This window comes from Cupriavidus pampae (assembly GCF_914271485.1).
GTDB classification, from domain to species: domain Bacteria; phylum Pseudomonadota; class Gammaproteobacteria; order Burkholderiales; family Burkholderiaceae; genus Cupriavidus; species Cupriavidus pampae.
In genome coordinates this window covers 456,813-513,261 of sequence record NZ_CAJZAG010000001.1, presented here as the reverse complement: position 1 = coordinate 513,261, position 56,449 = coordinate 456,813, and the positions used below count along the sequence as shown (strand labels likewise).

The 56,449-nt window shown below is 65.2% G+C and carries 51 protein-coding genes and 1 tRNA gene (2 of these 52 only partly in view); 10 read left to right on the top strand and 42 right to left on the bottom strand.

Annotation, left to right across the window (positions count from 1 at the left end):
* The 6 genes from LDO41_RS02250 to hrpA all read right to left on the bottom strand — a co-directional run.
* On the bottom strand, window positions 1-481 hold the 5' portion of the coding sequence (locus LDO41_RS02250; protein WP_223981305.1) for a competence/damage-inducible protein A. The gene continues 323 nt to the left of window position 1, outside the view; 481 of the gene's 804 nt are visible here — the first part of the coding sequence; its start codon is at window positions 479-481; its stop codon lies beyond the left edge, outside the window.
* 13 nt (window positions 482-494) lie between these two features.
* Window positions 495-1,370 carry an EI24 domain-containing protein gene (locus LDO41_RS02245; RefSeq protein WP_223981303.1) on the bottom strand — a complete coding sequence of 292 codons (876 nt, stop codon included), beginning with the start codon at window positions 1,368-1,370 and terminating at the stop codon, window positions 495-497.
* A gap of 22 nt (window positions 1,371-1,392) precedes the next feature.
* Entirely contained in the window at window positions 1,393-2,388 is a 996-nt protein-coding gene (locus LDO41_RS02240; RefSeq protein WP_223981301.1) for a sterol desaturase family protein, read from the bottom strand.
* The gene (locus tag LDO41_RS02235; protein WP_223981299.1) at window positions 2,388-3,209 is read right to left on the bottom strand and encodes a polysaccharide deacetylase family protein; all 822 of its coding nucleotides are present in this window, start codon (window positions 3,207-3,209) and stop codon (window positions 2,388-2,390) included. Before LDO41_RS02235 ends, LDO41_RS02240 begins: the two co-directional genes overlap by 1 nt.
* A 25-nt stretch (window positions 3,210-3,234) precedes the next feature.
* Window positions 3,235-4,218, bottom strand: a complete 984-nt coding sequence (locus LDO41_RS02230; protein WP_223981297.1) for a YVTN family beta-propeller repeat protein — start codon at window positions 4,216-4,218, stop codon at window positions 3,235-3,237.
* A 119-nt stretch (window positions 4,219-4,337) separates the two neighbouring features.
* Complete coding sequence (gene hrpA, locus LDO41_RS02225) at window positions 4,338-8,612, bottom strand: ATP-dependent RNA helicase HrpA (RefSeq protein WP_223981294.1); 4,275 nt, start codon at window positions 8,610-8,612, stop codon at window positions 4,338-4,340.
* 23 nt (window positions 8,613-8,635) lie between these two features.
* Between hrpA and argA the strand changes: the two genes are divergently transcribed.
* From argA to LDO41_RS02210, 3 genes are all read left to right on the top strand, one after another.
* Window positions 8,636-10,084 (top strand): amino-acid N-acetyltransferase, encoded by a 1,449-nt coding sequence (gene argA / locus LDO41_RS02220; protein WP_223981292.1) that lies wholly within the window; start codon window positions 8,636-8,638, stop codon window positions 10,082-10,084.
* 82 nt (window positions 10,085-10,166) lie between these two features.
* Window positions 10,167-10,442, top strand: coding sequence for an oxidative damage protection protein (locus LDO41_RS02215; RefSeq protein ID WP_223981290.1), 276 nt, complete (start codon window positions 10,167-10,169; stop codon window positions 10,440-10,442).
* A gap of 196 nt (window positions 10,443-10,638) precedes the next feature.
* Entirely contained in the window at window positions 10,639-11,934 is a 1,296-nt protein-coding gene (locus LDO41_RS02210) for a hypothetical protein (protein ID WP_223981288.1), read from the top strand.
* Here the strand turns inward: LDO41_RS02210 and rpiA are convergent.
* Window positions 11,928-12,614: a ribose-5-phosphate isomerase RpiA gene (rpiA, locus tag LDO41_RS02205; RefSeq protein ID WP_223981285.1), complete on the bottom strand. Its 687-nt coding sequence runs from the start codon at window positions 12,612-12,614 to the stop codon at window positions 11,928-11,930. The genes LDO41_RS02210 and rpiA overlap by 7 nt on opposite strands.
* Window positions 12,615-12,770: 156 nt before the next feature.
* On the opposite strand from rpiA, the gene tal reads away from it, so the two are divergent.
* Window positions 12,771-13,727 (top strand): transaldolase, encoded by a 957-nt coding sequence (tal, locus tag LDO41_RS02200; RefSeq protein ID WP_223981283.1) that lies wholly within the window; start codon window positions 12,771-12,773, stop codon window positions 13,725-13,727.
* A gap of 16 nt (window positions 13,728-13,743) precedes the next feature.
* Here the strand turns inward: tal and LDO41_RS02195 are convergent, their stop codons facing one another.
* The 3 genes from LDO41_RS02195 to rnr all read right to left on the bottom strand — a co-directional run bounded on the left by LDO41_RS02195 (window position 13,744) and on the right by rnr (window position 18,050).
* Entirely contained in the window at window positions 13,744-14,499 is a 756-nt protein-coding gene (locus tag LDO41_RS02195; protein ID WP_223981281.1) for an SIR2 family NAD-dependent protein deacylase, read from the bottom strand.
* 5 nt (window positions 14,500-14,504) lie between these two features.
* A complete protein-coding gene (rlmB, locus tag LDO41_RS02190) occupies window positions 14,505-15,248 on the bottom strand; it encodes a 23S rRNA (guanosine(2251)-2'-O)-methyltransferase RlmB (protein ID WP_223981279.1) in 744 nt (247 codons plus the stop codon).
* 153 nt (window positions 15,249-15,401) lie between these two features.
* On the bottom strand, window positions 15,402-18,050 hold the full coding sequence (gene rnr / locus LDO41_RS02185; protein WP_223981277.1) for a ribonuclease R: 2,649 nt from the start codon (window positions 18,048-18,050) through the stop codon (window positions 15,402-15,404).
* Window positions 18,051-18,116: 66 nt separating this feature from the next.
* On the opposite strand from rnr, the gene LDO41_RS02180 reads away from it, so the two are divergent.
* The 3 genes from LDO41_RS02180 (at window position 18,117) to LDO41_RS02170 (ending at window position 19,611) form a co-directional block, all read left to right on the top strand.
* Window positions 18,117-18,203, top strand: a tRNA-Leu gene (locus LDO41_RS02180).
* A 293-nt stretch (window positions 18,204-18,496) separates the two neighbouring features.
* Window positions 18,497-18,931 (top strand): Rrf2 family transcriptional regulator, encoded by a 435-nt coding sequence (locus LDO41_RS02175; protein ID WP_223981275.1) that lies wholly within the window; start codon window positions 18,497-18,499, stop codon window positions 18,929-18,931.
* 53 nt (window positions 18,932-18,984) lie between these two features.
* Entirely contained in the window at window positions 18,985-19,611 is a 627-nt protein-coding gene (locus LDO41_RS02170) for an NAD(P)-dependent oxidoreductase (RefSeq protein ID WP_223981273.1), read from the top strand.
* On the opposite strand, the gene LDO41_RS02165 is transcribed toward LDO41_RS02170, so the two are convergent.
* The 16 genes from LDO41_RS02165 to ndk all read right to left on the bottom strand — a co-directional run bounded on the left by LDO41_RS02165 (window position 19,608) and on the right by ndk (window position 37,002).
* Complete coding sequence (locus LDO41_RS02165; RefSeq protein ID WP_223981270.1) at window positions 19,608-20,177, bottom strand: phosphoribosyltransferase; 570 nt, start codon at window positions 20,175-20,177, stop codon at window positions 19,608-19,610. The two genes, LDO41_RS02170 and LDO41_RS02165, sit on opposite strands and share 4 nt — an antisense overlap.
* 138 nt (window positions 20,178-20,315) lie before the next feature.
* Window positions 20,316-21,659: an adenylosuccinate synthase gene (locus tag LDO41_RS02160; RefSeq protein ID WP_223981267.1), complete on the bottom strand. Its 1,344-nt coding sequence runs from the start codon at window positions 21,657-21,659 to the stop codon at window positions 20,316-20,318.
* 136 nt (window positions 21,660-21,795) lie between these two features.
* Window positions 21,796-22,947 carry an ATP phosphoribosyltransferase regulatory subunit gene (locus LDO41_RS02155; RefSeq protein ID WP_223981265.1) on the bottom strand — a complete coding sequence of 384 codons (1,152 nt, stop codon included), beginning with the start codon at window positions 22,945-22,947 and terminating at the stop codon, window positions 21,796-21,798.
* A gap of 97 nt (window positions 22,948-23,044) precedes the next feature.
* Window positions 23,045-23,950 (bottom strand): protease modulator HflC, encoded by a 906-nt coding sequence (gene hflC, locus LDO41_RS02150; RefSeq protein ID WP_223981263.1) that lies wholly within the window; start codon window positions 23,948-23,950, stop codon window positions 23,045-23,047.
* A gap of 13 nt (window positions 23,951-23,963) precedes the next feature.
* On the bottom strand, window positions 23,964-25,325 hold the full coding sequence (gene hflK / locus LDO41_RS02145) for an FtsH protease activity modulator HflK (RefSeq protein WP_223981261.1): 1,362 nt from the start codon (window positions 25,323-25,325) through the stop codon (window positions 23,964-23,966).
* Between the two features lie 60 nt (window positions 25,326-25,385).
* A complete protein-coding gene (gene hflX / locus LDO41_RS02140; protein ID WP_223981259.1) occupies window positions 25,386-26,585 on the bottom strand; it encodes a GTPase HflX in 1,200 nt (399 codons plus the stop codon).
* Between the two features lie 203 nt (window positions 26,586-26,788).
* Window positions 26,789-27,028: an RNA chaperone Hfq gene (gene hfq, locus LDO41_RS02135; RefSeq protein ID WP_223981256.1), complete on the bottom strand. Its 240-nt coding sequence runs from the start codon at window positions 27,026-27,028 to the stop codon at window positions 26,789-26,791.
* Window positions 27,029-27,267: 239 nt separating this feature from the next.
* On the bottom strand, window positions 27,268-28,611 hold the full coding sequence (gene der / locus LDO41_RS02130; protein ID WP_223981254.1) for a ribosome biogenesis GTPase Der: 1,344 nt from the start codon (window positions 28,609-28,611) through the stop codon (window positions 27,268-27,270).
* A 265-nt stretch (window positions 28,612-28,876) separates the two neighbouring features.
* Complete coding sequence (gene bamB / locus LDO41_RS02125) at window positions 28,877-30,061, bottom strand: outer membrane protein assembly factor BamB (protein ID WP_223981251.1); 1,185 nt, start codon at window positions 30,059-30,061, stop codon at window positions 28,877-28,879.
* A gap of 88 nt (window positions 30,062-30,149) precedes the next feature.
* Window positions 30,150-30,782, bottom strand: coding sequence for a YfgM family protein (locus LDO41_RS02120; protein ID WP_223981249.1), 633 nt, complete (start codon window positions 30,780-30,782; stop codon window positions 30,150-30,152).
* A gap of 27 nt (window positions 30,783-30,809) precedes the next feature.
* Window positions 30,810-32,165 (bottom strand): histidine--tRNA ligase, encoded by a 1,356-nt coding sequence (gene hisS, locus LDO41_RS02115; RefSeq protein WP_223981247.1) that lies wholly within the window; start codon window positions 32,163-32,165, stop codon window positions 30,810-30,812.
* Between the two features lie 8 nt (window positions 32,166-32,173).
* Entirely contained in the window at window positions 32,174-33,457 is a 1,284-nt protein-coding gene (gene ispG, locus LDO41_RS02110; RefSeq protein ID WP_223981245.1) for a flavodoxin-dependent (E)-4-hydroxy-3-methylbut-2-enyl-diphosphate synthase, read from the bottom strand.
* A gap of 72 nt (window positions 33,458-33,529) precedes the next feature.
* The gene (locus LDO41_RS02105) at window positions 33,530-34,612 is read right to left on the bottom strand and encodes a RodZ domain-containing protein (RefSeq protein ID WP_223981243.1); all 1,083 of its coding nucleotides are present in this window, start codon (window positions 34,610-34,612) and stop codon (window positions 33,530-33,532) included.
* Complete coding sequence (pilW, locus tag LDO41_RS02100) at window positions 34,605-35,384, bottom strand: type IV pilus biogenesis/stability protein PilW (protein WP_223981241.1); 780 nt, start codon at window positions 35,382-35,384, stop codon at window positions 34,605-34,607. Before pilW ends, LDO41_RS02105 begins: the two co-directional genes overlap by 8 nt.
* Window positions 35,381-36,532 carry a 23S rRNA (adenine(2503)-C(2))-methyltransferase RlmN gene (gene rlmN, locus LDO41_RS02095; protein WP_223981239.1) on the bottom strand — a complete coding sequence of 384 codons (1,152 nt, stop codon included), beginning with the start codon at window positions 36,530-36,532 and terminating at the stop codon, window positions 35,381-35,383. The genes pilW and rlmN overlap by 4 nt, the downstream gene beginning before the upstream one ends.
* A 44-nt stretch (window positions 36,533-36,576) precedes the next feature.
* Entirely contained in the window at window positions 36,577-37,002 is a 426-nt protein-coding gene (gene ndk / locus LDO41_RS02090; protein WP_223981237.1) for a nucleoside-diphosphate kinase, read from the bottom strand.
* A 401-nt stretch (window positions 37,003-37,403) separates the two neighbouring features.
* Here ndk and LDO41_RS02085 point away from each other — a divergent pair, with 401 nt between their 5' ends.
* The gene (locus LDO41_RS02085; protein ID WP_223981235.1) at window positions 37,404-38,111 is read left to right on the top strand and encodes a Bax inhibitor-1/YccA family protein; all 708 of its coding nucleotides are present in this window, start codon (window positions 37,404-37,406) and stop codon (window positions 38,109-38,111) included.
* 99 nt (window positions 38,112-38,210) lie between these two features.
* Here the strand turns inward: LDO41_RS02085 and rlmD are convergent, their stop codons facing one another.
* Window positions 38,211-39,587, bottom strand: a complete 1,377-nt coding sequence (gene rlmD, locus LDO41_RS02080) for a 23S rRNA (uracil(1939)-C(5))-methyltransferase RlmD (protein ID WP_290370859.1) — start codon at window positions 39,585-39,587, stop codon at window positions 38,211-38,213.
* Window positions 39,588-39,732: 145 nt separating this feature from the next.
* Here rlmD and LDO41_RS02075 point away from each other — a divergent pair, with 145 nt between their 5' ends.
* The gene (locus LDO41_RS02075; RefSeq protein ID WP_223981228.1) at window positions 39,733-40,599 is read left to right on the top strand and encodes an endonuclease/exonuclease/phosphatase family protein; all 867 of its coding nucleotides are present in this window, start codon (window positions 39,733-39,735) and stop codon (window positions 40,597-40,599) included.
* Window position 40,600: 1 nt separating this feature from the next.
* On the opposite strand, the gene LDO41_RS02070 is transcribed toward LDO41_RS02075, so the two are convergent.
* The 5 genes from LDO41_RS02070 to surE form a co-directional block, all read right to left on the bottom strand.
* Window positions 40,601-41,449: a 3'-5' exonuclease gene (locus LDO41_RS02070; protein WP_223981225.1), complete on the bottom strand. Its 849-nt coding sequence runs from the start codon at window positions 41,447-41,449 to the stop codon at window positions 40,601-40,603.
* Complete coding sequence (gene rpoS / locus LDO41_RS02065) at window positions 41,446-42,633, bottom strand: RNA polymerase sigma factor RpoS (protein WP_223981222.1); 1,188 nt, start codon at window positions 42,631-42,633, stop codon at window positions 41,446-41,448. The genes LDO41_RS02070 and rpoS overlap by 4 nt, the downstream gene beginning before the upstream one ends.
* A gap of 6 nt (window positions 42,634-42,639) precedes the next feature.
* Entirely contained in the window at window positions 42,640-43,524 is an 885-nt protein-coding gene (locus LDO41_RS02060; RefSeq protein ID WP_223981218.1) for a peptidoglycan DD-metalloendopeptidase family protein, read from the bottom strand.
* Window positions 43,525-43,532: 8 nt separating this feature from the next.
* A complete protein-coding gene (locus LDO41_RS02055; RefSeq protein ID WP_223981216.1) occupies window positions 43,533-44,501 on the bottom strand; it encodes a protein-L-isoaspartate(D-aspartate) O-methyltransferase in 969 nt (322 codons plus the stop codon).
* A gap of 91 nt (window positions 44,502-44,592) precedes the next feature.
* Window positions 44,593-45,363, bottom strand: a complete 771-nt coding sequence (gene surE / locus LDO41_RS02050; RefSeq protein WP_223981214.1) for a 5'/3'-nucleotidase SurE — start codon at window positions 45,361-45,363, stop codon at window positions 44,593-44,595.
* 163 nt (window positions 45,364-45,526) lie between these two features.
* Between surE and LDO41_RS02045 the strand changes: the two genes are divergently transcribed.
* On the top strand, window positions 45,527-46,501 hold the full coding sequence (locus LDO41_RS02045) for an NADPH:quinone oxidoreductase family protein (protein WP_223981212.1): 975 nt from the start codon (window positions 45,527-45,529) through the stop codon (window positions 46,499-46,501).
* A 43-nt stretch (window positions 46,502-46,544) separates the two neighbouring features.
* Here LDO41_RS02045 and LDO41_RS02040 read toward each other — a convergent pair whose 3' ends face one another.
* From LDO41_RS02040 to LDO41_RS01995, 10 genes are all read right to left on the bottom strand, one after another.
* Window positions 46,545-47,336 carry an ABC transporter permease gene (locus LDO41_RS02040; RefSeq protein WP_223981210.1) on the bottom strand — a complete coding sequence of 264 codons (792 nt, stop codon included), beginning with the start codon at window positions 47,334-47,336 and terminating at the stop codon, window positions 46,545-46,547.
* 27 nt (window positions 47,337-47,363) lie between these two features.
* A complete protein-coding gene (locus LDO41_RS02035; RefSeq protein WP_223981208.1) occupies window positions 47,364-48,176 on the bottom strand; it encodes an ABC transporter ATP-binding protein in 813 nt (270 codons plus the stop codon).
* A gap of 65 nt (window positions 48,177-48,241) precedes the next feature.
* Window positions 48,242-49,285 (bottom strand): ABC transporter substrate-binding protein, encoded by a 1,044-nt coding sequence (locus LDO41_RS02030; RefSeq protein WP_223981206.1) that lies wholly within the window; start codon window positions 49,283-49,285, stop codon window positions 48,242-48,244.
* Window positions 49,286-49,391: 106 nt separating this feature from the next.
* Window positions 49,392-50,363, bottom strand: coding sequence for a Bug family tripartite tricarboxylate transporter substrate binding protein (locus LDO41_RS02025; RefSeq protein WP_223981204.1), 972 nt, complete (start codon window positions 50,361-50,363; stop codon window positions 49,392-49,394).
* 51 nt (window positions 50,364-50,414) lie between these two features.
* Window positions 50,415-51,383, bottom strand: coding sequence for a hydroxymethylglutaryl-CoA lyase (locus tag LDO41_RS02020; protein ID WP_223981200.1), 969 nt, complete (start codon window positions 51,381-51,383; stop codon window positions 50,415-50,417).
* Window positions 51,380-52,576 carry a CaiB/BaiF CoA transferase family protein gene (locus tag LDO41_RS02015; RefSeq protein ID WP_223981197.1) on the bottom strand — a complete coding sequence of 399 codons (1,197 nt, stop codon included), beginning with the start codon at window positions 52,574-52,576 and terminating at the stop codon, window positions 51,380-51,382. Before LDO41_RS02015 ends, LDO41_RS02020 begins: the two co-directional genes overlap by 4 nt.
* Before the next feature lie 167 nt (window positions 52,577-52,743).
* Window positions 52,744-53,649 (bottom strand): LysR family transcriptional regulator, encoded by a 906-nt coding sequence (locus tag LDO41_RS02010; protein WP_223981194.1) that lies wholly within the window; start codon window positions 53,647-53,649, stop codon window positions 52,744-52,746.
* A gap of 80 nt (window positions 53,650-53,729) precedes the next feature.
* Window positions 53,730-54,344 (bottom strand): recombination mediator RecR, encoded by a 615-nt coding sequence (recR, locus tag LDO41_RS02005; protein ID WP_223981191.1) that lies wholly within the window; start codon window positions 54,342-54,344, stop codon window positions 53,730-53,732.
* Window positions 54,345-54,346: 2 nt separating this feature from the next.
* Window positions 54,347-54,676, bottom strand: a complete 330-nt coding sequence (locus LDO41_RS02000; RefSeq protein WP_223981188.1) for a YbaB/EbfC family nucleoid-associated protein — start codon at window positions 54,674-54,676, stop codon at window positions 54,347-54,349.
* A 74-nt stretch (window positions 54,677-54,750) separates the two neighbouring features.
* A protein-coding gene (locus LDO41_RS01995) for a DNA polymerase III subunit gamma/tau (RefSeq protein WP_223981186.1) crosses the window boundary here: on the bottom strand, window positions 54,751-56,449 show its 3' portion. 677 nt of this gene lie beyond the right edge of the window; the window shows 1,699 of its 2,376 coding nt (coding positions 678-2,376); its start codon lies beyond the right edge, outside the window; the stop codon is at window positions 54,751-54,753.

Sequence of the window (56,449 nt, the reverse complement as noted above, 5' to 3'; positions counted from 1 at the left end):
TCACCGGGAAACCCGGCATGAAATGATGGTCCGCCACCGAGAAACCTGGAATGCGGTTGTAACTGTTGGGGATGATGCGCGCGCCCACCGGGAACTCGCCCATCTTGAAACGATGCTGGTTCTCGGGCCGCTCGAGGTCGGCCTTGACCGGGTCGCCCTCGGCGGTCTCGACGATACGCTGCGCGATCAGTTCGCGCGCCTCCGGATGCAGCGCCAGCGGTACGCCAAGCGCTGCCGCCACGCACTGGCGCGTATGGTCGTCGGGCGTGGCGCCGATGCCGCCAGTGCAGAACACCACGTCGCTGGTCGCCAGCGTGCGGCGCAGCGTGGCCGTGATGCGCACGCGGTCGTCGCCGATGTACTCGGCCCAGTCGAGCGCGATACCTCGCGCGCCCATCAGCTCGATGGCACGGCGCATGTGCTTGTCCTCGCGCCGCCCCGACAGAATCTCGTCACCGATGACGATCAGGCCAAAACCCATGTTTGCCCCCGCTTCAGGATGGTTCAATGCGCCGGATATCGGACGGCGCCAGATCGATGATGTCGCCGCCCGGCGCCGGCGATGGCGCCGTGGCAAGGCGTTCGGCGCGCAGCTGCGCGAGCGCGCGCAGGCAGAAATGCCCGAACCACAGCGCCGAGAAGATAAAGATCAGCACGTAGAGCCATAACGTCCCCACGAGCACGACCGGAAACAGGAAGATGATCATCGCCGACCACACCCACAGCAGCGTCGGCGCGGAGCCCAGCAGGCCTACCGCGATGCCGATGGTCAGCAACGCGCCGCGATGGCGCTTGATCAGCGTCTTGCGCTCCTCGGCCGTGGCATGCTCGGCCAGCGCGTCATAGGTCATCACGCGATAGGTCAGCCAGCCCCACAGCACCGGCGGAATCAACGCGAAAAACGGCGGAATCAGCCACAGCGGCAGCGTGACGATCACCAGCAGCAGAAACACGAACGTATTGCCGAACGACGCCACCACGCTGCCGAACACGCTGCCACCGCGTGACTTGGCCAGATCGGGATAGCTGCGCTCCAGATGCTTCACCACCGCCGGCACCGAGCACAGGCTGATGAAGACCAGCATCGAGGCAATGACCAGCGGCACCGCCAGCGTCAGCACGAACAACGGCGCGATGACCGAGCGCAGCGACTGCAGGTTCATCCACTCGAGCGCCGCATAGATCCAGCTCGTGAAAGCCGAGCCCTCTAGCAGCGCGCGCGTGGTGCCCATGATCGGCTCCCATCCCCACCACAGGAGCCCGCCCCACAGCACCGTGGCCAGCACGAATGGCAGCACGGTCAGCATCAGCATGCGTGGGTGGAACTGACTGACGAGGGCGCGCCCGAAAGCGCGGAGGATGTCATTCATGCGCCGGCCTTACGTAAGAGGGTCAGTGCAGGCGCAGCAGCCGCTTGACGCCGTACCACTGCTGCGCGAAAAAGCCGCGACCGTAGTCGCGGTTCCTGCCCGTCGGCGGCGGCATCTGGTCACGCACGCCGGTCTGGTAATACCGATCGGTGAACACCGCGGTGCCGAACATCATATCCCACCATGGAAACAAGACGCCGAAGTTGCAGCCGCCCAGGCGCATCGGCTTGCCGGCCTTGCCCGCCGTCTCGTGACCAAGGCCGACGGCGTGATGCGTGCGATGAAAACGCGGCGACACCAGCAGCCGCTCGCCGAGCGCGCCAAAATGCACGCGCAGGTTGGCGTGCTGCAGGCTTTGCAGCAACTGGGAGAGCGCCACCAGCAGGATGTACTGCGACGGCTCCACGCCCACCGCGAGCGCAATCACCGCGAACACGGTATCGCGCAGGATGTCGTCGAGCAGATGATTGCGGTTATCGCTCCACAGCGTCATCTGCCGCTGGCTGTGATGCAGCGCATGCAGGCTCCACCACCAGCGATAGGTATGCGAGAACCGGTGATACCAGTAGTCGACGAGGTCGAACAGCACCAGATAGATCAGGAAGCTGACCAGCGGCGAGGCCGTCAGCGCGGGCCACCAGTCCTCGACGTTGACGCGCTGCCAGCCCAGCAGCCGCAGGTGTCCCTCGATCAGGTCGCTGAGCGGGTCGAGCAGAAAGAACATCGCCAGCCGGAACAGCCCCAGCCGGTGAATCACCGTGTACAGGATGTCCACGCGGATCGCGCGGCGATCGGTCACCGCTTCCACCGGACGCAGCTTTTCCAGCGGCCCCAGGATCAGGATCATCACGATGATCTGCACGATGCCCGCAAGCAGCCATTCCGTGCCCGTGAACGCCTCTTCCGCATAGCCACCGAAGCCGAGGTGGTAGACCACGGGCAGCACGACGTCCTGGAACACGGCACCCTCGACCTGTCCGATCCAGCCCGACATCCAGTTGGTGAACGCGTCCCACATCAGCGTGCTCCATCCTTCTTCGGCTGCGCGAACCACGCCTTGTACTGAGGATGCTCGCGCAGCGTGGCAAAGCAGAAGCCCTTCTGCTCCAGCCCCGTCAGCAACGGATCCAGCACCGCCGGCGCCCACGCATCCTTGCGCGACCAGATGCCCAGATGCGCCATGGTGATGTCACCGTCGCGCAGGTCGCGCAATGCGCGCGCCAGCAGCTTGTCGTTGGGGAATTTCTCCGAGGATAGCTCGTCACCGAGAAAGCCCGCCGGGGCCCAAGCCACGTGGTGGAAGCCACATTGCTCGGCCCACTGCAATGTCTGCGGCGAGGTGCGGCCACCGGGCGCACGCCACAGCGGCGCCATCGGCTGCCCGGTCATCGATTGCAGGGCCTGCGCGCTGCGGCGCAGTTCCGTGCAGAAGGCATCGGCCGTCATCGCCACGTCCTTGCCGCCTTCGGCGCCGAACTGCGGGCGCATGATCACCTTGCCGTCGCGCACCGCGCGGAAGTAGACATGATCGAACGTATGGCTGCCGAAGACATGCCCGTCGGCGGCCAGCGATTTCCAGTATGGCGCCCACGTGGGGTCGAGCGAGCTGTCGTGGTTGACCGTGGGCTCGTTGGCCAGGAAGAACGTCGCGCGGATATGGTGCTTGCGCAGCGTGCGCGCGATCAGCTCGGCCTGGCTCATGCTGCCGGTGTCGAAGGTCAGGTACAGCGTGCCGGCGCGGCAGGCGTCGGCGGCCTGCGCGGGCCCGGCGAAGACCATCGCGGCCGCGGCCGAGATTGTGGCCGCCACCGAGGTCAACACCGTGAGGATCTTGCGCATGATGAGTCGTCAGAGACGATAAGAATCAGTAAAGCGGCGCGCGTGTGCGGAAGTAGATGCCGTGCGGCGACTTGCCCACGCGAATCGTCTTGACTACCTTGCGCGTGGCCACGTCGACCAGCGCCACCGAACGCGACCAGCGGCAGGAGACCCACAGCGTCTTGCCGTCGGCGGTCAGCTCCATGTCGTCGGGACCGGGCGGCAGGCCCGTGATGTCGCCCACCTTCGACAGCGTCTGCTGGTCGATGATGCTGATGGTGCCGGACACGCGATTGGTCAGGAACAGATGGCGGCGATCACCCACCGCGCGGAAATTATGCGCGCCCTTGCCGGTCTGGATCTGCTTGACCACGGTGCGCGTGTGCCAGTCGATCACGGCCACGTAGTCGGCACCGGTCATGCCGACCAGCAGATACTTCTGGTCGGGCGTCACCCACACGCCCGCGGGCGCCGAGCCTGCTTCCATGACCCACATCACGGTCATCGTGGTCAGGTCGATCGCCGCGATCTGGTTCGAGTCCTGCAGCGTGATAAACGCGATCTTGCTGTCCGCGGTGAACGCGATATGGCTCGGCGTGCGGCCCAGCGGGAATTGCTTGGCGATCTTGAGCGCGTGGCCGTCCCAGCGGTAGACATCGACGCGATCGAGTCGATTGCCGGTCGCCACGAACCACTTCTGGTCCGGGGAGAAGCCGATCTGGTACGGATCGTCGATATTGGGCACGCGCTGCTGCACCTTGCCCGTGACCGGATCGACGAACACGAGGTCGTTGCCGACCGCGTTGGCCACGATCAGCGACTTGTCGTCGGGCGTGGCAATCAGATGGTGCGGCTCCTTGCCGACCGGAAAGGTCTCCAGGACCTTTTGCGTGTCCTTGTCGATCAGCGTGACGGTTGCATCACCCGAATTGAGCACAACGACGACTTCGGCCCGCGCTGGCGCGGACAGAACCAAACCTACGGCCAAAGCGCCCAAAGCGCCAGCCACTACCTGACCTATCCGACGCATACCCATTCCGACGAGCATAAGACCGTTCACTGAAGACTTCACCGATGACGAATCGCGCATTCTAACGTTCGGGCGCCACTTTTCGATGACGCCACATAATTTCTTACGTTCACGTGCGCTCAACGCTGCATGGACTCCCACACCTTCTGGAGACGTTTGACCGACATTGGCACAGGGGTTCGCAATTCCTGCGCAAAAAGTGCGACGCGCAACTCCTCGAGCATCCAGCGGAACTCGTCGAGCTTCACATCGGTGGCGCCGCGACCCTGTTTGCGCATCTGCTGCTCCGCGCGCTGCCATTGCTGGATCAGCGGGGTCATCTCCTGCAGGCGCTGGCTGTCGCGCGCCGCATCGCCCTTGAGCTTGTCCACGCGCATCGCCATGCCCTTGAGGTAGCGCGGATAGTGCACGAGCTGCGTGTACGGCGTATCGACCACGAACGACTTGTGCATCAATCGCCCGAGTTGCGCCTCCATGTCGGGATACGTGGCGCCATAAGGCTTGGCCTGTAGCAGCTTGCGCGGCAGGCCCGCGTATTCGGCCAGGATGCTGCCGACCAGCCGCGCGATCTCCTGCGCCAGCAGCGACAGCCGCGCGCGCCCTTCGTCCTTGCGCGTGTTGAACTCGGCCTCGTTGCGCGGCAGCGGCGCCTGCAGGCATGCGCGATCGAGCGCCACCTGCACGATCTGCTCGCGCAGCGCCTCCTGCGTGCCCAGCGTCATGAACTGCATGGCCATCTGCTGCAGGTTGGGCACATTCTTCTCGATGAACTTCACCTGCTCGCGCAGCTGCAGCCCGAACAGCCGGCGCAGGCCCGCATGATGCACGCGCACGGCTTCCTGCGGATCGTCGAAGACCTCGACGTCGCAATGATCGCCATGATCGACAAGCGCCGGGTAGCCGAACAGGGTCTGGTTGCCCTTGCGAATCTCGAGCAGCTCGGGCAATTCGCCGAACGACCAGGAGGTGAGGTTCTCGTACTGACCGGCCTCGGCAGCAGGCACATCCCTCGCGGCGATGGTCTGGAACGATTGCTGCGCCTGCCCACCGAACTCCGCGCGCAGTTGCGCGAGGTTGCGGCCCATGTCGAGCTGCCGGCCATGTTCATCGATGACCTTGAAGTTCATCGTGTGGTGCGCGGGCAGCGTCTCCAGCTTGAAGTCCGCGCGCTTGATCATGGTGCCGGTCTCGGCGCGGATATCGGTGATCAGCACGTCGAGCAGATCGCCCTCGCCGAACGGCTGCCGCGTCACGAAGCCCGCCGCAAAGTCGGGCAACGGTACGCAATGGCGGCGCAGCTTCTGTGGCAGCGACTTCAGCAGCAGATGCACCTTCTCCTTGATCATGCCGGGCACGAGCCAGTCCGCGCGCTCGGGGCGCACCTGGTTCAACGCGTACAGCGGCACGGTCAGCGTCACGCCGTCGCGATGGCTGCCGGGCTCGAAATGGTACGTCAGACCCATGTCCACGCCCGCGACCGCCATCGTCTTCGGGAACAGGTCCGTGGTGATGCCTGCCGCCTCGTGCCGCATCAGTTCGTCGCGGTTGAGGTACAGCAGCTTGCGGTCCTTGGTGGCCCCTGCCTCGTACCATTTCTCGAACGACACCTGGTTGTAGATATCGGCCGGAATCGCGCGATCGTAGAACGCGTAGATCAGCTCGTCGTCGACCAGCACGTCCTGCCGGCGCGACTTGTGCTCGAGGTTCTCGATCTCGCGCACGAGGCGCTGGTTGTGCGCGTAGAACGGCAACCGCGTCTCGAACTCGCCTTCCACCAACCCGCGACGGATAAACAGCTCGCGTGCCTCGGCGGGGTTCATCGGTCCGTAGTGGATACGTCGATGCTGGTAGACCACCAACCCGTACAGCGTGGCGCGTTCGAGCGCGAGCACCTGGCCGGCCTTCTTCTCCCAATGCGGATCGCTCCAGCTGACCTTGAGCAGATGGCTACCCACCTGCTCGATCCATTCGGGTTCCACGCGCGCCAGCGTGCGCGCGAACAGCCGGCTGGTCTCGACCAGCTCGGCCGCGATGATCCAGCGCCCCACCTTCTTCGCGATCAGCGAACCAGGCCACAGATGGAACTTGATGCCGCGCGCGCCCAGATACTCGCGTCCGCGTGTATCGCGCCCCTTCTCGCCTTCGTCGATCTTGCAGCCGATATTGCCAAGCAGCCCGGTCAGCAGTGCCTTGTGTACCTGCTCGTAGGTCGGCTCGCTCTCATTGAGGCGCCAGCCCTGCTCGGCCACCGTGGTCAGCAGTTGCGAATGCACGTCGCGCCATTCGCGCAGCCGCAGATGCGACAGGAAGTTGGCGCGGCACTGGTCCTGCAACTGCTTGTTGCTCTTCTTGTGCGTCACCGCGTCTTCGAACCACTTCCACAACTTGACCCAGCCGAGGAACTCGGACGGAATGTCGGACTTGTCGTCGAAGAACTTGCGATGCGCCTGATCGGCGGCCTCCTGCGCTTCCTGCGGGCGATCGCGCGGATCCTGCACCGACAGCGCGCTGGCGATGATCAGCACTTCGCGCAGGCAATGCTGGTCGCGCGCGGCCAGGATCATGCGCGCCACGCGCGGGTCCAGCGGTAGCTTGGCCAACTGCCGGCCCATGCCGGTCAACTGATTGGCGTCATCGACGGCGCCAAGTTCCTGCAGCAGCTGATAGCCGTCCGCCACCGCGCGGCCCAGCGGCGGCTCGATAAACGGAAATGCTTCGATATCGGTGAGCCGCAGCGCCTTCATGCGCAGGATCACGGACGCCAGCGACGAACGCAGGATTTCCGGATCGGTGAAGCGCGGCCGGCCCGCGAAGTCGCTCTCCTCGTACAGCCGGATGCAGACGCCGTCCGCCACCCGGCCGCAACGGCCCGCGCGCTGGTTGGCCGCGGCCTGCGAGATCGGTTCGATCTGCAGTTGCTCCACCTTGTTGCGATACGAGTACCGCTTGACGCGCGCGAGGCCGGTATCCACCACGTAGCGGATGCCGGGCACGGTCAGCGAGGTTTCGGCCACGTTGGTGGCCAGCACGATGCGGCGCGCGCCCGAAGGCCGGAACACGCGCTCCTGCTCCTGCACGGACAGCCGCGCGAACAGCGGCAGGATTTCGGTATGCGGCGGATGGTGCTTGCGTAGCGCCTCGGCGGTCTCGCGAATCTCGCGCTCGCCGGGCAGGAAGACCAGCACATCGCCCGGGCCCAGGCGGCATAGCTCGTCCACGGCATCGACGATGCCGTCGTAGAGGTCGCGCTCTTTCGCCTGCGCGGATTTGAACGTAGGGGGCGCCGCAGGCGTGGCGGCGCCGGGGGGCTTGTCCTCGCGGATCGGCCGGTAACGCAGCTCCACCGGATACAGGCGGCCGCTGACCTCGATCACGGGCGCGGGCTTGCCGCCGTGCGCGAAATGCTCGGCGAAGCGTTTGGCGTCGATTGTCGCCGACGTGATGATCAGCTTCAGATCCGGCCGTTTCGGCAGGATCTCGCGCAGGTAGCCGATCAGGAAGTCGATGTTGAGGCTGCGTTCATGCGCCTCGTCGATGATGATCGTGTCGTACGCGCGCAGCAGCGGATCGTTCTGCGTTTCCGCCAGCAAGATGCCGTCGGTCATCAGCTTGATCGACGCGCCCGGCGACATCGTGTCGTTGAAGCGCACCTGATAGCCGACATGTTCGCCAGCCTGCGAGCCGAGTTCCTGTGCGATCCGCTTGGCCGTGGAGGTGGCCGCGATCCGGCGCGGCTGGGTGTGGCCGATCAGGCCGCCGCCGACCTTGTCAGGTTGGCCATCGCTGCCCGCGCGCGCGGGGCCGCGCCCGATCGACAGGCAGATCTTGGGCAACTGGGTGGTCTTCCCGGAGCCGGTCTCGCCGGCCACGATCACCACCTGATTGGCCAGCAACGCGGCCGCGATCTCATCGCGGCGCGCGGAAACCGGCAGCGCTTCCGGGAACGTGATCGGCGGCAACGGATTGGCAAGCCGTGGCGGACGAGCCTCGCGCGGCGGACGCGGCGGGCGGGCTTCGCGGCGTTCACCCGCCGGCTGACCGGATGCGCGCTCGCGCTCGGCCGCGCCCTTGGGCACCGCGCCACGCTCGCGTGGGTTGCGCGACCCACCCGCCGGTTGGCCGGATGCGCGTTCGCGCCCAGCCGTGCCATGGGGCGCCGCGCCACGCTCGCGTGGGTCGCGCGGCTCACGCGCTGGCTGAGCGGTAGCGCGCTCGGCCGACCCATCGGGGGCCGGGCGGCGCTCACGGGGCGTGTGCGGCGCGCGTGGTTCGCCGGCCGGCTGGCCGGGCGCGGGTCCGCGCGCGGGCGGGCGCTGGGCGGTGGATTCGGGGGTAGGCGTGCCGGCCGGCTGCGATGGCTTGCCGGGAGGCTTAACGGGACGTTGTGCTGACATTGGCCGGGATTATAATCCGGCGCATGAACGCACGAACCGACACATCTCCAGAGCCTGCGGAGCCCCCCGCCGCGCCCACCCTGTCCCCCGCCCTTTCGCCTGTCTCCGCGCCAGCCACGCCGATTCCGTCTTCGGCCGCCAGCGCCGACACCGATGCCTCCGGCCCCGATCGCCAGCAATTTGTCGACTGGCTCCGAGCCGTCGCGCCGTATATCCATTCGTTCCGCGGCAAGACCTTCGTCATCGCCTTCAGCGGCGAACTGGTCAAGGCCGGCGTGCTCAACGCGCTCGTCAACGACGTGGCGCTGCTGCACGCCATGGGCATGCAGATCGTGCTCGTGTTCGGCTCGCGTCCGCAGGTAGAGGAGCAGCTCGCGCTGCGCCACGTGGAGTCGCGCTACGCCGACGGCGTGCGCATCACCGACAACGCCGCGCTCGAATGCGCGAAGGAAGCCGCCGGCGAACTGCGCCTCGATATCGAGGCCGCGTTCAGCCAGGGCCTGCCCAACACGCCGATGGCCGGCGCGCAGTTGTCCGTGATCTCGGGCAACTTCATCACCGCGCGCCCGGTCGGCATCGTCAACGGCGTCGATTACCAGCACACGGGCCTCGTGCGCAAGATGGACGGCGAGTCCATGCGCATGTCGCTGTCACACGGCAAGGTGGTACTGCTGTCGCCGCTCGGGTTCTCCCCCACCGGCCAGGCCTTCAACCTGTCGATGGAAGACGTGGCCAGCGCCACCGCCAGCGCGCTGCGTGCCGACAAGCTGATCTTTATCACCGAAGTGCCCGGCGTGCCCGACCCGGTTGGCAAGCTGATCCCCGAGCTGTCGCTGCGCACCGCCGTGGAGCGGCTGCAGAACAACCATCTGCCGCCCGACGTCGCCTATTACCTCCAGCATCTGGTCAAGGCACTCAAGGGCGGCGTGCCACGCGCGCATTTGATTCCGTTCGCGCAGGACGGCTCCGTACTGCTCGAACTGTTCCTGCACGACGGCGTGGGCACGATGATCTCCGACTCCGACCTCGAGAGCCTGCGTGAAGCGACGCTCGATGACGTGGGCGGCATCCTGCAACTGATTGCGCCGCTCGAAGCGGACGGCACGCTGGTGCCGCGCGGCCGCCATCTGATCGAGCGCGATATCGGCAACTTCTCGGTCATCGAGCACGATGGCGTGCTGTTCGGCTGCGCTGCGCTGTACGAATTCCCGCGCGAGAACATGGGCGAGATGGCGTGCCTGACAGTGTCCTCGGAAGCTCAGGGCACCGGCGATGGCGAGCGCCTGCTCAAGCGCATAGAGCGCCGCGCCCGCGCGCTGGGCCTCGAGCGCCTGTTCGTGCTTACCACGCGAACCGAACACTGGTTCCTCAAACGCGGGTTCGTGCACGCCACCGTGGACGACCTGCCCGAAGACAAGCGCAAGCTCTACAACTGGCAGCGCAAGTCGATGGTTCTGATGAAGAAACTGTAAGGCGCACAGGGACAAAGCCGGTCATCACCAGCCTTGGCTACAATAGCGCCCACATTAGCGCCCACGAAAACAGGAGTTCGAAATGGCCCGCATGGTCCAATGCATCAAGCTGAACAAGGAAGCCGAAGGCCTCGACTTCCCGCCGCTGCCGGGCGAACTCGGCAAGAGGATCTGGCAAGGCGTATCGAAGGAAGCATGGGCTGGCTGGCTCAAGCACCAGACCATGCTGATCAACGAGAACCGCCTGAACATGGCAGACACGCGCGCGCGTCAGTACCTGCTCAAGCAGACCGAGAAGTATTTCTTCGGCGACGGCGCCGACCAGGCCGCCGGCTACGTGCCGCCGCCCTCGGCCTGATTGTGCCGTATAAAAAGAGGTGCCTGCGGGCACCTTTTTTTTGGCCATAACACCATGCCACGCGCGGCCAGTACTCATCCTTTTCCGAAAGTAAGCAGGCTGCGCGCCGCGCCTTTGCACATCTTGATAAACATCAAACTCGGAATCGTCTGACGATCGCACCCTTGCGCTCTTTCAACAGGAAGGAGTGCGAAACATGACGTTAGTGCGAAATCTGGTCGTAGGCGTGCTGTCCATCGTGGCTACCACGAGTGTGAGTCTGGCGCAGGCCATCGAGCAGGCGCCAGCCACCCCAACCACCCCAATCACCTATCGCGGCCCGCTGTCATTCGGCGGCACCGTGGCGGTCACGGTGGATGCGCCGAACGCCGGCCAGGTGCAGGTACGTTTCGAGGACTCGCCGTTTGGCCTCCAGGGTACGATCGTCGGCAACTACACCACCCGGTATGGGGAATCGACGGTCCGTCAGTTCGCGGCGGACGCCAGCGATCCGCCGTCCGAGGCAGTGGTTGGCCGCCTGCGCGGCGCCGCCCTGCGCTTCACCCGCAACGACGACCGGCTGAGCGGCGGCATCTCGGGGCTGCCGAATCTCGCATTGCCCGCGCGCACCGCGCGGCTCGCCGGCATCTTGCATGCCACCGCGGCGCAGGATTTGCCAGCGCTGGCGTCGATCGCCGGCATCTACACGTTCGTGCGGCATCAGGAAGCCGGCACGCCGTCACGCGCGGCGGGCAACACAAAACTCGGGCTCGACACCGGCCAGTTCCGCATTGAACGTTCGGGCGCGATGTGGCCATGCAACGATGACGGTTGCCTGGCACCGGCCGCCGGCAGCGGCGCGTTCGTGCAGAAGCTCGAACCCGCCGACCAGACGCGCTGGCCCGGCGCGTTTGCGGTGATCACCGATGGCAAGCCGGGTGGCAGGATGTACGTCTCGGGCAAAACCGGTGATGCCACGCAGGATCTGACGCTCTATGTGGCAAACACCGCGCGCGAGGTACCCGGAGCCGGTATCGGCAGCATCGTCATGCGCACGGGCGAGTCTGTGGCGTCGACGCTGCCCTATGGCCGCTGGCGCTGCCAGCATCCGGCCATGCGACCCGACCCGCAGACCGGCAGCCATGCCTACCGCGGCACGCTGCAGACGGAAACGCTGGATATGACCGGGCCTTCCGTCCGCAACCGGGACATGAACCGTCCCGTGCAGGCGTGGCAAACCGTTGCGTCGGCACCCACCGCGACCGGATCGGGAGGTGTGGCGGCGCGTGGGGCGGCCAACGCGATAAAGGGTCTCAGCTGGGTGCGCTGGACGCCGCAGCGCCATCAGGCATTCCTGCCGCTGGACGCCAGCACGATGGCCTATGCGTTGCAGTCGACCGCACCAGTGTCATCGCTCGATCAGATGGGCATCTGCCATCGACAACGCACGGTCGTGCCACGTAGCGTGAAACGTCCAGGCAAAAAGACGTCTACGCCACGCGCGGATCAGTAATCGGTCCGCTGCACGCCGTCCGAGGTGCCGAGCAGCAGCACATCGGCCCCACGCAACGCGAACAGGCCGACCGTCACCACGCCCGGGAGCTGGTTGATCTGCTGCTCCAGCGCCTTGGGCTCGGTGATCGTCAGGCCGGTGACATCGAGGATCACATTACCGTTGTCGGTCTTGTAGATCCCACCCTCCTTCGTCATGCGCAGGCGCGGCTGGCCGCCGAGCGCGGCCAGCTTGCGGGCCACGGCCGCGCGTGCCATCGGAATCACCTCGACCGGCAGCGGAAACTTGCCCATCGCGTCCACGAGCTTGCTGCCGTCGGCGATGCAGACGAAGCGCGCCGCCACCGAGGCCACGATCTTCTCGCGCGTGAGCGCGCCGCCGCCGCCCTTGATCATCGCGCCGCTGGCATCGATCTCGTCGGCGCCATCGACGTACACGGGAATTTCATCGACTTCGTTGAGGTCCAGCACCTCGAAGCCATGCTGCTGCAGGCGGCGAGTGGAAGCCTCGGAGCTCGACACAGCGCCCGCAAAGCGCTCCTTGAACGTGGCCACGGCATCGATGAACAGATTGGCGGTGGAACCGGTGCCCACGCCGAGAATCGCGCCCTCGGGCACTTCCTGCTTCACATAATCCGCGGCGGCCTGCGCCACCAGCGCCTTGAGTTCGTCCTGAGTCATGACAACAGCCAGTTGCTTTGAGGGAAAACGCGTAGTGTAGCGGATCGAGGCTACGCGTCTGTCGGACATTCCCCTCTGTCAGGCAGATACCACGCGACGGTACAATGCCCCGATCCCTCACCCGCAACTTCAACACGCAACCGCGCGCGCACGATCATGACCCAGCTCGAACAACTGAGGCAGTTCACGACGGTGGTGGCCGACACCGGCGACTTCCAGCTGATGAAGCAGTACAAGCCGCAGGACGCCACGACGAATCCGTCGCTGATCCTCAAGGCCGTGCAGAAGCCCGAATATCGTCCGCTGCTCGAAGCCGCGGTGCGCGACCACGGTGGCGCGGGCAAGGACGCCGTGATGGACCAGCTGCTGATCGCGTTCGGCCTCGAGATCCTCGCGATCGTGCCGGGCCGCGTGTCCACCGAAGTCGATGCGCGGTTGTCGTTCGACACCGCCGCCACCGTCGACAAGGCGCGCCACCTGATCGCGTTGTACGAGCAGCGCGGCATCGCGCGCGAACGCGTGCTCATCAAGATCGCGTCGACGTGGGAAGGCATTCGCGCGGCGGAAGTGCTGCAACGCGACGGCATTCGCTGCAACATGACGCTGCTGTTCTCGCTGGTGCAGGCCGTGGCCTGCGCGGAAGCCGGCGCCCAACTGATCTCGCCGTTCGTCGGCCGCATTCTCGACTGGTACAAGAAGCAGGCAGGCGACAAGTGGGATGCCGCGGCCAATGCCGGCGACAACGATCCCGGCGTGCGCTCGGTGCGTCAAATCTACGAGTACTACAAGAAATTCGGCCACGAGACCGAGGTGATGGGCGCGAGCTTCCGCGGCACCGGTCAGATCATTGCGCTCGCGGGCTGCGATCTGCTGACCATCAGCCCCGAACTGCTCGAGCAGCTCAACGTGGAGGGCGTGACGCTCGAACGCAAGCTGTCGCTCGACCACGCGCATGGGGCCAATATCGCCCGCATCGCGGCAGACGAGGCCGCGTTCCGCTGGCAACTCAATGAAGATGCGATGGCCACCGAAAAGCTCGCCGAAGGGATCCGGCTGTTCGCGGCCGATGCGGTGAAGCTGGAAGCCTTGATTGGCGAACTGACGCGCCAGTAACGCTTGGGGCTTGTGGCTACGCCTGTGGCCACAACCGCGGCAGAATCTCCCCTGCCGCGCCCGCGAGGACGATATCCGCGGTCTGGTCGAGCACCGAAGGCTGCGGATTGACCACGATCACCTGCGCGCCGTGGTCCTTCGCGACGCCCGGCAATGCGGCCGCCGGATAGACCATCCCCGACGTGCCGACCACCAGGCACAGATCGCAGTGCTCGGCCGCGTATTCGGCGCGATAACGCGCCACACGCGGCAGATCCTCGCCAAACCACACCACGCCGGGCCGCATCATCGCGCCACATAGCGCGCAATGTGGCGGCTCACCGGGGACCGGATCAACCGTATCGCAGCGGCCGCAGCCATCGAGCCACTTGCTTGCGAACAGGTTGCCGTGCAGCTCCACCACATGCTCGCTGCCGGCCCGCTGGTGCAATCCATCCACGTTCTGTGTGACCAGCGTCACTGGCTTGCGCGCGGCAAGCTGCACCAGCGCGTGATGCGCCGGGTTCGGTTGCGTCGCCGCGACCAGCGCGCGCCGATGCTCATACCACTGCCACACCAGCGTGGGCTGGCGCCGATACGCGGACTCCGTGGCGAGCTCTTCGGGATCGAAGCGCGCCCACAGTCCGGTCAGCGCATCGCGAAACGTCGGCACGCCAGACTCGGCGGAAATCCCCGCGCCGGTCAGCACGAAGATCTGCCGCGCCGCATCGATCAGCGCGCGAGCCCGGTCGACTGCAGGGTCGAGCGGGTGCCCGAGCGCTGGATCATCCATGACGCTCAGCGCGGCAGCCGCCGCTGGCGTACCGCCTCGTACAGGCACACGCCGCTGGCGACGGACACGTTGAGGCTTTCCACGCCACCCGCCATCGGAATGCCGACCAGCTCGTCGCAGGTCTCCCGCGTCAGGCGGCGCATGCCCTCGCCTTCCGCGCCCATCACGATCGCCATCGGGCCCTTGAGGTCGATGTCGTACAGCGACTTCTCGGTATCGTCGGTCGTGCCAACCACCCAGATGCCGCGCTCCTGCAGCTCGCGCAGTGTGCGCGCGAGGTTGGTCACGGTGATGTAGGGCACGGTCTCGGCAGCGCCGCTGGCCACCTTGGCCACGGTTGCATTGAGGCCCACGCTGCGATCCTTGGGTGCAATCACTGCGTGCGCGCCAGCGCCATCGGCCACGCGCAGGCACGCGCCGAGGTTGTGCGGGTCGGTCACGCCATCGAGGATAAGCAGCAGCGGCGTGCCTTCGATACCGTCGAGCAGTTCGTCGAGGTTCAGCGCGAGCGAGACCTCTTCCGCGCGCGCGACCACGCCCTGGTGACGGTCGGTGCCCGCCATGCCACGCAGGCGATCGGCATCGACGGGATGGAGGCGCACGCCGAGGCTCTCGGCGAGTTTGACGAAGTCCTGCATACGCCGGTCACGGCGCGAGGCTTCAATATAGACATCGGAAACACCCTTCGCGTCTTGACGAAGGCGTGCGGTGACGGCGTGAAAGCCGATCAGGAGTTTTTGCTTGGCCATGGCGGGATTGTATTGGATATCCCGCGAAACAACGAAAAACCACGGCCCCGCACCCTGGGAGAGAGGGTTGGGATGCGGGTGAAGGCCGTAGACGCACGTGGCGCCTCTGCCCTCACCCGCTCTCCCTCCGCCAGAGGGAGAGGGGCGCAAACATTAACGCTTGCGTGCCGGACGCGGGCCCTTCGCCGCACCCTTGGCGGCCGTCTTGGCGCCGCGTGTCTTGCTCGCGGGCTTGTGCGGCTTTTCAAGATGGGCTGGCTTGGGCTTGGCCGCGCGCTTGGCCGGCTTGCCGCCGGGCGCCTGGCGCGTGTTGTGGCCGCCATGGCCACCATGACCGGCATTGCCGAGGTGAGGCTTGATCGGCGTGATCACGGCCTCGAACACCGGCTGTTCCTCGATCACGCGATCGAGCGTCTCGTCGAACGACTCCTCGGGCTTCGACGTGCCGCCCAGCAGCGCCGCGAGCTGGCGCCCCTTCTTCCGCGCCGGCACCGCATGCGCGGCCGGCACACGCGGTTGCGCCTCGGGGCTCGTCACGCGCGCCCGCAGGGACTTGGCCGACGGCTCCTGCACCAGACGGAAGTCGATCTTGCGCGCATCGAGGTCCACGCGCGACACCTGCACCCGCACGCGGTCCGTCAGACGATAGCGAATACCGGTACGCTCGCCGCGCAATTCGTTGCGCGCCTCGTCGAACTGGAAGTAGTCGCTGCCCAGTTCGGTCACGTGCACCAGGCCCTCGACATACAGCTCGTCGAGCTGCACGAAGATACCGAACGATGTGACCGCGCTGACCGTGCCCGCGAAATCGCTGCCAAGCTTGTCGCGCATGAAGTAGCACTTGAGCCAGGCTTCAACGTCGCGCGAGGCCTCATCGGCGCGGCGCTCGTTGGCCGAGCAATGCAGCCCCAGTTCATCCCAGATGGCCTCGTTGCGCCGCGCGCGCGCGGCCGTGTTCTCGGCACGCTGCTCGGCATCCTTGGCCTGCATGCGGCGCGCTTTCGGCGACACCGCGGTGTTGAACTCCGTGCCCTGCGCAAAGGCCGGCAGGTACTTCGTATGCGCGAGCACCGCCTTGATCGCGCGATGCACGAGCAGATCGGGATAGCGCCGGATCGGGCTCGTGAAGTGTGCGTAGGCCTCGTAGGCCAAGCCAAAGTGGCCGATATTGTCCGGGCTGTAGACGGCCTGCTGCATCGAACGCAGCAGCATCGTCTGCAGCATCGGCGCATCGGGGCGCGACTTGATCTTGTTCATGACCTCGGCATAGTCGGACGCCTGCGGCTTGTCGCCGCCACCGAGCGACAGGCCCGCGGTCTTCAGGAACTCGCGCAGGTTCTTCAGCTTCTCCTCGCCCGGGCCCGCGTGGATGCGGTAGAGCGTCGGATGCTTGAAGCGCTCGAGGAAGTCGGCCGCGCACACGTTGGCCGTGAGCATGCACTCCTCGATCAGGCGGTGCGCGTCGTTGCGCGTGCGCGGCAGGATCTGCTCGATCTTGCCCTGCGCATTGCAGACGATATACGTCTCGGTGGTATCGAAGTCGATCGCACCGCGCTCGCGGCGCGCCTTCAGCAGAACCTGGAACAGCTCGTACAGGTTCTGCAGATGCGGTACCAGCTCGCTGCGCTTGTGGGCCTCGGGGCCCTTGGTGTTCGACAGCACCGACCAGACCTCGTTGTAGGTCAGGCGCGCGGCCGAGTGCATCACCGCCGGATAGAACTGATAAGCCTTTACCTCGCCCTTGCTCGTGATCACCGCGTCGCAGACCATGCACAAACGGTCCACCTGCGGATTGAGCGAGCACAGCCCGTTCGACAGCTTCTCCGGCAGCATCGGAATCACGCGGCGCGGAAAGTAGACCGAGGTCGCGCGATCGAGCGCGTCGGCATCGAGTGGCGAGCCCGGCCGCACGTAGTGCGACACGTCCGCAATCGCCACGATCAGGCGCCAGCCCTTGGTGCGGCCGATCTTCACCGGCTCGCAGTACACGGCATCGTCGAAGTCGCGCGCGTCCTCGCCGTCGATCGTCACCAACGCTACGTCACGCAGGTCGATACGATGCTCGAGGTCCGACTGGCGCACCACGTCGGGCAGCGCCTGCGCTTCCTTGGCCGCGGCCGGCGAGAATGCATGCGGCACGCCGTATTTGCGCACCGCGATCTCGATCTCCATGCCGGGATCGTCGATATCGCCAATCACTTCCACCACGCGACCCACGGGCTGCACGTAGCGATCCGGCCATTCGACCAGCTCCACGCTCACCACCTGGCCCACGCGCGCCTTGCCCTGCGACTTCGGCGGAATCAGGATGTCCTGACCGATGCGCTTGTCTTCAGGCGCCACCACCAGCACGCCGTTTTCGGACAGCAGGCGGCCGATCACGAAACGGTTGGCACGCTCCACGATCTCGACGATCTGCCCTTCCGGGCGGCCGCGACGGTCGTAACCGATCACGCGCACCTGCGCGCGATCGTTGTGCATGGCCTTCTGCAGCTCGCGCTCGGGCAGGAAGATGTCATCCTCGCCATCGTCGCGAATCAGGAAGCCAAAGCCATCGCGATGGCCCTGCACACGACCGAGCACGAAATTCGGCTGGTGCGCGAGCTCGTAGCGGCCCTTGCGGTTCAGTTCGATCTGACCGTCGCGCTCCATGGCGGCGAGGCGCTTCTGAAAGCCGTCATGCTCTTTGCGCGTGACAGACAGGGCCTTGGCGATATCGCCTGCCGACTGCGGCGACCCCGAAGTTCTGAGCACGCCGAGGATTTCTTCCCGGCTTGGGATCGGATAGTTGTTCTGATTCAATTTTGGAAACTATTTGACAAACGTTATACGGTCGCTATAATGGCCGCTTCGGTTGTTTCGACACCTGCCCAGGTGGCGGAATTGGTAGACGCACTAGGTTCAGGTCCTAGCGGTGGCAACACTGTGGAGGTTCGAGTCCTCTCCTGGGCACCAAGGATATTCCTGCAGAGAACCCGCAATGCTTTCGAGCTTGCGGGTTTTTTGTTTGTGCCGATATTTTCACCGGCCCTTACTCCCTTTACTCTGCTGATCCTCGTCAATCCGAAACTCCCTTCTTCTCTCTTATATCGGTCTGCATCAGGAACACCTGAATGCATCGTGAATGAGTGTATCAGTAATCAGTGGCGATTCCGGCATTATCTCGCGCGGAATGCTTCGCGCTTGACAGCGCCGCCGATCTGTAACTATCATGGTTTCACATTGGGGTTCGACCCCGGACTTCCCGCATGAGCACCAGCAGCCGTTTCGCCGTCGCCGTCCATATCCTCACCCTGCTCGCGCAGGCAAAGGAGCCACTGCCCTCGTCAATGATCGCGGGCAGTGTGGGCACGAATCCCGCGTTGATCCGCCGCCTGATTGGCGCGCTGACCGATGCCGGCTTCGTGTCGACCACGATGGGCAGTACCGGCGGTGCGCTGCTCGCGCGGCCGGCCGAGTCGATCACGCTGCTCGAGGTGTTTCGGGCCGTGGAGACCAGCGCGCTGATCACGCTGCATCAGAGCGCGCCAAATCCGGCGTGCCTGGTCGGCCGCGAGATCACGGGCGCGCTGCGCAACGTTGCCGACCGCGCGCAATCGGCCATGGACGCGGCGCTCGCGGAAGTCACGATCGCTGGCATGCTCGCGGATGTCGAGCGTGCCGGGCAGCGCCGCAAGCGCTGATTTTTTTGCCCTAATGTGTAACCAATGCAGTTTCATATTAAACAAGGAAAGCCATGAAGATCGCCATTCTCGGTGCCACCGGCAACGTGGGTACCCGCCTGACCGATGAAGCGCTGCAACGCGGCCACCTCGTCACCGCCCTCGCGCGCAGTGCCGAAAGCCTGCCCGCACGCGCGGGACTGACCACGAAGAACATCGACGTCAACCAGCCCGCCGCACTGGCGCAGGCATTCGCCGGGCACGACGTCGTGATCAGTTCACTGAAGTTTCTCAACAACGATCCGCGCCGCATCATCGATGCGGTCAAGGCAACGGGTCAGGCGGCAGGCAACTCGACACGTCTGCTGGTGGTGGGAGGCGCGGGCAGCCTGTTCGGCACGCCCGGCGTGCAGATCGTCGATACGCCGGATTTCCCGGCTGCGTACAAGTCCGAGGCACTCGCGGGCCGCGAATTCCTGAACACGCTGAAAGGCGAAGCGGAACTGGACTGGACCTTCCTGTCGCCGTCCGCACTGCTGCTGCCCGGCGAGCGCACGGGCAAGTTCCGCCTCGGTCAGGACGACCTGCTCATCGACGCCACGGGCAAGAGTTCGATCTCGATCGAGGACTACGCGATCGCGATGATCGATGAAGCGGAAACGCCGCGCCATACGCGCAAGCGTTTCACGGTGGGCTATTAAGCCGCGCTGTCGTCATCCAGCAGGCTGGCGCGCTTGCCGCGCTTGAGCCAGGCCGCGAGGTTGTGCGGCCGCAGCGTGTCGTACTCCTCGAACGGCTGGTGAATCCAGGGGTTCGAGGGGAGATGCGTCACGTGGTAGTCCGGCTCGACTTTCGAGCACGCCTTGTACCAGATGACCGCCGACCGCACCTCGGTCACGGCCGGGTAGCGCTCCTTCAGATGACGGCCCACGCGCTCGAGCGTGATGCCCGAATCCACGAGGTCATCGACCAGCAGGATCTTGCCCGACAGCTCGCCGCGCGTCATCGTGATGTACTGCGCGATATCGAGCTCGCCCTGCTGCGTGCCGGCCGCCTCGCGGTAGCTGCTGGTGGCGAGGATCGCGAGCGGGACGTCGAAGATGCGCGACATCTGGTCGCCCACGCGCAGACCGCCGCGCGCCAGACAGAGGATCTTGTCGAACTTCCAGCCGGACTCGTGCACGTTCAGCGACAGCCGCGCGATCAGGCGATGGTACTCATCCCACGAGACCCACAGGTTCTCTTCATCATTGGTAGGCAGGTTCATGTTGTGCTCTTTTTTCTCTCAGTCGTGTGCTGACCGATAATGCGTTCGGCCCGCAATAGCGGGCCGAATGCTTGGGAATCGCCACGACGCTCATGACGCCGCGGTCGTTCTTATGGTGGCTTCACGCCACGTACTACATCACGCCACCTGATACGGGTGACGCAACAGAATGGTCTCGTCGCGATCGGGACCGGTCGAGATCATGTCGATCGGAATACCGACCACTTCTTCGACGCGCTTCAGGTACGTGCGCGCCGCTTCCGGCAATGCGTCCCAGCTCTTCACGCCGAACGTCGACTCGTTCCAGCCCGGGAACTCTTCGTACACCGGCACGCAAGCGGCCACGGCGTCGGAGCCGCGCGGCAGAATATCCACGGTCTTGCCGTCGAGCTGATAGCCGACGCACAGCTTAAGGGTTTCGAGACCGTCGAGCACGTCGAGCTTGGTCATGCACAGGCCCGACACGCCGTTGATCTGCACCGAACGCTTGAGCGCGGCGGCATCGAGCCAGCCAGTGCGGCGCGGACGGCCGGTCACCGAACCGAATTCCTTGCCGACGTTGGCCAGGCGCACACCCACCGGATCCTGACGCGACGGATTGTCGTTGTCGTACAGCTCGCTCGGGAACGGACCCGCACCCACGCGCGTGCAGTACGCCTTGGTAATGCCGAGGATATAGTTCAGACGGCCCGGACCCACGCCCGCGCCAGCCGACGCGGCACCGGCCACGCAGTTGCTCGAAGTCACGTACGGGTACGTGCCATGATCAACGTCCAGCAGCGTGCCCTGCGCGCCTTCGAACATCAGGTTGCCGCCGGCGGCGTTCACCGCGTACAGCTCGGCCGACACGTCGGCGACCATCGGCTTCAGGCGCGGCGCATAGGCCAGCGTCTCGTCGAGGATCTGCTGATAGTCGAGTGCCTCGGCGCCGAGGTACTGCGTCAGCATGAAGTTGTGGAAGTCGAGGTTCTCGCGCAGACGATCTGCGAACGCCTTCGGATCGAACAGATCCTGCACGCGTAACGCGCGGCGCGCGACCTTGTCTTCGTAGGCCGGGCCAATGCCGCGACCGGTCGTGCCGATCTTGGCGGCACCACGACGCGCTTCGCGCGCCTTGTCGATGGCAACGTGGTACGGCAGGATCAGCGTGGTGGCTTCGGAGATGCGCAGGCGGTTCTGTACCTGCAGGCCGGCGGCCTCGAGCTCTTCGATCTCGCGGAACAGTGCTTCGGGCGACAGCACGACGCCGTTGCCGATGTAGCAGACCGTACCGTCGCGCATGATGCCCGACGGGATCAGTCGAAGAATGGTCTTCTTGCCGCCGATGATCAGCGTGTGGCCTGCATTGTGGCCACCCTGAAACCGCACCACGCCCTTTGCCTGGTCGGTAAGCCAATCGACGATTTTCCCTTTGCCTTCGTCACCCCACTGGGTTCCGATCACGACGACGTTGCGTCCCTGGCTTACTGCGGATGCGGACATGTTCAATTGGTCAGAAGGTTAAAAACGTATTCTACTCTCGTTGCATGGCGATGCCCGATTTTTGGGCTTCCCGCGAGCATGCAAGAGACGAGTGTATGCCCCCTCTCCCGCTGGGAGAGGGGCGGGAATGCGAGGCTCAGCGCGGCACGACGACCCAGGCGTTACCCTGGCGTACGAGCTGGCGATCGCAGTTGAATTCGTCGAGCTCGTGCGTATGGCCGGGCAACGACTGGATCACGATTTCACCACTGCCACGCAGCGCGGCAATGGCCGTACGCAGCGCGGGATCGGCATCCCACGGCGCGAAAATCGCGAGCGCGCGCACTTCCACGGGGGACAGTGCCGCAACTTCGCGCAGGTCGAGCGAAAAACCCGTGGCCGGGCGCGCGCGGCCGAAGGCCTCACCCACCTTGTCGTAGCGCCCACCGCGCGCCACATAATTGGGCAGGCCCGCCACATAGGCCGTGAACATCACACCGCTGTGGTAGTGATAGCCGCGCAGATCGGCCAGGTCGATATTGACACTGGCGCCGCTCACGCGCGCGGCCAGCGCCGCGAGTTCATCGAGCGCGCGGCCGATGGTCGGACTCGCCGGCAGCGTCGCGCGCGCGCGGTCGAGCACCTCCACGCCACCGTACAGCGTCGGAAGCGCCAGCAGCGCGTCGCGCTCGGTCTCGGGCATGTCAGCGGTCAGCTCGCGCAGCGCGGACACGTCCTTCGTTTCCAGCGCGGCGAACAATGCGTCCTCGATCTTGCGGATCGATGGCAGCCCTTCCAGCAGCGCGCCGAGAATACCGGCGTGGCACAAATCCAGTCGCACATCGGTCAGGCCCGCCACCTGCAGCGCCGCCAGCATCAGCTCCTGGACCTCGACGTCGGCCTCGAGGCCGGCGTGACCATAGATCTCGGCGCCGAGCTGAATCGGTTCGCGCGTGGCGTGGAATCCCGCCGGACGTGCATGCAGCACGTTGCCTGCGTAGCACAGGCGCGTCACGCCCGGCCGGTTCAACAGATGTGCGTCGATACGCGCGACCTGCGGCGTGATGTCGGCGCGCAGGCCCAGCGTGCGGCCGGACAACTGGTCGACGAGCTTCAGCGTGCGCAGGTCCAGATCGTGGCCGGTCCCCGTCAACAGCGACTCGAGGTACTCGAGCATCGGGGGCATGACCAGCTCGTAGCCATAGGTGCGGAACAGATCCAGCATGCGGCGGCGCAGTTCTTCGATCTTGCGCGCCTCCGACGGCAGGACGTCGGCGATATTTTCAGGCAGGAGCCAGTGGTTCGACATGGTGCTTCTCATACAAAAACTGTCATACGTTGCCGGGCGGACAAAACCCCGGACGGGCCGGGGTTTCGTCGCCTGTTGCCGGGAACTGCCGGCTACCCTACTTCTTGCTCGGCGCGGGTGCGGGTGCCGGAGCACTGCCGCCCGACGACCGCATATAGCGGAAGAAGTCGGAGTTGGGCTCCAGCACGATCAGGTCGCGCTTGTCGCGGAACGTGCTGCGGTACGCCTCCATGCTGCGCCAGAACTGCGCGAAGCTCGGATCGCGACCAAAGGCATCGGCGTACAGCTGCGAAGCCTTCGCGTCGCCGTCACCCTTGATGACCTGCGCATCGCGATACGCCTCGGCCAGCACGACCTCGCGCTGACGATCGGCATCGGCACGAATCTTTTCACCCTCGGCGGCACCGGTCGAACGCAGCTCGTTGGCCACGCGCTTACGCTCGGCCTCCATGCGGCGATACACCGATTCGCTGATCGCGGGCAGCAGATCCACACGCTTCAACCGCACATCGAGGATCTCCACGCCGACGGACTGCGCGTAGTCGGCCATGCCGGTGCGGATGTTCTGCATCACCTTGTCACGCTCGCCCGCCACCACATCGGCCACGGTGCGCTTGCCGAACTCCTCGCGCGCCACCGAATCGATACGCTGCGTCATGCGGTCCTGCGCGGCACGCACATTGCCGCCGAACGCGACAAAGAACTTGCGCGGATCAACGATGCGCCATTTCACGAACCAGTCCACCACCATGCTCTTCTTCTCGGCGGTGAGGAAACGTTCGTTGGCGGCCACGTCGATGGTCTGCAGGCGGCGGTCCATGAAGACCACGTTCTGCAGCGGCGGCGGCAGCTTGAAGTGCAGGCCCGGCTCGCGCACGACCTGCTTGATCTCGCCGAAGGCGAAGACCACGGCGTACTGACGCTGATCGACCACGAACAGCATGGACGACGCCACGGCCAGCACGATGAAGATACCAATCGCGAAGGAAATCAGTCGATTCATGACGGTCTCCTCCTTAACGCGAATCGCGATCGCGGTTGCGCAATGCTTCACGCGACCGGATGTCCGAGGACGTGTCGGGCACCGAAGGCACCGCCGCGCCCGGCGCGGCGGCCGGCGAGGACGGCGCCGCGGCGCCAGGCACCTGCGACACGAGCTTGTCCAGCGGCAGGTACAGCAGATTGCTGCCCTGGCGCACGTCCACGAGTACCTTGCTCGAGTTGGTGTAGATCTGCTGCATGGTCTCCAGATAGATACGGTCGCGCGTCACCTGCGGTGCCTTCGCGTATTCGGTCTGCACGGAGCGGAAGCGCGAGGCATCGCCCTCGGCCTGCGCCACCACGCGGGAACGGTAGCCTTCGGCCTCTTCCTTGAGACGCGCCGCGGTACCCTTGGCGCGCGGGATGATGTCATTGGCGTAGGCCTGGCCTTCGCTGATCGCGCGCTCGCGATCCTGGCTGGCCTTGTTCACGTCGTCGAACGCGGCCTGAACCTGCTCAGGCGGCTGCACGCTCTGCACGTTGACGGAAATCACGCGGATACCGGTCTTGTACGCCGTCAGGATCGCCTGAATCGACTTCGCCAGTCCTTGCGCGATCTGCTCGCGGTTTTCGTAGAGCACCGAGTCCATCCGGTTGCGGCCTACGATCTCGCGCACCGAGGTCTCGGCGGCCTGCGTCACCAGTTCTTCATCGCCACCACGATCGGTGCGGTTGAAGAACAGATATTCGCTGGCGTCCTGAATGTCGTACTGGACCGTGAAACGCACGTCGATGATGTTCTCGTCCTGCGTGAGCATCGACGAGTCCTTCAGGTTCGTGTCCTTGATCGACGTCGCGCGGCCCACCTCGACCGAACGCACCGCCGACAGGTTAACCACCTCTGCCGACTGGACCGGCCACGGGAAGCGCCAGTTGATACCGGGGCCCGCGCTGTACTTGTACTTGCCGAACTGCAGGATCACCGCGGTCTGGCCTTCCTGCACCATGAAGAAGCCACTGGCGAGCCAGATGCCGACAACCGCGGCGATCAGCACACCGACGCCAATCCCCGGGCCCTTGCCCGGCGTGCGCGGTCCACCAACGTTCGGATTGCCACCGCCGCCGCCATTGTCCTTGCGGCCGAGCAGGCCGTTCAGGCGACGGTTGAAGTCGCGCCAGAGCTCGTCGAGATCCGGCGGGCCGTCCTGCGGCCGCTGGTTCTGCTGGCGGTTGTTGTCCTTGTCCTTGTCTTCGTCGTCCTGTCCGTTGCGGCCCCAGCGGGGGTCGTTCAGCGAGAAGATGGCACGCAGGCGTTGCCAGCCCGCGCGCAGCAGCGGATGGGGCCGCCGCGCGCCAGGCGCGTAGTGCGAGTCAGGATTCCGGGAGAACTGGGGCATGAAGTGCACGGGTCCGGGAAGTTGTGAACAGGTGGATTCTAGCAGCCATCCTGATCACATTTACGCAATATCGCCATGATCTTCGCCGTCGAGCGGCACTTCATCGAGGCGCGGGTCATATTCCGGGGGCATCGGAGGGCGCGCGGCGAGCCATTTGGCCACCTCGACCACGGCCTCGCGCAGGCCATCGAGACCCAGTCCTTCGCGCGCGGAAAGGAACACGCGCGTGGGCACGCCCTCTTCGTCGCGCTCGATGCGCGGACCGGCTTCCAGCAGTTCTGGTGCCGCGTCGATCTTGTTCATGACGATGATCTGCGGGATGTCCGACGCGTCGATTTCCGCGAGCACGCGGTTCACCTGCTCGATCTGCTCGTGCCGCACGCCACTGGAGGCATCCACCACATGGAGCAGCAGGTCCGCATGCACGGTTTCGTCGAGCGTGGCGCGGAACGCTTCCACGAGCTGCGTCGGCAAATCGCGGATAAAGCCGACGGTATCGGACAGCACCACATTGCCCAGTCCCTCCAGGAACAGGCGCCGCGACGTCGTATCAAGCGTCGCGAACAACTGGTCGGCCGCATACGCGCGCGCCTTGGTCAGTGCGTTGAACAGCGTCGACTTGCCCGCGTTGGTATAGCCGACCAGCGAAATGCTCAACGTATCGTTGCGCGCGCGGGCGCGCCGCTGCGTGCTGTGCTGACGGCGCAGCCGCGCAAGGTCATTCTTGAGCCGTTTGGCGCGCTCGTCGAGCATCCGGCGGTCGAGTTCGATCTGACGCTCGCCGGGACCGCCGCGCATGCCGATACCCCCCTTCTGCCGCTCCAGATGGCTCCATGCGCGCACCAGGCGCGACGCCTGATACTGAACCTGCGCGAGTTCCACCTGCACCTTGCCCACGTGGCTCTGCGCGCGTTGCGCAAAGATATCGAGGATCAGCCCGGTGCGGTCGATCACGTGCCGGTTCAGAAAACGTTCGAGGTTACGCTGCTGCGCGGGGCTCAATGCGTGGTTGAACACGATCACGTCCGCGTCGAGCGCATCCGCAGCCTGCCGCAACTCCTCCGCCTTGCCCGAGCCGATAAACAGCGACGGGTCGGGGCGCGGGCGCTTGCCGGTCAGCGTGTGCACGGGCACGGAGCCCGCCGTCGACGTCAGCAGTGCGAGTTCGGCCAGGCTTTCCTGGAAATCATGCTTGCCGAAGTCCACGCCGACCAGAATGGCGCGCGACGGCTCGGTATTGGAGGTAGCTTTGGGTTGCAAGCGGGTGGACGCGGAGCGTCTAAAGGAGGGACGACGGTCGCCGATGGGAAGACTGTCCGGAAGACTGTCGGCACGGCGGTCGGCACAGCGGTCGGTGGGGCGATCGACGTTGTGGTCGAAGAAAAACTACGCAGGTGAAACACTTGCAGGGACAACCATGCGACCGCACCGGAATGCGGCCGCATATGACGAAACCGTCGGGATTAACCCTCGGGAGCGTCATCCACCCGGAAATTGACGGCGCGGGCCGGCACAACGGTGGAAATCGCATGCTTGTACACCATCTGCGTCACCGTGTTGCGCAGCAGGACGACGTACTGGTCAAACGACTCGATATTGCCTTGCAGCTTGATGCCATTAACGAGGTAGATGGAAACCGGCACGTGCTCTTTGCGCAGCGCGTTCAGGAACGGGTCTTGTAGCAATTGCCCTTTGTTGCTCATGGCACACTCCAAATTTATAGATTTAGTGATGGATCATGGGGACGGAAGTCCCCGGTTCAAGTCATCGGCACAAGATCGCGCCAAAAAAGATCAAAGCAAAGATGAAAACGGTACCAGCTTGGCCTCAACACACGCAGGGGGCGGACCCCCTGCTATCCGTGAATTTAGCCGCAGTTCCAAACGAACGCAAACGAATCTTGCCCGCGCCGGCAAAGCAAGCCCTCAGGCACCATCGAGGCTCATTCCTTCGAGTCGACGAATGGGTTTTTGTTCGTGCGGAATTCGATTCGAAGGGGGGTACCCTTGAGCTTGAAGGCCGTACGGAACCGATTTTCAAGGTATCTGCGATACGTTTCGGCGACGCCGGACAGCGCATTGCCATGCACCACGATGATCGGCGGGTTGGACCCGCCCTGGTGCGCATAACGCAGTTTCGGGCGTGAGGTGCCCACTCGCTTCGGCTGCTGGAACTCCACGGCTTCCTCGAGCACGCGCGTCAGCTGCGGCGTCGGCAGCTTGACCATCGCCGCTGCATAGGCGTCATCGACCGAGCGCAGCAGCGCGCCGATACCGGTCCGTTCCCGTGCGGAAACGAAATGGAAGTTGGCGAAACTGAGAAACTGCAGCTTGCGCTCGAGGTCGTGCTTGATCCGGTCGCGCGAATGGCCATCCAGGCCGTCCCACTTGTTGACGCCCACCACCAGCGCCCGGCCCGACTCGACGATAAAGCCGGCGATATGCGCGTCCTGCTCGGAAATATCCTGCTGCGCATCGAGCAGCAGCACCACCACGTTGGCATCGGCAATCGACTGCAGCGTCTTGACCACCGAGAACTTCTCGATCGCCTCGAACACCTTGCCGCGCTTGCGCAGACCCGCGGTATCGATCAGCGTGTACGGCTTGCCGCCCCGCTCGAATTCCACATAGATCGCGTCGCGCGTGGTGCCCGGCATGTCGAACGCGATCACGCGCTCTTCGCCGATCAGCGTATTGACGAGCGTGGACTTGCCCACGTTCGGCCGGCCCACGATCGCGATCTTCACGCCGCGCTGGGCGGCGTCGTCGACCTCGGCCAGTTCTGGCCGTTCCTGCACCGCGAGGTCGAGCGCCTCATCGACGAGTTCCGCCACACCATCGCCGTGTGTCGACGAGATCGCGTAGGGGTCGCCCATGCCGAGTTCGTAGAAATCGGCCGCGACGGAGGTGTACTTCATGCCCTCGGCCTTGTTCACGGCGAGCATGATGCGGCGACCGGTCTTGCGCAGGTAGTCCGCGATCACGCGATCCTGCGGCGCGAGGCCGAGCCGACCATCGACGAGGAAAATCACCACGTCGGCCTCGACCACGGCCTGGCGGGTCTGCTTGGCCATCTCGGCGACGATGCCTTCCTTGGCCACGGGCTCGAAGCCACCGGTGTCGATGACGATGAACGGACGTTCGCCGATACGGCCCTCGCCGTAATGGCGGTCCCGTGTCAGGCCCGGCAGATCGGCGACAAGCGCGTCACGCGAGCGGGTCATCCGATTGAATAGCGTCGACTTGCCCACGTTCGGGCGGCCGACGAGTGCGATCACTGGTTTCATGCAATAAACGGGAAATGGGACGGCATATGCCGCCCCGACTCCGGAGTCATGTTGATCCGACATCCCGCCGCGCACCGGGGAGACCGGGTGCAGCGGGGAGGTTTTCCTGTCGGGCGCGGCCCGGTCAGACGATGCGGGGCGCCACGGTCCAAACCGCGAAGGCGGGCACGACCGGAATCATGCTACCGGATTGGTGCCATCCGCGCGACAGGAGCACGGACGGGCACGGGCGAGAAGCTAGCGTCTCCAAGACGCTTTACATATTTTAGTTCGGTACGAAGCCGTAGACGTCGCCGTCACGGGTCTGCACCACCAGCGTCTGGCCCGCCACCACCGGCGCGGCGCTGATCGCGCTGCCGTCGGTCTTCATGCGGGCCACGATCTGGCCGTCCTCACGCGAGAGGAAATGAACAAAACCGTCGTAGTCACCCACCACGACGGAGCGGCCCAGCGCGGTCGGCGCGCCGAGGCTGCGATAACGCAATTGATCGTTCTTCCAGCGCTCGTTGCCATTCTGGCGGTCGAACGCATACACCGTCGACGACTCGTCGCTGGCGAACAGCGTCGAATCATCCTGCGCGACGCCGGTTGGCGACGAGAAATCCTTGCCCCACTGCGGCTGGCCATTGGCCAGTTCGAGGCAGGCAATGCGACCCTGGAACGTAGTGGCGCACACCTGACGCCCATTGACCGCGGGCTGGCCGGTTACATCGTTCAGGCGCTCGATCTCGGACACGCCCTTCGGATACGACACCGCGGACTCCCAGCGCAGCACGCCGTTGCCCGGTGCGAGCACGCCGAGCTTGCCACCCGGGAAGCCCATCACCACGCCGTCGCCGGCGAACGTCATGCCCATGGCCGCGCGCAGGTTGAGCGGCGTCTGCGAACGCTGGTAGATCCAGCGGCGCTCGCCGGTCTGCGCGTCAAGGCCCAGCACGCGCGTGTCGGTGGTGCGCACGATCACGAGGCCGTTGCCGACCAGCGGCGCGGACAGGACCTCGCCATTGACCTGCTTCTTCCACAACTGCTTGCCGCTGGTATCGAACGCATACACCGCGCCCTTCTCGCCCGCGACTGCCGTGACACTGCCATCCGTACCGGGACCCGAGGTCAGATCGATATCGGTCTTGGCCTTCCACACCGTACGGCCAGAATTGCCGTCGATGGCCATCACGTTACCGCTGCGCGACGACACGTAGACGTTGTTGCCGGCGGCGGCCGGCGCCATCACGAATGGGCCGCTCTTGCCCACGTCAGCGGTCCAGGCCTGCTTGACCGACAACGTGGCAGCCACCGGCTTCAGCTCGGTGGGCGGATGCTTGTTCTCCTTGCCGAACAGGGAGCAACCGGCGAGCACGCCCAGGCAGGCCCCAGCGGTCAGCGCACGCGCGACATGGCGGGACACATGGCGAGTCGAACGTTGCGTGGCTGCTTGTAGCAATGACGTCATGAGAATGCGATCCCCTTGTATGGCTCGATTGGCGTTGATGTTTGCAATGAGGTGATGATCAAAAACGTGCGATCAAACGGCCACCGACTCAGGCCGTGCCCAACGCGTCGAGCTTGAACTGAATGACCTGGCGCATGCCGGCATCGCCGGCGCCCAGCTTGTCGAGCGCGCGGCGATACGCGGCGCGCGCGTCGTCGCGCTTGTCCTGCGCGGCCAGCAGGTCGCCCCGACGGTCGGCATAGAGCGCCTCGAACGGGCCCGGCGGGTCCGTCTTCAGCAGCGCGAGGCCCTGGTCGTAGGCCTTTTCGTCGAGCAGCACGCCAGCCAGGCGCACGCGCGCGAGGTGCACGTAGTCACCGTCGCCATGATCGATCGCCCACTGCAGCTGCGCCTTCGCGCCAGCCAGATCACCCGCGTCGTACAGCGTCTTCGCCGCGACCAGCGCGCTCATCTGACCGTAGGCGGTACGGCCGAACTTCGACTCGAGGTCGGTTGCCGCGCGCTTGACGCGATCGGCGTCGCGCGCCTCGGCGGCCTTGGTCACCTGTTCATACAGGAGCGCCGCGTCGCGCGCCTGCGAACGTTGCCAGTAGTTCCAGCCGCCCCATGCCGCAAACGCGAGCAGGCCCGCAATCAGAACCCACGTGACGATATTGCCGTACTGGTTCCACCAGGCCTTGAGGCTCTCAAGCTGTTCCTGTTCTTCTAGATCGTAAGCCATGTCGAGACATCACCCGCGTTGATTGAATTATTGCTCGTCGTCTTCGTCGTCATCGCTCTCGATGGCATTGACCATCCGATCGATCACATGTTCCACGAGTGCTTCGGCCGGCACGGTTTCCTGCGCGCCACCGGTGCCTTCGGCACCCGCACCACGCAGTTCCTTGACCTGTGCCACACCCTTGGCGACTTCGTCCTCGCCAATGATCACGGCGAACGACGCGCCGCTGGCATCGGCCCGCTTCATCTGCGACTTGAAGCTGCCACTCTTGCCATCGGTCGTGGCATGCAGCACCACGTTGAGGCCCGCGTCACGCAGGCGCTCCGCGGCAATCATCGACTGCTCGGCCGCGGCAGTGCCCTGGTGCACCACGTACACGTCGCAACCTTCGACGTCGGGCACGAGCTTCTCTTCGCGCATCAGTTCGATAATGCGCTCGATGCCCATGGCCCAGCCGCATGCGGGCGCCGACTTGCCGCCCATCTGCGCGATCAGCGGATCGTAACGGCCACCGCCGGCGATCGTGCCCTGCGCGCCAAGCTTATCGGTAATCCACTCGAATACAGTCAGATTGTAGTAATCGAGCCCGCGCACGAGACGCGGATTGATCTTGAACGGAATGTTGTTGGCCTTGAGCAGCCGCTGCACACCATCGAAGTGCGCGAGCGACTCCTCGCCGAGGAAGTCGATCAGCTTCGGCGCGTTGGCGGCCATCTCCTGCAGCGCCGGATTCTTCGTATCCAGCACGCGCAGCGGATTCGTGTACAGGCGGCGCTTGCCATCCTCGTCGAGGATGTCCTGGAAGCCCTCGAGGTACTTGATCAGTTCCTCGCGATGCGCCGCGCGCTCGTGCGCCTGGCCCAGCGAATTGAGCTCCAGACGAACGTTGGTCAGGCCAAGGTCGTCCCACAGACGCTGACACATCAGGATGATCTCCGCATCCACGTCCGGGCCAGCAAAGCCCAGCGCCTCGGCGCCAAGCTGATGGAACTGGCGATAGCGGCCGCGCTGCGGACGCTCGTGACGGAACATCGGGCCCGTGTACCACAGGCGCTTGGGGCCGTCATACAGCAGGTTGTGTTCGATCGTCGCGCGCACCGCAGCCGCCGTGCCTTCGGGACGCAGCGTCAGTTGCTCACCGTTCAGCGAATCGGTGAACGAGTACATTTCCTTCTCGACGATGTCAGTCACCTCGCCGATGCCGCGCACGAACAGCTGCGTCTGCTCGACGATCGGCGTGCGCAGTTGCTCGTAGCCATAGGCACGCAGCATCGAGCGCGCGGTGCTTTCGAACAGCTCCCACAGCGGCGCGTCGGCGGGCAGCATGTCGTTCATGCCCTTCACACCCTGCAACGCGCGCACCTTCTCCGTCTTCTCAGTCATTTCTTCTTTTAAGCAATGGCGGCACGCACGGCGTTGGCGCCGTAGTGCGTGCGCACGTATTCATCCACGATCGCCTGGAACTCTTCGGCAATGCGTTCGCCGCGCAGCGTCTTCACCTTGACGCCGTCAACGAACACCGGCGCCGCCGGCGATTCGCCCGAACCCGGCAGCGAGATGCCGATGTTGGCATGCTTGCTCTCGCCGGGACCGTTGACGATGCAGCCCATCACGGCCACGTCCATTTCTTCCACGCCCGGATACTCGGTCTTCCAGACCGGCATCTGCTCGCGCAGATACGACTGGATGCTCGCGGCCAGTTCCTGGAACGTCGTGCTCGTGGTACGGCCGCAGCCGGGGCATGCAATCACCATCGGGGTGAAGTTGCGCAGGCCCATGGTCTGCAGGATTTCCTGCCCCACGTAGACTTCCTTCTCGCGCGGCGCGCCCGGTTCCGGCGTCAGCGAGATGCGGATCGTGTCGCCGATGCCTTCCTGCAGCAGCACCGACAGCGCGGCCGTCGATGCCACGATGCCCTTGCTGCCCATGCCGGCTTCGGTCAGGCCCAGATGCAGCGCGTAGTCGCAACGGCGCGCGAGTTCGCGATACGTCGCGATCAGTTCCTGCACCTGCGAGACCTTGCACGACAGAATGATCTGGTTGCCCGGCAGGCCAATTTCCTCGGCCTTGAGCGCGGACTCGATCGCCGACGTGATCAGCGCTTCCACCATCACGCTCTGCGCGGGCCATGGCTGCGCGCGTTGCGCGTTCTCGTCCATGATACGCGCCAGCAGATCCTGATCCAGACTGCCCCAGTTCACGCCGATACGCACCGGCTTGTCATAGCGGCACGCCATCTCGATCATCTGCGCGAACTGCGTGTCGCGCTTGGCGCCCTTGCCCACGTTGCCCGGGTTGATGCGGTACTTCGACAACGCCTCCGCGCACGCGGGATAGTCGCGCAGCAGCGTGTGGCCGTTGTAGTGGAAGTCGCCGACCAGCGGCACATCGACGCCCATGCGGTCGAGCTGCTCGCGCACCGCGGGCACCGCGGCCGCCGCTTCGGGCGTATTCACCGTGATACGAACGATCTCGGAGCCCGCGCGCGCGAGTTCCTTGATCTGGATGGCCGTACCGATCGCGTCGACGGTATCGGTGTTGGTCATCGACTGGATGCGCACGGGTGCGCCACCACCGATCAGGACGACATTGTCACCCCACACCACGCGCGCCTGGCGCGACTGCCGACGCGGCAACGGACCCGGAAGAACGGGCTGGAAAGCCTCTTGATTCATCGCATTACCACCTTGCATGCTTGACGGTTTGCACCGACCGCGCGTGTTTGCAACGTCATGACGACAGCGTTATCACTGCAGCGTCATGCGCGCCACGTTGTTGCGGTCCGCACTCTTGAAATCCACGGGTGCGCCGTTACGACGCACCGATTCGACACCCTTCACGTTGCCGATCACGAGCTTGTACGGCGCGGCGCCGGCACCGGCCACCACGTCGCCGGCCTTGGCCGTGCCACCCAGCACCACCTTGCCGTTGCGGTCGCGAACCTCGTACCAGGTATCGCCCGAGAAACGCAACTCGACATCGCCACCGGCTGCCGCTGCCGGCATTGCGGTGGCGGCCGTGGCCGCCGCGGCGGGCGCCGGTGCGGCGCTCGGTGCGGGCACGTCCTTCACGCTCGGCGCCAACGCGCCACCGGTCGCCAGCGGCATGCCGCTGGCCGTGGTCGGCGCGGATGGCGCGGATGGCGTGGCGGTCGCTGAGGTCGCTGAGGTCGCAGCGGTCGTGGGCGGTACGGGCGTGGTCACGGCGGGCGCTTCCGACGGTGCCGGCGAATCGTTGCCGGTCATCACGGTCGGCAGCGTCGCGGTCACGGTGCCATCGCTGGTCGTCTGCGTCGCCGCCTCTTCGCTGGCGGACACTTCCGCCACATGCTGGCTGCGCGCATCAAGCCACGCCTTGAAGTGGTCGTAGCCGAACCAGCCACCTGCGGCAAGCCCCGCCACCACCAGAAGCAACCAGATCACCCGGCCACCGCTGCCGCTGGACGTGCTCGAGCCGAAGCGCTTGCGATCGTCGAACGCTTGATTCAGCGAGCCTTCGTGCCGACGCGTGATCTCCGCCACCGGCGCGGTCTGCGCCTGTGCGTGATAACGCCCCAGCAACGGGTCGATATCGATATGAAGCGTGCGGGCATAGGCGCGCATCACGCCCTTGGCGAACGTCACGTCCGGCAGGCTCGACACGTTGCCCGACTCGATCGCCGCGAGCTTGGGCGCCGCCACCTTGAGCCGCGCGCTCACGTCCTCGAGCGACAAGCGCTGCGCCTCGCGCCCCTCCTTGAGCTGTGCGCCGATCTCGCGCGCCACGGCGTCACGATCGGTCTCCACGACGCCCAAGGCGGTCTGGCTTGCGGCACGCTCCTGTTCACTCATCCCATGCTCCTTGTTCGTAGGCGGTCACCTCGCGCGAATCCGGGAACAGACTCCTCAGCTGCCCCACCAGCGCCTTCTGTCCCGTCGCGTCGCTGCGCCGATGCGCGATGCGCGCGCCCAGCCAAAGCGATTGCGCGGTCGGGGTCCGGCCGTTATTGACGCGTCCGATAAATTGTTGGGCCTGGGCGTAGTCACCACGCCGGTAATAGACCAGCGCCAGATTGGTGGTTGCCGCCTGGTTGACGCGGTCGTAGCCGAGCGCGCGCAGCAGCGTCTTTTCCGCGCCGTCGCTATCACCGGTACGCAGTTCGCACACACCAAGGCTGATCAGCGGCTTGACCGGGCCGGTGATCGATGGCGCTTCCACCGCGCGCCGCAGGATCGGCAGGCCTTCGCTCGAACGATTGTTCTGGCACAGGAACCAGCCATAGTTGTTCAGCACGTCGGCGTCGTTGGGACGCAGCGACAGCGCGGTGCGGAAGCTGTCTTCCGCCAACGCGCGTTCATTCATGCCCATATAGGCGAGCGCGCGCACGTGATACGCATCGACCATACTCGGATCGACCGCGATCGCCTGCTTGCTTTCGTCGAGCGCCACCGAATATTGCCCGGCTTCCAGATACCCCATCGCCAGTTGCAGGCGAATCGTTGCCCGGCGGCTGACCTCGGTCTGATCGGAAGCGGTGGTGATACCCTGCGGCGGAGGCGGCGGCAGCGTGCAGGCAGACAGAACCAACAGCCCCAGCAGGGCCGTGACAATCAGACGCATCATGCGGGGCGAGCCTCCCGAGCTTTGCCGGTATAGACCGGCACCAGTGGCGTGATCTTGCCGAACTTGCCGCGCTCGGCCAGACGGGTACGATCCTTGACTTCGCCGGCCAGCTGGCCGCACGCGGCGTCGATATCATCGCCGCGGGTCTTGCGGATCGTGGTAATGATGCCCGCGTCCATCAGCACCTGGGCGAAGCGGCGAATCTGCTCGTTATTCGAGCGCTTCAGCCCCGATTCCGGGAACGGATTGAACGGGATCAGGTTGAACTTGCATGGCACGTCGGCCACGAGCTTCAACAGCTCCCGCGCATGTTCGACGCCATCGTTGACGCCATCGAGCATGCAGTATTCGAAGGTAATGAAATCGCGCGGCGCGAACTCGAGGTAGCGGCGGCATGCCGCCATCAGTTCGGCCAGCGGGTACTTCTTGTTCAGCGGCACGAGCATGTCGCGCAGCGGATCGTTGGAGGCGTGCAGCGATACCGCGAGCGCCACGGGCAGATCCTTCGACAGCCGGTCCATCATCGGCACCACGCCGGAGGTGGACACCGTCACGCGGCGGCGCGACAGGCCGTACGCGTTGTCGTCGAGCATCAGCCGCAAGGCCGGCACGACCTGTTCGTAATTGAGCAGCGGTTCACCCATGCCCATCATCACGACGTTCGAGATCACGCGCTCATCCTTGGGACCACGGCCCAGGTGCTCACGCATCGCGAACTCGGCCATCCAGAGCTGGCCGATGATCTCGCCCGTGCTGAGGTTCCGCGAGAACCCCTGCTTGCCGGTCGAGCAGAAACGACAGTTGACCGCGCACCCCGCTTGCGAGGACACGCACAGCGTGCCGCGCGTTTCCTCGGGGATGTACACGGTCTCCACCGCATTGCCGGCGCCCACATCGACGAGCCACTTGCGCGTACCGTCGCTCGACACGTTGTCGGCGATGATGGACGGTGCCCGGATCTCGGCTCGCGTCGCGAGCTTTTCGCGCAGCGACTTGGCGAGATCCGACATGGTGTCGAAGCGGCTGGCGCCGAACTGGTGGATCCAGCGCTGCAACTGACGCGCACGGAACGGCTTCTCGCCGAGCTCGCCGCAATAAGCGGTGAGCGCGTCCGCATCCAGATCGAGCAGATTGACGAGATCGTTCATGACTACAGTTCCAGCGTGGGGTTCAGCGCGATGTCCGGGGACGATCAGCGGCTGTAAACGTTCAGACCAGCAAAGAAGAATGCCACTTCGGCAGCGGCGGTCTCCGCACCGTCCGAACCGTGCACGGCGTTCGCGTCGATGCTGTCGGCAAAGTCGGCGCGGATGGTGCCCTTGTCGGCCTTCTTCGGGTCCGTGGCGCCCATCAGGTCACGGTTCTTGGCAATGGCGTTTTCGCCTTCCAGAGCCTGGATCATCACCGGGCCCGAAACCATGAAGTCCACGAGGTCCTTGAAGAAAGGACGCTCCTTGTGCACGCCGTAGAACTGCTCGGCTTCGCTACGCGACAGCTGAACCAGCTTGGCGGCAACGATCTTGAGGCCGGCGGCCTCGAAACGGGCGTAGATCTGGCCGATAACGTTCTTGGCCACGGCATCCGGCTTGATAATCGACAGGGTGCGTTCGATCGCCATGAAAAACTCCGAAAAATGAAGGGGTTACTAAAGGAATAAACGTGCAATTCTAGCACGAGACCATGACGGATTCGAGCGGGGGCAACCGGGGTTGCACTGTGATCGCTTGTAATCTTTGCGCGTCCGCTCGATGTGTTATATAAATCACATATCGGGAACACTTTACCTTGCGCGGCGTCAAATGTGTTCGAATCTGCAAGACAAGCTTCGCCAGGTATGGTTGTTAAGACAAAACCGCGCGATACTCGCGTCCGAAGCGAAGCTGGGCGCAACCCGCGCTCCACCATTACATTGCCGTAATAGATGGCGGGCGCCCCTTGCAATTCAACTGACGCGGTGCGACATTCGGATTGTGCCGCGCCGGGGCCACCCGGCCACACCACTTTTAGACAGGAGTCACCATGAACGAAAGGCTCGATACCTACAGCTTCGGCAACAGCGCCTCGGGCGCCAATGCCGCGGTCGCGCGCAACCGGGTCCTGCGCAATACATACTGGCTGCTCGCCTTGTCGATGATCCCGACAGTGCTCGGCGCCTGGCTGGGCGTCGCCATGGGCGGCTTCACGCTGATCGCGGGTAGCCCGGGCATCTCGGCTATTCTGTTCATCGCGGTCATGTTCGGCTTCATGTTCGCCATCGAGAAGACCAAGAACAGCGGTATGGGCGTCGTGCTGCTACTGGCCTTCACGTTCGTGATGGGCCTGTGGCTGTCCAACCTGATCGGTGTGACGCTGCGTTTCTCGAACGGTCCCGCGTTGATCATGTACGCGTTCGGCGGCACCGCCGCGGTGTTCGCGACCATGGCTACCATCGCCACCACGAGCAAGCGTGATTTCTCGGGCATGACCAAGTTCCTGATGGTCGGCGTGATCATGCTGATCCTCGCCTCCGTCGCGAACATCTTCCTGCATCTGCCGGCGCTGATGATCACCGTGTCGCTGATCGCCATCGCAATCTTCTCGGCGTTCATCCTGATCGACGTGCAGCGCGTGGTGAATGGCGGCGAAACGAACTACGTAACGGCCACGCTCGCGATCTACCTTGACGTGTACAACGTGTTCGTGAATCTGCTGGCACTGCTCGGCATCTTCGGCGGCAACCGCGACTGACCTGCCTCCGGGCAATAAAAAACCGGCCTTCGGGCCGGTTTTTTTATGCCTGTTCGCTGAATGACGATCGCTTGTACGCGATCGCTTATACACGATCGCTTATACACGATCGAATACCGCGATCGATTCCACGTGCGAGGTGTGCGGGAACATGTTCACCACGCCCGCGCCGCTGAGCTTGTAGCCCGCCTCGTGCACAAGCAGGCCCGCGTCGCGCGCGAGCGTGGCCGGGTTGCACGACACGTACACGATGCGCTGCGGCAGCACGTCACTGCCCTGCTGGTGCAACTCCGCCAGCGCCTTGCTTACGGCCAGCGCGCCCTCGCGCGGCGGATCGACCAGCCAGCGGTCGAAACGGCCCAGCGCGGCGATATCCTCGCCCGTTACCTCGAACAGATTGCGGCATGCGAACGACGTCTTGTGCGCGAGTCCGTTGTACTCGGCGTTGGCCAGCGCGCGTGTGGTCAGCACCTCGCTGCCCTCGATGCCCATGACCGATGTGCCCTGCGTCGCGAGCGGCAGCGTGAAGTTGCCGATGCCGCAGAACAGGTCGAGCAGACGCTCCGTCGGCTGCGCATCGAGCAGGCGCAGCGCGCGGCCGATCAGCACGCGGTTGATCTGATGATTGACCTGCGTGAAATCGGTCGGCTTGAACGGCATGCGGATACCGAATTCGGGCAACGTGTACGCCAGTTCGCGATCCGCCGGATGGAACACGTGCACGGTGTCCGGGCCCTTCGGTTGCAGCCAGAATTGCACGCCATGCCGATCCGCGAATGCGCGCAGCAGGTCCTTGTCCTCGTCGGTCAGCGGCTCGAGGATACGCAGCACGAGCGCGGTGATGTCATGACCGACCGCGATCTCGATCTGCGGCATGCGATCGCGAATGGACAGGCCCGTCACGAGTTCGCGCAGCGGCACCAACAATGCTGACACATGCGGCGGCAATACTTCGCACGACGTCATGTCCGCCACATAGCTGCTCTTGCGCTCATGGAAACCGACCAGCGCCGTGCCCTTCTTGGCCACGTAGCGCACGGTCAGCCGCGCGCGATAGCGATAGCCCCAATCCGGGCCCGCGATCGGGCGGAACACGACGTCGGGGCGCACCTTCGACAGATGCCACAGGTTGTCCTCGAGAATGCGCTGCTTGATCGCGATCTGCGCGCGCGAGTCGAGGTGTTGCATCGAACAGCCGCCACAGAGGCCGAAATACTGGCAACCAGGCGTTATGCGATCCACCGAAGATTTCTTGATCTCGACCAGCGCCGCCTGCTCGTAGCTCGGCTTGCGCTTGAAGCTGCGATAGCTCACTGTTTCACCGGGCAGCGCGCCCTCGACAAAGATCACCTTGCCCTGGGTGCCGTCTTCGTTGACGAGACGACCGACGCCACGCGCTTCCATGTCGAGACTGTCGATGACGACGACGGACTCGGCCCGGGCAGCCTTGGGGGCAACGTTGGGGGCAGCGAGCACGGCGGCTGGGGATGCGGCGGACGCGACACCTGACGGCGCGGCCTCGCCCTGATCATGCGGGACGGACACGGATTGAGACACCTGCGGGACCTGGCGTATTGTTTTGCGAATGCGCGATTGTAGTCCAGTCGACTGGAGAGACACGATGGAATTGCTGAACTGGAACGTTCAATGGGGCCGCGGCGCGGACGGCCGGGTCGATCTGGCCCGCACGGTGGCCACGCTGCGCGACATGGCCGACGCCGACGTAATCTGCCTGCAGGAGATCACGCGCGGGTTCACTGACATGGCCGGTGGCCCACAGCGCGATCAGGTGGCCGAGCTCACGGCCCTGCTGCCCGGCTACCAGATCCTGTTCGCGCCGGGCGTGGACCGCCGCGGCAACGATGGCGGGCCGCGCCAGTTCGGCAACGTCATCGCAACGCGACTGCCGATCCGTGAAGTGTTTCGCCATGCGTTGCCATGGCCGGCCGACCCGAGCGTCCCGTCGATGCCGCGCGTGGCACTGGAGGCGACACTCGAGGTTGGCGCGCGGCGCGTGCGCGTGATCAGCACCCACCTGGAGTACTACTCGCAGACGCAGCGCTCGGCGCAGGCCGAGGCCTTGCGCCTGTGGCATGCCGAAGCATGTGCGCACGCGCGGCATCCGGGACGCAGCGATCAGAAGCCGGGGCCATTTGCCCCCGAGCCGCGCCCCACCGAGGCGATTCTCTGCGGCGACTTCAACAGCAAGACCGATGACGTCGCGTACCAGCACATGCTCGCGCCCTTTAATGACCAACCCGGCGATCGCACCCCTGCGTGGCACGACGCCTGGGTGCATACACATCCCGGCACGCCACATGCGCCGACCTGCGCGCTATACGATCGCGAGCAATGGACGGAGCCGCCGTTTGCATGCGACTTCGTGTTCGTGACGGGGAACCTGCTGGATCGCGTGAAATACTGCGAGGTCAACGGCAACACGGCGAATTCGGACCATCAGCCGATTCACCTGAGCCTCGATATGTAACTCAGAACGACTCCGACTCGTCGTCCTCGGCTTCCCCGCTGAGCGGACGTACCTGGAAAGCGCGCAGATATTCCATCCACTGCTCGCCCGGCAGCTCGGCCAGCGATTCCTGCACGAAGGCGACTTCGCGATCGAATTCGCGTGCGGACAGGCCGCCGCGCATCAGCTGAAAGCGGCAGTACACGAGGTAGGTGTTGACGACGTCGGTCTCGCAGTACGCGCGAATCGCGTCGAGCTGGCCGGCCTGATAGGCCTCCCACACCTTGCTGCCATCCATGCCCATCTTGCCCGGGAATCCGCACAACTTGGCGAGGTCGTCCAGCGGCGCGCTCGCGCGCGGCTGGTACATCGCCAGCAGATCCATCAGGTCCAGATGCCGCATGTGATAGCGGCTGATGTAGTTGTTCCACTTGAAGTCGCGGCTGTCATCCTCGCGGCCCTCGCCCATCTCCCAGTAGCGCGGCGCGGACACGCCGTTGACCAGGCCACGATAGTGCAGCACGGGCAGATCGAAGCCACCGCCGTTCCACGACACGAGCTGCGGGCTATAGCGCGAGATCAGTTCGTAGAACTTCTGGATCAGCGTGGCCTCGGTGTCCTCGACGGTGCCGAGCGTGCCGACATGGAACGATGCCGACCCGTCACGCTGCGTGCGGCGCAGCACGCAGGAAATCGCGGCCACGCGCTGCAGATGATGCGGCAGGAAGTCCGAGCCGGTCTTTTCCCGGCGGGCGGCAAAGGCATGCTCGGCGACTTCGGCGTCGCTCATCGAGGCGGGATGGTCATGCAAACGGCGCAGGCCGGCGACATCGGGAATGGTCTCGATGTCGAATACCAGCACAGGGGTCATAAAACAGCGTCCTTGCGTACACCTTGCGAGGCGAAATGCCGCTTGAGCTTGACCAGCGCTTCCTGCTGGATCTGGCGCACGCGTTCGCGGGTCAGACCCATTTCCTCGGCCAGCTCCTCGAGCGTGGCCGGCTCGATGTGATTGAGGCCGAAGCGGCGCTCCACCACATAGCGATGCTTCTCCGACAGGCGTGCCAGCCAGAGTTTCATCAGGTTTTCCAGCTCGCGGTGAGCGACTTCCTGATCCGGCGCGGCGTTATGCTCGTCGGACAGGAAATCCAGCAGGCTCGAGCCCGGATCGAGATCGAACGGCGTATCTAGCGAGGTGGTGTGTTCATTGAGTGCCAGCACGTCCTGCACCTCGTCCGGCGTCTTGCCGAGCAGGTGGGCGATGTCCTCGAGGCTGGCGTCGCGGCCATCGGTGCCACCCTTTTCAAGGTGGCGCTTGGCGCGCAGGACTTGATTCAGTTCGCGAATCACATGCACCGGCAGGCGTACCGTGCGTGCCTGGTTCATGATTGCGCGTTCGATGCTCTGACGGATCCACCATGTGGCGTACGTCGAAAAACGGAAGCCACGCGAAGGATCGAATTTCTCGATCGCATGCATCAGGCCGAGGTTGCCTTCCTCGATCAGATCGAGCAGCGGCACGCCACGATTGAGATAACCCTTGGCAATGCTGACCACGAGGCGCAGATTGCGCTCGATCATGACCTGACGCGCGGAGAAATCACCTTCTTTCGCGCGCGTCGAGAAATGGAGTTCCTCGGGTGCGGACAGCAGCGGCTTGATGCTGATGCGATTGAGATAGTGCTGAACCGTATCGGCGGCGAGTTCGGTATGCAGGACCGTGCGGAAGTCGTCCGGCTCGGCGGCGGGTTCGGCCGCGCCCTCTTCTTCCTCGTCGTCCTCGTCCTCATCGTCGTCGGCATCATCGGCGACGGGCTCTTCACGCGAGCTCGCTTCGCGCAAACCCGCGCGTGAACCTGCGTTGATGGGCTCGTCGGTCGCGGGCACCATATCGGCGGCGGGATCACCGTCGAGCATCTCGGTGTCGAGCGCGGCCACTACCTCAGCATCGGCAGAGTCGTCAGTCTGCGCCACCACGCCAGCCTTTCCTTCCGGCTGCTTGGGACGACGGGTCCTGCTGACAACTCCGGATGAAACAGTTTTCTGGCGTGGCATGAAACCTCACTGTGGCGGCAGATACCGCATTGGATCGACCGGTTTTCCGTTCTTTCGAACCTCGAAGTGCAGCTTGACCCTGTCAGTATCACTGTTACCCATTTCGGCAATCTTCTGGCCCTTGCGAACCGTTGATTGCTCTGCCACCAGCACCTTGTCGTTATGCCCGTATGCGGTGAGATACGTTTCATTGTGTTTGATGATGACAAGATTCCCGTAGCCGCGCAAGGGGCCTACGTGAATCACCCTACCTTCCTCCGCGGCCAATACGGGATCACCCTTCTTGCCGGCAATATCGATGCCCTTATTGCCTTTTTCATCAAACTTTCCAATCAGTTGACCGCTCGCTGGCCATGCCATGCGCATCGACGCATCGGCCACCGCCGACGAGGCCGCCGCAGGTGCCGAGGCAGCAGGTGCAGGCGTGGTGGCTACCGGGGCCGCGGCTGCGGATGCGGCCGACATCGGCGTGCCGACCGGACGCGTGGCATCGATCGGCTGGGCCTGCACGTTGCCCGAATTCACCGGCACTGTGGCCACACCTGCCGTCGCATTCGGATCCGCGCTTGGCGGCATCACGCGCAACAGTTGACCCACCTCGATCTGATTGACGTTACCGAGGTTGTTCCACGCGGCGACATCGCGATAGGACTGGCCGTTTTCCAGCGCGATGCGATACAGGGTATCGCCGCGCTTCACGCGATAGTAACCGGGCGGCGCCGGTTCGAGCGGTGCAGCGCTCGCGGTTCCGGCCGTGGATGTGCGGTCGACCACAGGCGCGGGGGCTGGCATGGGCGAGTTGGCACAGGCGCCGAGCAGCGCAGCCAGTGCGGTGACGACGAGAACCTGTCCTGCGCGAGTGAAATGTTCCGAATTCACGTTGTTGTGCATAGTTCGACTCAGATGGTGCCCGATTTTAAGGGCACAAAGAAAACAGCTTCAAGCGCGGTTCGATGAAAGCGATGCCGGTTGAGACGCTCGATCAGTAGCAGTTGCTGCTGTGCGCCGCCCTGGCCGCCCGCACCCGCGGGCACCGCCACCGGCGCGATCAGCTTGCCGCCAATCGCGAGCTGCTCCAGCAAGGCTTCGGGCACCTCCATGCCCGCGGCCGCGAGAATGATCGACGAGAACGGCGCCGCCTGCGGCAGACCCAGCATGCCGTCACCGTAGTGAAGCCGCACGTTAGGCAAGCGGAGTGGCCGCAGGTTCGCCTTGGCCTGCTCATGCAGCGGACGAATTCGTTCGATCGAGAAAACTTCATCGGCGGCGAGACTCAGCACGGCCGCCTGATAGCCACAACCGGTACCAATCTCGAGCACGCGCGCGAGCGGCTGGTCGGGGGCGAGCCCCTCGCGCAGCAGTTCGATCATGCGTGCCACCACCGATGGCTTGGATATGGTCTGCTGATAGCCGATGGGCAACGCGGCATCTTCATACGCCTGCGAGGCCAGGCCCGGCTCCATGAACAAATGACGCGGCACGGTACCGATCGCGCGCAGCACGCGTTCGTCGCGAATGCCCGATGCGCGCAGGCGCGCGGTCAGCGCACCGCGCGCGCGATCGGAGGCCATGCCGCCCCCGCCCGCGGTTGCTGCCGAGGCGCGCGCCTCCACGGCACTGCCCGGCTTGGTGGGCGATGCCAACGGTTGCGGCGTGGTGGACGACAGCGCGGGCTTGCGGCCGCGCTGCACGGCAGAATTCAGCGGCTTGAGCGCGTTTGGCGGCGTCTGCGCAGCCGGTACGATCGGCACCGCGGACTTGCGTGCCGATTCGATCGCGGGCATGCCGGCGGTACGCTCGGGCGCGGGCTTACGCTCGACCACGGCATCGAGCGGCAGCGGAAAGCGGGATCGTCGCGGCGTCGTCATGCGCGCGGGTCACGCTTGGTCATGCGCGCCAGGCAAGCGCGGGCCACCATGTCATCGACCGATGGCGCACCAGTGCGAACGGGCCGGCGCGTCAATTGCGCTCCAGCCATTGACCGAGTTGCGCGAGCTGGGCGCGATGCGTGAGGTCGAGCTGCAGCGGCGTGAGCGAGACGAAGCCTTCCGCGGTCGCGTGGAAGTCGGTGCCTTCGCTGGCATCGAGCGCATCGCCGGCCGGGCCGATCCAGTAATTGGTCTCGCCGCGCGGATTGACCTGCGTGATCACGGGCTGCGACGGATGCCGCTTGCCGAGACGCGTCGCGCGCAGTCCGCGCAGATGCTCGTACGGCAGGCTCGGGATATTCACGTTAAGCAGGAACGGGGCTGCAGGTTCCAATGCGGGCGGCGCGGCGATGACGCGTTCGACGACCTCGCGCGCGATGCGCGCGGCAGCGTCGAGGTGCTCCCAGCCCTTGTCCACCTGCGAGAACGCAATCGACGGAATACCGAACAGATAACCTTCGATCGCCGCGGCGACGGTGCCGGAGTACAGCACGTCCTCGCCCATGTTCTGGCCCTGATTGATGCCCGAGACCACCAGGTCTGCCCGATCTTCAAGCAGACCCGTAAGCGCGACGTGCACGCAGTCGGTCGGCGTGCCATTGAGAACGCGAAAACCCTTCTGTACGCCCTCGCGCGCCTCGAAGACCGATAGCGGCCGCTGCAGCGTCAGAGAATTCGAAGCGCCGCTGTGATTCTGTTCCGGCGCGATGACCGTGACGCGCGCGAGCGGCGTCAAGGCGGCGTGCAGCGCCGCCAGGCCGGGCGCGAGGTAACCGTCGTCGTTGGCGAGAAGGATATGCATGGCCGCGATTGTACCCGAGCAAAGCGGCCCCAAAGGTGGCAATACGCCGCAAAAATGCGGCATAACAGCAAACAGAACGGTCGTGCTATTTTGCCCGATTTTTGCGTTACACTGGCCCGCATCCGCGTACCGGCAATTCGCTCACACCCACTCTGGAGACAATATGAAAGCCGTACTGTGCAAGGCCTGGGGCCCACCCGATTCGCTCGTCCTCGAAACGCTGCCGGACCTCGTGCCCGGCGATGGCGAGGTGATCATCGACGTGAAGGCGGCCGGCGTGAACTTCCCCGACGTGCTGATCATCCAGAACAAGTACCAGGCCAAGCCCGCGCTGCCGTTCTCGCCGGGCTCCGAGCTCGCGGGTGTGGTCAATGCCGTGGGCGCGGGCGTGACGCACGTCAAGCCGGGCGATGCCGTGATCGCCTACCTCGGCAACGGCGCGTTCGCGTCGCAGGCGCGCGCCCCCGCCAAGGCCGTGGTGCCGATGCCGCCCGGTATCGACTTCGAGACCGCCGCCGCATTTACGCTGACCTATGGCACCTCGCATCATGCGGTGGTCGATCGTGGCGAGCTCAAGGCGGGCGAGACCATGCTGGTGCTCGGTGCGGCCGGTGGCGTGGGACTGGCGGCCATCGAGATCGGCAAGGCACTCGGCGCGCGCGTCATTGCCGCGGCCTCCACCGATGACAAGCTGGCGGTATGCAAAGAACATGGTGCCGATGCGGTGATCAACTACGCAACGGAGGATCTGCGCGAGCGCGTCAAGGCGCTGACCGACGGCAAGGGCCCCGATGTTATCTACGATCCGGTGGGTGGCATCTATGCGGAGCCCGCGTTCCGCTCGATCGGCTGGCGCGGCCGCTATCTCGTGGTGGGCTTTGCCAACGGCGAAATCCCGAAAATGCCGCTGAACCTCGCGCTGCTCAAGGGGGCTTCGCTGGTGGGCGTGTTCTGGGGCGACTTCGCGCGCCGCGAGCCGCAGCACAATCAGGCCAACATGGCGCAGATGCTCGGCTGGATGAAGGAAGGCAAGATCCGCCCGCATATCTCGGCGCGCTATCCGCTCGAGCAGGCGCCACAGGCGCTCAAGGACATGGAAGCACGCAAGGTGACGGGCAAGATCGTCATCGTGCCGTAACAATGTCGCGTCCCTCTCCTGCGGGAGAGGGACTCCCCTCCGACTACAGCTTCTCGGTTTCTCCGCTTTGCGGCTGCCACTTCATGAGCCGCTTCTCGAAACGTCCCACGACCCAGTCGAGCAAGAGCGCGCATGCGGTCAGCACGACGATGCCGGCGAACACGGTATTGATGTCGAACGTGCCTTCCGCCTGCAGGATCAGATAGCCAACCCCGCTGGCGGACCCCAGGTACTCGCCCACCACCGCGCCCACGAACGCCAGGCCCACCGACGTATGCAGCGACGAGAATACCCAGCTGGTCGCGCTCGGCAGATACACGTGGCGCAGCAGCTGCTGACGGTTGGCGCCTAACATGCGCGCATTGGCCAGCACCACCGGGCTCACTTCCTTGACGCCCTGGTACACATTGAAGAACACGATAAAGAAGACCAGCGTAACAGCCAGCGCCACCTTGGACCAGATGCCGAGGCCGAACCAGACCGCGAAGATCGGGGCCAGGATCACGCGCGGCATCGAGTTCATGGCCTTGACGTAGGGGTCGAGCACGGCCGCGGTCATCGGGCTCAGCGCGAGCCACAGGCCCACACCAAGGCCTGCCGCGGTGCCGATACCAAACGCGAGCACGGTCTCGATCAGCGTCACGCCGAGGTGCTTGTAGATATCGCCTTCGGTGATGAACCAGCTCCAGATGCGCTGGGCCACCATCAACGGTTCGCCGAAGAAGAACGCGACCTGCTGCGAGCGCGTGGCCAGATGCCATGCGCCGAGGATCACCACGAGGACCAGTAGCTGCCATACACGCAGCATGCCGGGAGAATTGGGTCGGAGAGCCATGTCGATATTGTTTTCTGTGCGGCGGGATCAGGCGACCTTGCGCTGTTGCGCATAGCCCTTGAGCACTTCCTCGCGCAGCACGTCCCAGATGGCCGCGTGCAGTTCCACGAAGCGCGGCTGGTTGCGGACCTCGGCCACGTCGCGCGGGCGCGGCAGGTCGATATTGAATTCGCCGATCGGACGCGTGCCCGGCCCCGCCGACAGCACCACCACGCGATCGCTCATCGCAATCGCTTCGTCGAGGTCGTGCGTGATGAACAGCACGGCCTTGCGCTTGGCCGCCCACAGGTCGAGCACCTCGTTCTCCATGAGCTGGCGGGTCTGCACGTCGAGCGCCGAGAACGGTTCGTCCATCAGGATGATGTCGGGGTCGAGGATCAGTGTCTGCGCGAGACTCACGCGCTTGCGCATGCCACCCGACAGCTGGTGCGGATAGCGGTCGCCAAACCCGCCCAGGCCAACGCGGCGCAACCACTCCTCGCCCTCCGCCACCGCCTGCGCGCCCGGCATGCCACGGAATTCGAGGCCCGCGATGACGTTGTCGAGCGCATTGCGCCACGGCATCAGCGCCTCGGCCTGAAACATGTAGCCCGCGCGCGTGTTGATGCCTTCCAGCGGCGCGCCGAATACGCGCACGGTGCCAGTGGATGGCGCAAGCAGCCCCGCGCTGACGTTGAGCAGCGTCGACTTGCCGCAGCCGGTGGGACCGACCACCGAGACGAACTCGCCGGGCTCGATGGTCAGCGTGGTATCGCGTACCGCGGTGTAGCGCTGCGTGCGGTCGTCGCGCGAGACGAACGTGCAGGTCACGTTCTCGAGGGATAAGGCTGGCGTGGTCATGGGACTCGCAGAAATGCAAAGGCCCGCTCCAGCAGCGGGCGGGCCGGGCCGTGGAAGGTTCCGTCTTACTTGTACTTGGCGTTGGCCTTCTGCACGAACGCGTTGGTGTATGTGTTCTCGAGCTTGATCGGCTTGCCCTTGAGTTCCGGGTCGAACTGCTGCAGCGTGTTGAGCGCCGTGCGCGGACCGTCGGCGGGCATGGTGCCGTCAGGCGAGATCGCCTCCCGCACCTTCTCCCACGCTGAAAGATAGAGCGCGCGGTCACCCAGCAGGTAGCTCTCCGGCACGGTCTTGACGATATCGGACGGTCCCGCCTTCTGCAGCCACTTGAGCGCGCGCACCATGGCGTTGGTCATCGCCTGCACGGTGTTCGGATTCTGCTGGATAAAGGCCGTGGACGCATACAGGCAGCCCGACGGCATATTGCCGCCGAATACCGCTTCGGTATCCTTGAGCGTGCGCGTGTCCGAGGCGATCTTCACCTCGTTCTTCTGCGTCAGCATCGAGATGACCGGATCGAGGTTGGCCATCGCGTCGATCTGCCCCGAGCGCATCGCGGCCACCGCGCCGGCGCTCGCGCCCACGCCGATAAACGACACGTCCGACGGCTTGAGTCCGGATTTGGCCAGCACGAAGTTGGCCATCATGTTGGTCGAGGAACCCGGCGCGGTCACGCCGATCTTCTTGCCCTTGAGGTCGGCGATCGACTTGTAGTTCGGCATGGTCTTGTTGGAGACCACCAGCACGATCTGCGGCGCGCGCCCCTGCAGCACGAATTCCTGATACTGCTGGCCCTTGGCCTGCAGGTTGATGGTGTGCTCGTACGCGCCCGACACCACGTCCGCGCTACCGCCCACCACGGCCTGCAGCGCCTTGGCGCCACCGGCGAAGTCGACGATCTCGACGTCGAGCCCTTCATCTTTGAAGTAGCCAAGACGCTCGGCGATCGTCAGCGGCAGATAGTAGAAGAGATTCTTGCCGCCGACTGCCACGGTGACCTTGGGTTTCTCGGGCTTGCCTTGCGCGAGCGCATAGCCGAACGTGAACCAGCCGGCGAGGAACAACGCCAGCGCGATCAGCAGTTGCTTCCAGAATCTCTTGTTGTACATGTTCTTGTCTCCTACCTGTCTTCATGGACGGCCGCCAGAATGCAAAGGGGCGCCCCTCGCATGCTACGCGAGTGGCGCCCTCTCCGCATCGGGATCAATACTTAAGTTATTCCGCGTGAATATCGGCGGACTTGATGACCTTGCCCCAGCGCGTGAGCTCGGCCTTCTGGTACTGGTCGAGCTGCTGCGGGTTCATGTACTTGGCCTCGGCACCGAGTTCCTCGGCCTTCTTGCGGAACGCCTCGGTCTTCATGATCTTGTCGATCTCGCCGGTCAGCTTGTCGATCACGGGCTTGGGCGTGCCGGCCGGTGCGTACATGGCGAACCACGACGACACGTCGAGGTCGGGGTAACCGGCTTCCGGCGCCGACGGCACGTCCTTGAGGCTCGGCAGACGCTCCTTGCTCGTGACCACGAGCGGACGCAGCTTGCCGGCCGCGATATGGCCCATCAGCGGCGGCGGCGTGGTGATCGTCAGATCGACCGAACCACCCAGCAGATCGGTCATCGCCGGGCCCGTGCCCTTGTACGGCACGTGCGTGATCTGGATGCCGGCCATCTGGTTCAGCAGCTCCGTGGACACGTGCTGCAACGAACCGTTACCCGACGACGCGTAGTTGAGCTTGTTCGGGTTGGCCTTGGCATAGGCCACCAGTTCCTTGAGCGACTTGACCGGCAGCGACGGCCGCACCACCAGCACCTGCGGGGCCGACAGCACGTTGGCCACGGGCATGAAGTCCTTGACCGGGTCCCACGAGGTTTTGGTCAGCAGCGGCGTGATCACGTGGAAGCCCGAGTACTGCAGCAGCAGCGTGTAGCCATCGGCCTTCGAACGTTGCACCACGGAAGCCGCGATGCCACCGTTGCCGCCCGGACGGTTGTCCACCACCACGGGCTGGCCGAGCGCCTTCGACAGCGGCTCGGAGATCATGCGCGCGGCGATGTCGGTGGTACCGCCCGCGGCGGCCGACACGACCAGCGTGATCGGACGGTTGGGATAGTTGCCGTCCTGCGCGTGCGCGGCGCCTGCCGCCAGCAGCGCCGCTACGGGCGCCACGAATGAGAATTTGCGTTGCATGTCTTGTCTCCGAAAGTCTTTGATGTCTTTGTTCAAGCTTGTGAGGAAAATCTACTGACCCTGAAAATGTTCGGCCATCCAGGCCGGTGGCTGGTGCGTGCGCAGGCGCGGTCCCGCGCGCAGCAGTTGGCTCGAGATCTCGCGCTCGACCAGCGTCGGCAGATTCGCCACGATGTCGAGCAGCGCGCCGAGGTTCACCCCGGTGTCCACGCCCATCGAGGCAAACATATGCACGAGTTCCTCGGTGCTGACGTTACCGCTGGCACCGGGCGCGTAGGGGCAGCCGCCAAGGCCGCCGGCCGCCGCGTCGAAGCGCGTCACGCCGGTCTGCCAGGCCGCCATCGCGTTGGCCAGCCCCATGCCACGCGTGTTGTGCAGATGGATGGTCAGGCCCGTCCTCAACAGACGCCGCTGAAAGTCCTCGCACAGCGCGGCCACCTGATTCGGATAGGCCATGCCGGTGGTATCGCACAGCGTGATGCCGGCCGCGCCAGCATCGGCAAAGGTCTGAGCGAAGGCCATCACGTCGTCACTGCTGACCTCGCCCTCGAACGGGCAGCCGAACACCGTCGACAGCGACACGTTGACCGGCACGCCGGCACGATCGGCTTCGGCGATCATCGCCAGCAACTGCGCGCGCGATTGTTCACGCGTCATGCGCAGGTTGGCGCGGTTGTGCGTCTCGCTCGTCGACATCACGAGATTGACCTCATCGGGGTTGCACGACAGCGCACGCTCGAGTCCGCGCAGGTTCGGCACCAGCACCGTGTAGCGCACGCCGGGCACGCGTTCGATCTGATGCATCACCGCTTCCGCATCGGCCAGCGCGGGAATCGCCTTGGCCGAGGTGAACGAGGTGGCCTCGATGCGCGCGAAGCCGCAATGCGACAGCGCATTCACGAACGCGACCTTGCCTTCGGTCGGCACCACCACGGGCTCGATCTGCAGGCCGTCACGCGGCGCCACATCGTTGATTTCCACGCGGGCCGGACCCGCGAGCTTGTAGGCGTTGGCACTCATGCGATGACTCCCCGGGCACGCAGGTCGGCAATGGCCGCGGCATCGAGGCCTGCTTGCGCGAGCACCGAATCGGTATGCTCGCCGAGCGTCGGTGCGCGGTCATGGATGGCGCCGGGATTGCCCGACAGGATCGGCATCACGCCGGGCACTTCCACGGTCAGGCCCTTGGCGGACGTGACCGACTCGATCACGCCGCGCGCGCGGTAGTGAGGATCTTCAGCGATGTCCTTGACCGTATAGATGCGACCGGACGGGACCTGCGCCTCGCGCAGGATCTCCAATACCGAAGCGACCGTCTGCGTGCGCGTCCATGCGGCGATGGCCGCATCGATTTCCTCGACGCGCTTCACGCGACCGTCGTTCTGTGCGAGCGCGGGATCCTCGCCAAGGTCGGGACGTCCCATCGCCTGCATCAGCCGGCGGAAAATCGCATCGCCATTGGCCGCGATCAGCACGTAGTCGCCACAGCCGCACGGATACGCATTCGAAGGCGCGATGCCGGGCAGCGCGCCGCCGGCCGGTTGCCGCACCGCGCCAAACGCGGAGTACTCGGGCAACAGGCTTTCGCTGAGGTTGAACAGCGATTCGTAGAGCGCCACGTCGATGACCTGCCCCACCCCGCCGCGCGCATCGCGCTCATACAGGGCCAGCAACACACCGAGTGCGCCATGCAGCCCGGCAATGGTGTCGCCGAGCGACAGCCCGGCGCGCACGGGGGCGCGGCCCGGTTCGCCCGTCAGGTGGCGCAAGCCACCCATGGCTTCGGCCACGGCCGCAAAACCCGGTTCATCCTTGCGCGGACCGGTCTGGCCGTAGCCCGACACGCGCACCATGATCAGCTTGGGATTGTCGGCATGCAGCACGTCCCAGCCGAGGCCCCATTTCTCCATGGTGCCGGGCCGGAAGTTCTCGATCAGGATGTCCGCTTCGGCGGCGAGCTTGCGCACAAGGGCCTGGCCTTCGGCCTGGCGCAGGTCGATACAGATCGACTGCTTGTTGCGCGATTGCGCTTCCCACCACACCGAGGTGTCTTCGTGAATCATGCGCCATTTGCGCAGCGGGTCGCCCTGCCCGGGCGGCTCCACCTTGACGATCTGTGCGCCAAAGTCGGCGAGTGTCTTGGCCGCGAACGGGCCGGCAATCAGCTGTCCCAGTTCGAGGACCCGAATGCCTTCGAGAATCTGTCGCGCCATGTCTTGGTCTCCGGTAATTCGGGACCGAGTGTGCACCCGCGAGGGGCGGCGACGGAATCGGCAATCGGGAAAGCGGGCTTTCTCGGAACGCGAAGGTTAGGGAAAACGCGGAGACGGAGGGGGAAACGCACCGTTTGGCGCGTTTTGAACGGCGCTTAGGACGGTACTTAGAACGGTGCGCGGTCGCCGCACAGATGCGTGATCAGCAGCCGCGCCGAGACCGTCAGCGCGGCCGGGTCGCGCATGCCGATCAACAGCGAACGGCGCGCCCACGGGTCCTGCAGCGAGACCAGCGACAGGCCCATCGACTTCACGTGCGGCTCGGCCGCGATGCGCGGCAGCACGCCCACACCCAGGCCGGCCATGACCATGCGGCACATCGCGTCGAAGCTGCGCACCTGAATGCGCAGCCGGAACGGCCGCTCCAGCCGGCTACTTTCCTCGAGCAGCCGCGCTGCCAGCGAGGTCACCTGCGGCAGGCTCACGAAGTCGTAGTCGAGCGTATCGGCATACCTCACCGGTCCGCGTTGCGCGAGCGGATGCCCGTGCGGCGTGATGATGACCAGTTCGTCCTGGCGATACTCCACCGTAACCAGCCCCGCGCAAGGCGTGCGGTCCGCGAAGATGCCCACGTCGGCGCGATTCTCGATAAGCGCGGCGACGATATCGCTGCTGTTCTGCTCCTCGAGTTCGATACGAATGGTCGGATGCTGGCGCATGAACTCGGCCAGATCGTCGGGCAGAAACTGCGTGATGGCCGAGGTATTGGCGCATACGCGCACCTGCCCGCGCACGCCCGACGCATAGTCGGACATCACGCCAGCCATGCGCTCCACATCCTGCAGGATAGTCAGCGCATGGTGGTAGCACGCCTGCCCCGCTTCGGTCAGCTGCACGCCGGCCGCATGCCGGAAGAACAGCGGCGCGCCCACCGCGGTCTCGAGATCCGAGATGCGCTTGCTTGCTGCCGCCACGGCCAGATGCGACTGTCGTGCGCCAGCGGAGATGCTGCCATGACGCACGACGGCGACGAACAGGCCAAGCGTGACGAGGTCGAAGCGGGCGAGATTCATGGGAGCGGAAGTTGGCGGGGCGGCGGCCGTGACGTGGGGGAGCGTTACGTAGCGAGAGCGATGGCGGCTACAGATGGCGGCTAAAGGCTGCGGCGATCCATCACCGCGCGGGCGATGGTGCCCGCATCGACGTATTCGAGCTCGCCACCCACCGGCACGCCGCGCGCGAGGCGCGACACCTTGAGCCCGCGCGACTTCAGCATTTCGCCGATATAGTGCGCGGTGGCTTCGCCTTCGGTCGTGAAGTTGGTCGCAACGATGACCTCCGACACCGGGCCGCCCAGCTCGGGCTCGGTTGCCCGCGCGAGCAGGCGGTCCAGATGGATCTCGCGCGGCCCCACGCCGTCGAGCGGCGAAAGCCGCCCCATCAGCACGAAATACTGGCCGCGGAAGGTCAGCGTCTGCTCGATCATGATCTGATCGGCAGGCGTCTCCACGACGCACAGCAACGATGCGTCACGGTCTTCATCGCGGCAGGTCTCGCAGATCTCCTGCTCGGTGAACGTGTTGCAGCGGGCGCAGTGGCGAATGCCATCGGCGGCGCCGCGCAGCGCGTCGCCGAGTTTGCGCGCGCCGTCACGGTCGTGCTGGAGCAGGTGGTAAGCCATACGCTGGGCCGATTTCGGTCCAACGCCTGGCAAAACCTTGAGCGCCTCGATCAGCGCCTGCAGCGAGGTCGGGGGCGCAGCCCTCATGCTCAGAACGGGAGCTTGAAGCCAGGCGGCAGGCCCGGCATGCCCGAAGTCATCGAGCCCATCTTTTCCTGCGTGGTGGCTTCTGCCTTGCGCACGGCATCGTTGAACGCCGCGGCCACCAGGTCCTCGAGCAGGTCCTTGTCGTCGGCCAGCAGGCTCGGATCGATCGTGACGCGCTTGACGTCGTTCTTGCAGGTCATGAGCACCTTCACGAGACCGGCGCCGGATTGGCCCTCGACCTCGATCAGCGCGAGCTGATCCTGCATCTTCTTCATGTTTTCCTGCATCTGCTGGGCTTGTTTCATCAGCCCCGCCAGTTGACCTTTCATCATGGAATGCTCCTTGTTCGTGTGAGTGGTGATGGGCAGCCGTACCGATGTTGTCGCGGCCGCCCTGTTGTCTGGTGTCAGGCGGCGCGTGGCTGGATCGAGCCAGGCACGATCTGTCCGCCGAATTCGCGCAGCAGCCCCTGCACAAAGGGGTCGCTGTCGATTCTGGCCTCGGCCTCGCGCTGACGTTCGGCACGGGCCTGTGCATCGGCGGCGGCGGCGGTGGCGCTGACCGCGCCGATCTCGCACTGCACGCGCACGGCCGCGCCAAAATGTTCGCTCAGTACCTGTTGCAGGCGGTCGGACACGCCGTTCTCGGCGATCGCGGCCACCGGCACGCGCAGGTACACCACGCGGCCGACCACGCGCGCGAGCTCGCTCTGATAGGCGAGCTGTTGCGCCAGGCCCCGCAACGGCAGGCTTGCGGCCAGTGCGGGCCACTCGCTGGTGAACACCGGCGGCGTGCCCTCGGCATCGGCCTCGAACGTGGCGGGCCTGGCGGGTGCGGCAGGCACTGCCGGCGCGGCTGGCTGCGGCGTCACGTTGCCCGCGGGCGCCTTGGCTGACGATCCGGACGACGACTGCCCACGCTCGCGCGAGGCCCGTTGTCCGTTGCCCTGCGGGGGCGCGTCCTGCGTGTCGTACATCATGCCGGGATCGAACCCGGGATCGCTGTCGTACGGGCCGATCAACGGCAGGTCCGGCGGCATCTCTTCCCACGGTGGCACATCGCTGCCACCGGCAGCTTCCCACGGCGGTACGTCGTTAGTCTGCGCGGCGCGCTGCGGCGCATTGACCGGACGCTCATTGGCGCGACCGCCGGTCCGTTCATTCACGCCAGCGGGACGCTCCTGCGGCTCGGCAGCCGGGGCGGCCTCTGTCGGCACCGGCACGGCAGCCGCAGCCGGACGATTGGCCGCCGGTGGGCGCAGCGGTTGCGCGGCCGGACGGGCCGGCGGCGCGGTGGGCTTCGACGTCGGTGTCGCCATCGGCGCTACCGGACGCCCGCCACGGCCGGCCGTGGCCTGACGCGCGGCCATCAGCGCGGCGCGAGCCGGCGACATGGCGGCATCGGGTACCGCAGCCGCAACCGCTTCGGGAGCTTCAGGGGTTTCGCGCAATGCGGGCGCCGCAGTCCTGACAGGTGCCTCGGCGGCTTTGGGTGCAGCGGTAGCGCCAGGCTCCGTGGCCACGACACTTTCTGCCGGCGTCGTATCCGATGCGGCGATAGTCGCCGGCGCGGCTTCCGCCGCCACGCGCATGGCGGGCGGCGCTGCCGGTGCCACCGTGCTGGCTGGCCGCGGGCGCGCGGTCTGGCCGCCACCGCTCTGCCCCGACACCGGCACCGGCGTGGCCGACGGACGGAACGCGAGCATGCGCAACAGCGTCATCGTAAAGCCGGCGTACTCATCGGGCGCGAGCGCGAGCTCGTTGCGGCCGATATTGGCGATCTGGTAAAACAACTGCACTTCCTGCGCGTCGAACAGCGCCGCGAGCCGGCGCACGTCGCCGGCCTCCGGCCATTCTTCCTGCACCGAAGCCGGCACGGCCTGCGCCAGCGCCACCTTGTGCAGCAGCGAGCCAAGATCCTGCAGCGCGCCCGCGAACGACAGGCTGCGGTCCGCCATCGAGTCCGCAATGCCGATCATCGTGGCACCGTCTTCGGCCGCCAGCGCGTCGAGCAACTGTACGAGGTAGCTCTGGTCGATCGCGCCGAGCATGCCGCGCACCGCGTCCTCGGACACCTGGCCCGCGCTATACGCAATGGCCTGATCG

What these genes read in the sequence shown, in the direction of transcription:
- LDO41_RS02170 (WP_223981273.1), top strand. Translation starts at nt 18,985, where the DNA reads ATGAAGATCGCCATTCTCGGTGCCACCGGCAACGTGGGTACCCGCCTG.
- LDO41_RS02155 (WP_223981265.1), bottom strand. Translation starts at nt 22,947, where the DNA reads ATGTCGAACCACTGGCTCCTGCCTGAAAATATCGCCGACGTCCTGCCG.
- LDO41_RS02055 (WP_223981216.1), bottom strand. Translation starts at nt 44,501, where the DNA reads ATGACGACGCCGCGACGATCCCGCTTTCCGCTGCCGCTCGATGCCGTG.
- argA (WP_223981292.1), top strand. Translation starts at nt 8,636, where the DNA reads ATGAACGCACGAACCGACACATCTCCAGAGCCTGCGGAGCCCCCCGCC.
- LDO41_RS02075 (WP_223981228.1), top strand. Translation starts at nt 39,733, where the DNA reads ATGGAATTGCTGAACTGGAACGTTCAATGGGGCCGCGGCGCGGACGGC.
- LDO41_RS02240 (WP_223981301.1), bottom strand. Translation starts at nt 2,388, where the DNA reads ATGTGGGACGCGTTCACCAACTGGATGTCGGGCTGGATCGGACAGGTC.
- der (WP_223981254.1), bottom strand. Translation starts at nt 28,611, where the DNA reads ATGAAACCAGTGATCGCACTCGTCGGCCGCCCGAACGTGGGCAAGTCG.
- LDO41_RS02040 (WP_223981210.1), bottom strand. Translation starts at nt 47,336, where the DNA reads ATGGCTCTCCGACCCAATTCTCCCGGCATGCTGCGTGTATGGCAGCTA.
- surE (WP_223981214.1), bottom strand. Translation starts at nt 45,363, where the DNA reads ATGCATATCCTTCTCGCCAACGACGACGGTTACCTCGCGCCCGGCCTG.
- recR (WP_223981191.1), bottom strand. Translation starts at nt 54,344, where the DNA reads ATGAGGGCTGCGCCCCCGACCTCGCTGCAGGCGCTGATCGAGGCGCTC.
- bamB (WP_223981251.1), bottom strand. Translation starts at nt 30,061, where the DNA reads ATGACGTCATTGCTACAAGCAGCCACGCAACGTTCGACTCGCCATGTG.
- LDO41_RS02215 (WP_223981290.1), top strand. Translation starts at nt 10,167, where the DNA reads ATGGCCCGCATGGTCCAATGCATCAAGCTGAACAAGGAAGCCGAAGGC.
- LDO41_RS02020 (WP_223981200.1), bottom strand. Translation starts at nt 51,383, where the DNA reads ATGAGTGCCAACGCCTACAAGCTCGCGGGTCCGGCCCGCGTGGAAATC.
- LDO41_RS02210 (WP_223981288.1), top strand. Translation starts at nt 10,639, where the DNA reads ATGACGTTAGTGCGAAATCTGGTCGTAGGCGTGCTGTCCATCGTGGCT.
- LDO41_RS02120 (WP_223981249.1), bottom strand. Translation starts at nt 30,782, where the DNA reads ATGGCTTACGATCTAGAAGAACAGGAACAGCTTGAGAGCCTCAAGGCC.
- LDO41_RS02025 (WP_223981204.1), bottom strand. Translation starts at nt 50,363, where the DNA reads ATGCAACGCAAATTCTCATTCGTGGCGCCCGTAGCGGCGCTGCTGGCG.
- ndk (WP_223981237.1), bottom strand. Translation starts at nt 37,002, where the DNA reads ATGGCGATCGAACGCACCCTGTCGATTATCAAGCCGGATGCCGTGGCC.
- LDO41_RS02175 (WP_223981275.1), top strand. Translation starts at nt 18,497, where the DNA reads ATGAGCACCAGCAGCCGTTTCGCCGTCGCCGTCCATATCCTCACCCTG.
- pilW (WP_223981241.1), bottom strand. Translation starts at nt 35,384, where the DNA reads ATGATGCGTCTGATTGTCACGGCCCTGCTGGGGCTGTTGGTTCTGTCT.
- LDO41_RS02195 (WP_223981281.1), bottom strand. Translation starts at nt 14,499, where the DNA reads ATGGATGATCCAGCGCTCGGGCACCCGCTCGACCCTGCAGTCGACCGG.
- hisS (WP_223981247.1), bottom strand. Translation starts at nt 32,165, where the DNA reads ATGACTGAGAAGACGGAGAAGGTGCGCGCGTTGCAGGGTGTGAAGGGC.
- LDO41_RS02245 (WP_223981303.1), bottom strand. Translation starts at nt 1,370, where the DNA reads ATGAATGACATCCTCCGCGCTTTCGGGCGCGCCCTCGTCAGTCAGTTC.
- hrpA (WP_223981294.1), bottom strand. Translation starts at nt 8,612, where the DNA reads ATGTCAGCACAACGTCCCGTTAAGCCTCCCGGCAAGCCATCGCAGCCG.
- rlmB (WP_223981279.1), bottom strand. Translation starts at nt 15,248, where the DNA reads ATGGCCAAGCAAAAACTCCTGATCGGCTTTCACGCCGTCACCGCACGC.
- LDO41_RS02230 (WP_223981297.1), bottom strand. Translation starts at nt 4,218, where the DNA reads ATGCGTCGGATAGGTCAGGTAGTGGCTGGCGCTTTGGGCGCTTTGGCC.
- LDO41_RS02045 (WP_223981212.1), top strand. Translation starts at nt 45,527, where the DNA reads ATGAAAGCCGTACTGTGCAAGGCCTGGGGCCCACCCGATTCGCTCGTC.
- LDO41_RS02010 (WP_223981194.1), bottom strand. Translation starts at nt 53,649, where the DNA reads ATGAATCTCGCCCGCTTCGACCTCGTCACGCTTGGCCTGTTCGTCGCC.
- LDO41_RS02165 (WP_223981270.1), bottom strand. Translation starts at nt 20,177, where the DNA reads ATGAACCTGCCTACCAATGATGAAGAGAACCTGTGGGTCTCGTGGGAT.
- rpiA (WP_223981285.1), bottom strand. Translation starts at nt 12,614, where the DNA reads ATGACTCAGGACGAACTCAAGGCGCTGGTGGCGCAGGCCGCCGCGGAT.
- hflK (WP_223981261.1), bottom strand. Translation starts at nt 25,325, where the DNA reads ATGCCCCAGTTCTCCCGGAATCCTGACTCGCACTACGCGCCTGGCGCG.
- LDO41_RS02030 (WP_223981206.1), bottom strand. Translation starts at nt 49,285, where the DNA reads ATGTACAACAAGAGATTCTGGAAGCAACTGCTGATCGCGCTGGCGTTG.
- LDO41_RS02085 (WP_223981235.1), top strand. Translation starts at nt 37,404, where the DNA reads ATGAACGAAAGGCTCGATACCTACAGCTTCGGCAACAGCGCCTCGGGC.
- ispG (WP_223981245.1), bottom strand. Translation starts at nt 33,457, where the DNA reads ATGAATCAAGAGGCTTTCCAGCCCGTTCTTCCGGGTCCGTTGCCGCGT.
- LDO41_RS02160 (WP_223981267.1), bottom strand. Translation starts at nt 21,659, where the DNA reads ATGTCCGCATCCGCAGTAAGCCAGGGACGCAACGTCGTCGTGATCGGA.
- tal (WP_223981283.1), top strand. Translation starts at nt 12,771, where the DNA reads ATGACCCAGCTCGAACAACTGAGGCAGTTCACGACGGTGGTGGCCGAC.
- LDO41_RS02060 (WP_223981218.1), bottom strand. Translation starts at nt 43,524, where the DNA reads ATGCACAACAACGTGAATTCGGAACATTTCACTCGCGCAGGACAGGTT.
- LDO41_RS02235 (WP_223981299.1), bottom strand. Translation starts at nt 3,209, where the DNA reads ATGCGCAAGATCCTCACGGTGTTGACCTCGGTGGCGGCCACAATCTCG.
- LDO41_RS02035 (WP_223981208.1), bottom strand. Translation starts at nt 48,176, where the DNA reads ATGACCACGCCAGCCTTATCCCTCGAGAACGTGACCTGCACGTTCGTC.
- rlmN (WP_223981239.1), bottom strand. Translation starts at nt 36,532, where the DNA reads ATGAACGATCTCGTCAATCTGCTCGATCTGGATGCGGACGCGCTCACC.
- hflC (WP_223981263.1), bottom strand. Translation starts at nt 23,950, where the DNA reads ATGAATCGACTGATTTCCTTCGCGATTGGTATCTTCATCGTGCTGGCC.
- LDO41_RS02015 (WP_223981197.1), bottom strand. Translation starts at nt 52,576, where the DNA reads ATGGCGCGACAGATTCTCGAAGGCATTCGGGTCCTCGAACTGGGACAG.
- hfq (WP_223981256.1), bottom strand. Translation starts at nt 27,028, where the DNA reads ATGAGCAACAAAGGGCAATTGCTACAAGACCCGTTCCTGAACGCGCTG.
- LDO41_RS02105 (WP_223981243.1), bottom strand. Translation starts at nt 34,612, where the DNA reads ATGAGTGAACAGGAGCGTGCCGCAAGCCAGACCGCCTTGGGCGTCGTG.
- LDO41_RS02070 (WP_223981225.1), bottom strand. Translation starts at nt 41,449, where the DNA reads ATGACCCCTGTGCTGGTATTCGACATCGAGACCATTCCCGATGTCGCC.
- LDO41_RS02000 (WP_223981188.1), bottom strand. Translation starts at nt 54,676, where the DNA reads ATGATGAAAGGTCAACTGGCGGGGCTGATGAAACAAGCCCAGCAGATG.
- rpoS (WP_223981222.1), bottom strand. Translation starts at nt 42,633, where the DNA reads ATGCCACGCCAGAAAACTGTTTCATCCGGAGTTGTCAGCAGGACCCGT.